This is a genomic window from Pseudoalteromonas sp. KS88 (assembly GCF_004766475.1).
In the GTDB taxonomy this organism is placed as follows: domain Bacteria; phylum Pseudomonadota; class Gammaproteobacteria; order Enterobacterales; family Alteromonadaceae; genus Pseudoalteromonas.
Genome location: NZ_PYHV01000034.1, coordinates 1 through 57,671 on the forward strand (window position 1 = coordinate 1; position 57,671 = coordinate 57,671).

The window sequence follows — 57,671 nt, forward strand, 5'->3', positions numbered from 1 at the left end:
GGCACTGAATGATACTGCTATCATTCTTTTTTACTTTTGAAAACTCTGTATAAATAACAATGTTATTCATACGAATTTTATTATCAGCTTTTCCAAATTTTTAAAGAGCATATTAATTAGTAAACTCAATGAGCAAACTAACTAACAATCATCTGTGTGGACACTACGAACAAATAAGTTCTAAATCGTATAAGGAGGTGATCCAGCCCCAGGTTCCCCTAGGGCTACCTTGTTACGACTTCACCCCAGTCATGAATCACTCCGTGGTAAACGTCCTCCCGAGGGTTAGACTATCTACTTCTGGAGCAACCCACTCCCATGGTGTGACGGGCGGTGTGTACAAGGCCCGGGAACGTATTCACCGCGTCATTCTGATACGCGATTACTAGCGATTCCGACTTCATGGAGTCGAGTTGCAGACTCCAATCCGGACTACGACGCACTTTAAGTGATTCGCTTACTCTCGCGAGTTCGCAGCACTCTGTATGCGCCATTGTAGCACGTGTGTAGCCCTACACGTAAGGGCCATGATGACTTGACGTCGTCCCCACCTTCCTCCGGTTTATCACCGGCAGTCTCCTTAGAGTTCTCAGCATTACCTGCTAGCAACTAAGGATAGGGGTTGCGCTCGTTGCGGGACTTAACCCAACATCTCACAACACGAGCTGACGACAGCCATGCAGCACCTGTATCAGAGTTCCCGAAGGCACCAAACCATCTCTGGTAAGTTCTCTGTATGTCAAGTGTAGGTAAGGTTCTTCGCGTTGCATCGAATTAAACCACATGCTCCACCGCTTGTGCGGGCCCCCGTCAATTCATTTGAGTTTTAACCTTGCGGCCGTACTCCCCAGGCGGTCTACTTAATGCGTTAGCTTTGAAAAACAGAACCGAGGCTCCGAGCTTCTAGTAGACATCGTTTACGGCGTGGACTACCAGGGTATCTAATCCTGTTTGCTCCCCACGCTTTCGTACATGAGCGTCAGTGTTGACCCAGGTGGCTGCCTTCGCCATCGGTATTCCTTCAGATCTCTACGCATTTCACCGCTACACCTGAAATTCTACCACCCTCTATCACACTCTAGTTTGCCAGTTCGAAATGCAGTTCCCAGGTTGAGCCCGGGGCTTTCACATCTCGCTTAACAAACCGCCTGCGTACGCTTTACGCCCAGTAATTCCGATTAACGCTCGCACCCTCCGTATTACCGCGGCTGCTGGCACGGAGTTAGCCGGTGCTTCTTCTGTCAGTAACGTCACAGCTAGCCGGTATTAACGACTAACCTTTCCTCCTGACTGAAAGTGCTTTACAACCCGAAGGCCTTCTTCACACACGCGGCATGGCTGCATCAGGCTTGCGCCCATTGTGCAATATTCCCCACTGCTGCCTCCCGTAGGAGTCTGGGCCGTGTCTCAGTCCCAGTGTGGCTGATCATCCTCTCAAACCAGCTAGGGATCGTCGCCTTGGTGAGCCATTACCTCACCAACTAGCTAATCCCACTTGGGCCAATCTAAAGGCGAGAGCCGAAGCCCCCTTTGGTCCGTAGACATTATGCGGTATTAGCAGTCGTTTCCAACTGTTGTCCCCCACCTCAAGGCATGTTCCCAAGCATTACTCACCCGTCCGCCGCTCGTCAGCAAAGTAGCAAGCTACTCTCTGTTACCGCTCGACTTGCATGTGTTAGGCCTGCCGCCAGCGTTCAATCTGAGCCATGATCAAACTCTTCAATTAAAAGTTTTTTGTCTTTCGACAGCTCAATGAATTCTGAATTTATTTAATATCTTTCGATATTGAATTGACTGTGCTGAATAACTACCTAAGTAATTATTCCGTTGGTCACTCAGTTTCAATTGAGACTCTAAATTTGTTTGCCTCACTACCTAAGTAGCTTGGCTGTTAGAACTCAATCTGTACGAGTGCCCACACAGATGATTGCTTTATATTGTTAAAGAACGTTGCGATTAAAGCGTTAAACTTTATCTCGCTAGGGCTGCGCATATTACGCCTTCCTATTTTTTTGTCAACACTTAATTTTTAGTTTCTTCTAAAAGATTTGAAAGCTAAGTTTCACTCGACTCACTTACCGTTTGTTCAGCGCTTTTCATTGCTGCCTGCCGGGTCAGTGGATGCGCATTATAGGGATATTCTGGAGAGGGTCAATGCTTTATTTCAGTTTTATTAAATTAATTTCAATTTAGTACAGTAACCATACAAACAAAGGGCTGCAGAGCTGTTTTTGATTAAAATTCATTCACACAAGGCATGATTGCAAGAGGGGGAGGAAGTAAAAGCGATTTATAGATAACTGCTAATCGCTTTTACATAACACTTTATTAATTACTGAGTTGCTATTTCCCATACGGCAATTGAGCCTGAGATTTCATTACCGACTATAAGCAGTGCTTCGTTTGTTGCACTTTGCGCTGCAGGAACAAATGTCATTCCTTCAGGAGCAAGGTCGCCACTTATATCTGCACTTGGTTCTAAACCACGATTATAGAAGTAGTCTTGAAATTTCACATCGTAAGGGTTGGTTATATCAAACACCATTATTGTGCCCATACGCTCTAAGCCAACAAAAGCAAACAACCTATCGCCAACCTTACCTAATGTTAGCGCTTCGGGTTCTGCCCCTTTATCATCTGAGCGTGTATCGCCTTTGTTTTCATCTTCGTTGTTATTAAACGCGTTACCATGAACAGAAGCGGTTACTCGTGCAATTTGATCGCCTGAGTCAAACACCACCAGCCCATTGCTATCCCAAATGGTAAATGAGCGTGCGCCATAGGCATAAAGAGATTCGTATTGGCCATCATTATTTTTATCACCTTTTACTGTTGTAACTTTTAAACGACCAATGTCGTTATCATCGTTATTTAAGTAATCGAAGTTAGCTGCGAGAGCTAGATCTTCTACGCGGCTTTCATCTATATATGCCAAACACCCATCTTTAGCGTCATAATCAAGGCCGCCCTTGGCTATACAATCAGCTTCATCGCTGGCATCAAAAAAGTATTCGCGTGCATCACCCTCATTGGCAGATACAATAAAGTTGGCTCCCTTCCAACTAAAACTTGCAATTGTATCTGGCTGATACATGCCATATAAACCAGGGTATGATTTAAAGTTAACACCGCCGTCTTTGTCTGAAGCGTCAAATTGTAAGTTTGACCAATCTTTAAAACCGAGCCCTTTTAGCTCAAGGGAATTATCTTCAAGATTGATGGTAGCTAGAGCGTTATTTTCTTGAATAGAGACATAGGCGTATTTATTATCCTTGGAAATACTCACATACTCTGGCTCTAAATCCATTGCTACAGTAGTACTTATTAGATTGCCATTTATAGTGCGCCCTGTTGGATTAGCAAATACCAAACCCTGTGCTTCAAGTTCTGCTTGCTGATTGTTATAAGAGGCAAAGCCAATACTGGTAGCAGTATCTTCTATTACACCATTTACAACATTGATGATACTAATTGACCCTTCTGGATCAATACTGTAGTCACCGCTTGGTTCACCTTCATTTGCAACAACTACTTTTGCACCATCGTGGCTAAATGTAACCATGTCGGGTAAAAAACCAGCCGTCACATTTTTAATAAACACAGGGCTATTGCCACTAATGTCGTAAAACGCTATTTGACCAGATTCCCCCACATTCTTTGCAGCCATTGCAACTGCAAGTAGCTCATTATTAGAATCAATTGCGATGCTATTTGCATCTCCAGGAGTATTTTCGTTTAGGGAAAGAGTAATTGCACTCGTTAAGTTTGTTGAGGTTACAATGCCTTCGTTGTCTTTAACCAGCGCTGTGGCATCAAAAGTGTCAGCTGGAATAATATTGACCACAGCTGCATCGCCTGAACTATTAATTGCGTATATCCACTTTTTTGATTTTTGATACGCCACAATTTCAGCTGCCCCTTCAGGGCTTTGTGCATTGAGTACCGCACGACCAACTAGATTTATATTAAGGCTTGAATTGGCATCTACGCCATCGTCCCCGTCTATGCCGTCCGTACCATTGATACCATCAACGCCATTGATTCCTGGAGTTCCTTGTGCACCAGCTTCACCTTGCACACCGTTAACCCCATCGTCACCATCAATAGAGCAGCCTGTGAGTACCGATAGGATTGATAGCGCAAGTATTGTTCTTCGTAACATTGTTATTTCCTTAGTATTGTAATTGATTAAATATCAACACATAGGAATGACAACAATATGGCACTTTTATTTAATTACATTTATGCAATAAAAAAGCGAGTTTTTAAACTCGCTTTTTAAATTGAATAAACTTAGTTATTTTTTAACAGGCCGTTTCCAACCATCTAAGTTTCGCTGTTTGCCACGTGCAACCGCTAATTGTTCATCAGCAACTGCGTTTGTAATGACCGAGCCAGCTCCAATTGTAGCTGTTGCGCCAATATTTACAGGGGCGACTAATGACGAATTTGACCCGATAAATGAGTTATCGCCAATGATAGTTTTTGATTTATTTACTCCATCGTAGTTACAGGTAATAGTACCTGCACCTATATTAACCTTTTCGCCAATTTCAGCATCGCCAAGATAAGTTAAGTGATTAGCTTTAGAGCCTTTTCCTAAACGCGATTTTTTCATTTCAACAAAGTTACCAATATGCGAATCTTCTTCCATAATAGCGCCAGGACGAAGACGGGCGTAAGGGCCTAGTGTACATTTAGCTGCGACAGACGCATCTTCAACTAATGTATTTGCTTTAATGATTACGTTATCGCCAATCGTACAATCTTTAAGGACACAATTAGGACCGATTTCAACGTTGTTACCCAGTGTTACTTTACCTTCAAAGATAACATTAACATCAATCAGCACATCTTCGCCGGTTGTCACTTCGCCGCGTACATCGATACGCGCAGGGTCTGCAAGTGTTGCACCGTTTAGCATTAACTCTTCTGCTTGCCATGCTTGATATGCACGTTCAAGACCAGCAAGTTGTACACGGTTATTTGCACCTTCAACTTCCATTGGGTGATCCGGTTGTGCTGAGCTGATCTCAACACCTTCAGCGTGTGCCATTGCTACGATGTCTGTTAGGTAGTATTCGCCCTGTGCGTTTTCGTTAGACAAGTTACCTAACCAGCTTTTTAATAGCTTGCCATTCACTGCCATAATGCCAGTGTTTACTTCAGTAATTAATAGTTGCTCTGGTGATGCGTCTTTTTGCTCAACAATTCCGACTAACTTGCCGTCTACACGCAACATACGGCCGTAGCCATTAGGGTTTACTAAATTAACAGTTAATACTGCTAAGCCATTCTTAGGCGTCGCTTCAAGCAAGCGCTCAAGTGTAGATTGTTTAGTAAGTGGTACGTCACCGTATAAAACTAGAACGGTATCTTCATCATTAATATGAGGGTTTGCCTGTGCGACAGCATGACCGGTACCAAGCTGGTCTGCTTGAAGCACCCAGTTTACGGCATTATCAGCCAATTGCTGTTGTAATAACTCGCCGCCGTGACCATAAACTAAATTAGTTGAAGTTGCACCTAATGCATTGGCGTTATCAATGACATGTTGCACCATGGGTTTACCCGCAACTTTGTGCAGTACTTTTGGTAGAGCCGAACGCATACGAGTACCTTTACCCGCAGCTAAAATAACCGTCGTAAGTGACATTAAAACAATATCCTTCTTTCTTTGTTTTAGTTAACTAACACAATCACACCTCTATTTATTTGGTGACGCATGCCACTTCATGTGCGCATGCTCGCAGCAAAAATAATCACATGCTGCGTACCTAAATTGAATGAGTGTCTGTTTATCTAGCGTTATTGTAACGAGGTTTGCTGAAGGATATAAGTATAAGAAGTGATCTAATGCACTCTTTGCATCAATAATTTATTTTAAGCACAAAAAAGCCCACTATAAAGTGGGCTTTTAATAAACCAGATAGGCTTACTTATTACGTAATTGCTGAATAACACGTAGCTGAGCAATTGCTTCAGCGAGTTGAACAGCTGCTTGGTTATAATCTAACTCAGCAGTGCCACCTTGTGCCATTTGTTGTTCAGCGTCACGTTTAGCTTGCTCTGCAGCTTGTTCGTCTAAGTCTTCACCTCGAACAGCTGTATCTGCAAGTACAGAAACAATGTTCGGTTGAACTTCTAGCGTGCCACCTGCAATGTAGATGAGCTCTTCTTCACCAAATTGCTTAACTAAACGTACCATACCAGGTTTAAGGGCAGTTAGTAGTGGAGCGTGACCGGCATTTACACCTAACTCACCTTCACTACCACTTACTTGAATAGATTCAACCAAACCAGAAAATAATTTCTCTTCAGCGCTTACTACGTCAAGATGTACAGTCATAGCTGCCATACTACCCTCCTAATTACATGCTTTTGGCTTTTTCTGCCGCTTCTTCGATAGAGCCAACCATGTAGAACGCTTGCTCTGGAAGGTCATCAAACTCACCGTTTAAGATGCCTTTAAAGCCAGCAATTGTGTCTTTAAGTGAAACGTATTTACCTGACGCACCTGTAAATACCTCTGCCACGAAGAATGGCTGAGATAGGAAGCGTTGGATTTTACGTGCACGAGATACAAGTTGCTTATCTTCGTCAGAAAGCTCGTCCATACCTAGGATTGCAATGATGTCTTTAAGTTCTTTATAACGCTGAAGAACTGTTTGAACGCCACGTGCTGTATCGTAGTGCTCTTGACCAATTACTTGTGGGTCAAGTTGACGTGAAGATGAATCAAGTGGGTCTACCGCAGGGTAGATACCAAGTGAAGCGATATCACGTGAAAGTACTACTGTTGCATCTAAGTGAGCAAAGGTAGTTGCTGGAGATGGATCCGTTAAATCATCCGCAGGTACGTATACCGCTTGGATTGAAGTAATTGAGCCAGTCTTAGTAGATGCGATACGCTCTTGAAGTACACCCATTTCTTCAGCAAGTGTAGGCTGGTAACCTACTGCTGATGGCATACGACCAAGAAGTGCTGATACTTCTGTACCTGCAAGTGTATAACGGTAGATGTTATCTACGAAGAAAAGTACGTCACGACCTTCGTCACGGAATTTCTCAGCCATAGTAAGACCCGTTAACGCTACGCGTAAACGGTTACCTGGAGGCTCGTTCATCTGACCGTATACAAGCGATACTTTATCAAGTACGTTTGAATCGTTCATCTCATGGTAGAAATCGTTACCCTCACGAGTACGCTCACCAACACCTGCGAATACTGAGTAGCCGCTGTGCTCGATTGCGATGTTACGGATAAGTTCCATCATGTTTACGGTTTTACCAACACCGGCACCACCGAATAAACCAACTTTACCACCTTTAGCGAACGGACATACAAGGTCGATTACCTTGATACCTGTTTCTAAAAGTTCAATTGAACTTGATTGCTCTTCGTAAGAAGGCGCTGCACGGTGAATAGACATACGGTCTTCTTCGCCGATTGGGCCTGCTTCATCGATTGGCTCACCAAGTACGTTCATGATACGACCTAAAGTTGCAGTACCAACTGGAACTTTAATCGCTTCACCTGTGTTTTCTACTGAAGCACCACGACGTAAACCGTCTGTAGTACCTAGTGCGATAGCACGTACCACACCGCCACCTAGCTGTTGTTGAACTTCTAGAGTCAAACCTACTAAATCGCCATCTGTTACTTTTAGTGCGTCATATACGGCTGGCACGTTGTTTTGCGAATATTCAATATCCACAACGGCACCGATAATTTGGACGACCTTACCTAAACTCATGTCTATTCCTCTCTTTAATCTTTGCCAGAAGCATTAAACTGCGGCTGAACCAGAAACAATCTCACTAATTTCTTGTGTGATTGCAGCTTGGCGCGCCTTGTTATAAATAAGCTGTAACTCATCCATAAGGTCGCCAGCGTTATCAGTTGCAGCTTTCATCGCAACCATACGGGCAGCCTGTTCAGAGGCAGCGTTCTCAACTACACCTTGGTATACTTGAGACTCAATAAAGCGTACTAACAGCGCTTCTAAAATCGCGTCTGGGTTTGGCTCGTATAAGTAGTCCCATGCATGTGCAGAAACTTCTTCTTCAGCTTTTGGCAAAGGGAGTAACTGATCTATCATTGGCTCTTGCTTCATGGTATTAACGAAGTTGTTATATACCAAGAATAAACGGTCAATTTTGCCTTCAGAGAATGCATCTAGCATTATTTTTACAGGACCAATTATGTCTTGTACTGAAGGTTTATCTCCTAAGCCCGCTTTTTTAGCGAGTAGTTGACCGCCAAAACGTTGGAAGAAACCAGCAGCTTTGCTGCCTAAAGTTGCAAACTCGGCGTCTACACCTTTTTCTTTCCACGCTTTAACGTCTTGTGCAACTTTCTTAAACTCGTTTGAGTTTAAGCCGCCACACAAACCACGGTCAGTAGAGATAACAATATAACCAACTCGTTTTACTTCACGCTCTTCTAAGAACGGGTGAGTAAAATCAAGATTTGCTTGAGCAACACGACCAATTACTTTACGTAATTTTTCAGCGTATGGACGGCTTGAAGCCACTCGTTCTTGCGCCTTTTTCATTTTAGACGCAGCAACCATTTCCATTGCACTGGTGATCTTTTGAGTATTTTTAATACTGCCGATCTTGCTTTTAATCTCTTTTCCGCTGGCCATGACTCTCTCTCCGAATCAAGGTGAGCTTTAGCAAGCTAAAGCGCACCATTAATAACTAAATTACCAAGTTTGCGTAGACTTGAACTTCTCTAGAAGTTCTTTAAGCTGCGCTTCGATCTCGGCGTTGTAGTTACCTGTTTCATTGATTTGAGCCATAAGCTCTGCGTATGTGCTGTTTGCATAAGAAAGTAAAGCTGCTTCGAAATCCATGATTTTAGGGATTTCAACATCTTTTAAATAACCTTTCTCTGCTGCAAATAACGACAAAGACATTTCAGCAACAGACATTGGTGCGTACTGTTTCTGCTTCATTAGCTCTGTTACACGCTCACCATGCTCAAGTTGAGCACGAGTTGCATCATCAAGGTCAGACGCGAACTGCGAGAACGCAGCCAATTCACGATACTGAGCTAGGGCTAGACGGATACCGCCACCTAGTTTCTTAACGATTTTAGTTTGTGCAGCACCACCAACACGCGATACCGAGATACCAGCATTTACTGCCGGACGGATACCTGAGTTGAATAAGTCAGTTTCTAAGAAGATCTGACCATCGGTGATAGAGATAACGTTAGTCGGTACGAACGCAGAAACGTCGCCGCCTTGAGTTTCAATGATTGGCAATGCCGTCAATGAACCTGTTTTACCTTTCACTTCACCATTAGTGAACTTCTCAACGTAATCAGCGTTTACACGCGATGCACGCTCTAGAAGACGCGAGTGAAGATAGAATACGTCACCTGGGTATGCTTCACGACCTGGTGGACGCTTAAGTAGCAATGAGATTTGACGGTAAGCAACAGCTTGCTTAGATAAATCATCATATACGATTAGCGCGTCTTCACCACGGTCACGGAAGTATTCACCCATAGTACAGCCCGAGAACGGAGCTAAGTACTGAAGTGCCGCAGACTCAGAAGCAGATGCAACAACAACGATTGTGTTTTCTAATGCACCGTGCTCTTCTAATTTACGTACTACGTTAGCAATAGTAGAGGCTTTTTGACCAACCGCAACGTACACACACTTAACGCCTGTACCTTTTTGGTTGATGATTGCATCGATTGCTAGTGCAGTTTTACCTGTTTGGCGGTCACCGATCACAAGCTCACGCTGACCACGACCAACTGGAATCATCGCATCAATAGATTTGTAACCAGTTTGAACTGGCTCATCAACAGATTGACGTTCGATTACACCTGGTGCAATTTTTTCTACAGGTTCAAAACCGTCGTTATCTAAAGCGCCTTTACCATCGATAGGTGCACCAAGTGTGTTTACAACACGACCAAGTAGACCACGACCAACAGGAACTTCTAAGATACGGCCAGTTGTATAAACTTTTACGCCTTCTGTAAGGTCAGCGTAAGGACCCATTACTACTGCACCAATTGAGTCACGCTCAAGGTTTAGTGCGATAGCATAACGGTTGCCAGGAAGCTCAATCATCTCACCTTGCATACAGTCAGCTAGACCGTGGATGCGAATGATACCGTCAGTAACAGATACAATTGTACCTTCGTTACGAGCTTCACTTACAACTTCGAACTGCTCAATACGTTGTTTGATCAGATCTGAAATTTCAGTGGAATTAAGTTGCATGCTCTTTTTCCCAATTACGATTGTAGTGTTGTGGCTAAGCGGTTTAATTTACCGCGTACTGAGCCGTCGATTACAGTATCACCAGACTTGATAATTAGTCCGCCAACAACTGTAGCGTCTTCACTACAATTCAGCTTAACTTTGCGTGCGAAACGTTTTTCAAGTGCCGCTACCAATGATTCTTGCTGCTGAGCAGCTAGAGGGGTTGCCGAAATCACGTCTACTTCGATTTCTTTATCGTATTCTGCTTTAAATTCAGCAAATAACTCTGCAACCGCAGGTAGGGCAATCAAACGTCCATTTTCAGCCATCACCTTCACTAGGTTCTGACCTTGTTCGTTGAGCTGCTCAGCACAAATCTGATTAAATAACTCAGCTTGTGCAGTTGCAGTAGGCAATCCAGCTAAAATGCTTGATGCTTGTTCATTGCTGGCAACTTCACCAGCAAAAAACAACATCTCATTCCAGCTTTCCATAGTGCCTTTTTCAACGGCAAGTTCAAAAGCCGCTTTAGCGTATGGGCGAGCGATAGTAGTCAATTCAGACATGCTCATACCCTCCTAATTACAGCTCAGCGACAAGTTTTTCAACGATGTCACTATGTGCGGCTTGATTGATTTCGCGCTCTAAAATGCGTTCAGCACCAACCACTGCAAGAGTAGCTACTTGTTTACGTAGCTCTTCTGTTACACGGTTACGTTCTGCTTCGATTTCAGATTGCCCTTGAGCAATAATTTTTTCACGCTCTTGCTGACCACGAACTGTTTCTTCGTCAACAATTAGCACGGCACGCTTTTTAGCTTGTTCAATGATATCAGCCGCTTGAGCTTTTGCATCTTTAAGCTGATCAGCAGCTTTCTTTTGCGCAAGTTCTAAGTCTTTCTCGGCTCTATCAGAGGCAGCTAAACCATCTTCGATTTTCTTTTGGCGAGCTTCAATTGCACCGTTTAATGGTGGCCATACGAATTTCATACAGAAAAGTACGAACACCGTAAACGCAATTAATTCACCGATAAGAGTGGCGTTTAAGTTCACAACCGCTCCTCCTTAAATAGTAAGCTGTTCAAAAAATAAAATTAAAGTACGAACAACAATACCATCGCGATACCAACACCAATCATTGCTACAGCATCGATTAGACCAGCTAGGATGAACATCTTAACTTGTAGTGAAGGAGCAAGTTCAGGTTGACGCGCACATGCTTCTAGGAATTTACCACCCATGTTACCAAAACCAATCGCTGTACCAATTGCACCAAAACCAATTAGTAGTGCAACTGCGATGTATTTTAAGCCGTTTAAAAGTTCTAAAGCTTCCATTTATTTCTCCAAAGTTTCAATTGTATATTAAAGTTAAAGTAAAATTGTAAATCTAGTAATTAGTGATTAGTGATTATCAGAGCTTGCCATGCTTAGGTAAACGATTGTAAGCATCATGAATACGAACGCTTGTAATACGATTACTAAGATATGGAATACTGCCCAGATAAAGTGCAACGGAAGTTGCATTAAACCAACTGCGCCGATTAAGATGAAAATCAACTCACCAGCATATAAATTACCGAACAAACGCAGTGCTAGCGAGAAAGGCTTAGCAACAAGAGCAATAAGTTCAAGTAACAAATTAAATGGGATCAAAAGAATTTGAACCAACGTGTTGTTTGAGCTGAACGGGTGAAGCGTTAACTCTTTAATGAAACCACCGATACCCTTGATTTTAATTGAGTAACCGATCATCAATAAGAAAACACCTAGCGCTAGCGCTGCTGTTAAGTTGATGTCAGTAGTAGGTACGATTTTCATGTATACGTCATGTGAGTCCATACCAAATGCAGTTTCGCCAACAAAGCCAGCAAATGCAGGTAGGAAATCAACAGGTATTAAGTCCATTAAGTTCATTAAGAATATCCACACGAATATTGTTAATGCTAATGGTGCGATAAGCTTGCTCTTACCGTGGAAGGTGTCACGAACGTTGTCGCCAACGAACTCAACAATCATTTCAATGAAACATTGAAATTTACCCGGTACACCCAGTGTTGATTTTTTAGCGGCACTACGGAAGATCCATAAAAATATAAGACCTAAACCGATAGACCATGCGAGGGTATCTATATGCCATGTCCAGAAACCACTATCCGCACATGCTTTATTGAAGGCAAGACCGGCATCGGTCGAGCACATCTTAGCATTGGTTAAGTGGTGCTGAATATGGCTAGATAGAGTAACTTCTTCTGCAGCCATGTTATATCCCAAAAGTTAATGTTTAAAAAAAACGGGTGCAAACAATCCTGTTATTAGCGTAAGTACATAAATACTAAAAAAAGGTAACATTATTACCGTAAAATGCTTTAGTACTAGCGCAAACAATATGATTGTCAGCAAAAATTTTAGTCCATTACCACGCTTTAGCGAGGTATATGCTTGATTTACCTTACTAGCACCCATATACCTGAATGCATAGATGGCAAATACACAGTGGGGAAGTACTGCTACAGCGCCTCCAGCTAATGCTGATAGGCCGGCATCTACTCCCCAACCGATGAAAACAATTGTGGCAGCAACCAATGCTACACTACCTTGCAAACAGATTAATTTAAATGCAGCCAACTGATAAGGCGCTGCTAACTTATTAGTCACGTTTCGTTAACCTTATTGGCATTCTATTTGTCAGGGTATGAAAACTGGCGAAATTATACTGAATCCTGCCAGTTTTGCAACTTGAGTCGGTGTATTGTGGTGCAAAATAGCGACAATTGTCTCATTTTGGACATGATATTAATTAATGCTCGGAATAGTCTTGGTTTATACGGTGTAAAATTCCATCTAACTCATCTAAATTAGTGTAGGAAATAACCAATTTACCTTTGCCTTTTTTGTTGTAGTTGATTTCTACTTTGGCGCCCAAGTTGTCTGCTAATTGCTGTTCTAACTGTTTGACATCTGGATCTTTTTCTAAAGGCTCTTTTTTAGGTGCGGGCTCTAAAATTGAACGAACTAACTTCTCTGTTTCACGAACAGTCAACGCTTTTGCAACGGCCAAGCGCGCAGCATCAGATTGCGACTCACCTTCTAGCGCTAACAAACAACGAGCATGACCCATTTCAATGTCACCATGCTCTAACAATATTTTAACATCATCGTTTAAGTTATTTAAGCGCAGTAAATTAGTTACCGTGGTGCGAGATTTACCGACAGCTTCAGCCACTTGTTGATGTGTTAATTCAAATTCATTCAGTAAACGGCTTAATGCAATGGCTTCTTCCATTGCATTTAAATCTTCACGTTGAATATTTTCAATCAGCGCAATAGCAACAGCCGCTTCATCAGGCACATCCTTAATAATACAAGGAACAACATCAAGCTTCGCTATCTGTGCTGCACGCCAGCGACGTTCACCAGCAATAATTTCATAACTATTTTCTGCAATAGGGCGCACTACGATTGGTTGAATGATGCCTTGTGAACGAATAGAGCTTGCTAATTCTTCAAGTGCTTCTTCCGACATGTCTTTACGCGGTTGGTATTTACCTGAATGTAAGAACTCAATCGCTAATTTCTGTAAATCAGACTTTGGACCATCAACTGATTGTTCTATTACAGGTGATACCTCAGCCGAATCTTGATTTACCGGCGTTGGTGCTGGTTTTGATGAACTTAGTAAAGCATCGAGTCCTCGGCCTAAACCGCGTTTTTTAGCAGACATGTTATTTTTTTACCTCAAAGTTAGGCGACGATAGGAGATTTTTTTTCTTTTCTGCGAAGCATTTCACCGGCAAGGGCTAAATAGGCTTTAGCGCCACTTGATGCCCGGTCATAGTACATAGCGGGTGCGCCAAAACTCGGCGCTTCAGCTAAACGCACATTACGTGGAATAACGGTGCGGTATACTTTATCACCAAAATGTTGTTTTAACTGTTCTGATACATCATTTGCTAATCGATTACGTGGATCGTACATCGTACGCAAGATACCTTCTATTTGCAGTTTTGGATTAACCATTTTAGCAAGTTGGGTAATGGTATCCATCAAAGCAGTTAATCCTTCAAGCGCATAATACTCACATTGCATTGGCACTAAAATGGAATCTGCAGCAGCCATTGCGTTTACAGTTAACATATTTAGAGAAGGAGGGCAGTCGATAAAAATAAATTCGTATTGATCTGATATTTTTTCTAAAGCATTCCGTAAGCGTACTTCGCGAGCAAATAGCTCCATCAGCTTTACTTCTGCTGCGGTAACATCGCCATTGGCAGCAATTAAATGATATTCACCAGAGGTCTCTTTGCATACGACTTCATCGATTGGCTTTTCTTCGATTAATAAATCATAGATGGTTGCAACATCGCTGTATTTATCAACACCGCTTCCCATGGTGGCATTACCTTGCGGATCGAGATCGATTAATAGCACTTTGCGTTTTGTTGCAGCCATAGAAGCTGCTAAATTTACAGCTGTGGTGGTTTTACCCACGCCGCCTTTTTGATTTGCTATTGCAATGACTTTTGCCACAGTGCTCTGATCCCTAGTCTTTAGAAAGAATAATTAAATGTCTTTGTGCATCTAACTCTGGAACTTCCAATGCTATTTTTTGCTCAAATTTAATGCCTGCTGGTAATGATTCTAGTTCGTCACTAGGAAACACACCTTTCAATGCAATAAATTTACCTGAATGATCAATTAAGTGTGAACACCAGTCAACCATATCTTGTAATGAAGCAAATGCACGACTTAATACACCATCTAATTTAACACTTGGCTGGTATTGTTCAACTCTAGACTGTACAGGGGTGACATTTTTAAGCCCAAGCTCATGTTTAACTTGCATTAAAAATCTTACTCGCTTGCCTAAGCTATCCAGTAAAACAAACTGAGTATCGGGTAGCGCTATCGCTAAAACAATACCCGGTAAACCAGGACCCGTCCCAACATCTATATAATGATGACCGGGTAGGTGAGGAGCAACAACTAAACTATCCATGATGTGTTTAATCATCATTTCCTCTGGCATGCGCACAGATGTTAGATTATATGCTTTGTTCCATTTGTTAAGTAACTCAACATATTGAACGAGTTGTTGCTGTTGTTTTTCAGTTAGCGCAATATCAGTTTGCGCTAACAAAGAGGTCAATTGTTGCTGTAACACGGTATTCCTTAATCACTACGCGATTTTGCGTAATAAGCCTTGCTTCTTTAGATACACTAATAATAGCGAAATCGCCGCAGGGGTGATACCAGAAATACGCGATGCTTGGCCGATAGTGTCAGGGCGGGCTTCTGTTAACTTAGCAACAACTTCATTTGATAACCCCGAAACAGTCGAATAATCATAATCTTTTGGCAATACGGTTTCTTCGTGACGTAATTGTTTATTGATCTCATCTTGCTGGCGTGCAATGTAGCCTGCATATTTAGTATGGATCTCAACTTGTTCAAGCGCCGGTGCATTTTCAAATTCAGATCCTAGGCCATCAATTGCCATAAGATCGTTGTAACGAATCTCAGGACGACGTAGAAGATCTTCTAAACTCGCTTCACGGACTAAAGGTGTTTTCAATAAGTTATTTACTTGATCAATTACAGCATGATCCTTATGGATCCATGTTTCTTTAATACGCTGTGACTCTTTTGCGATCACATCCATTTTTTCGTTAAATGATTGCCAACGCTCATCATTAACCAAACCTAGTTCGCGGCCTTTGGCTGTTAGACGGATATCTGCATTATCTTCACGAAGCAATAAACGGTATTCAGCACGGCTAGTAAACATACGGTATGGTTCTTTAGTACCGAGTGTTGTTAGGTCATCAATAAGTACACCTACATAAGCTTCATCACGACGTGGGGTCCATGGCTCTTTACCTTGAACTTGAAGCGCAGCATTCATACCAGCAATTAAACCTTGTGCACCCGCTTCTTCATACCCTGTAGTGCCATTAATTTGGCCAGCAAAGAATAATCCATTAATAAACTTAGTTTCTAATGATTTCTTTAAATCGCGAGGATCAAAAAAGTCATATTCAATTGCGTAACCTGGGCGACATATATGCGCATTTTCAAAACCGGCAATTGATTGTACGATTTCTAATTGAACATCAAATGGTAAGCTTGTAGAAATACCATTAGGGTAAAGCTCATAAGAGGTTAATCCTTCTGGCTCCACAAATATTTGGTGTTTATCTTTATCTGCAAAACGAACGATCTTATCTTCAATTGATGGACAATAGCGTGGGCCAATGCCTTCAATCACACCAGAATACATAGGTGAGCGATGAAGGTTATTGCGGATCACATCATGAGTTTTTTCATTGGTGTACGTGATATAACACGGAATTTGTTGTGGATGATCACTTTGTTTACCTAAAAATGAAAATACCGGGGTAGGTGCATCACCTGGCTGCTCTTGCATTTTAGTAAAATCAACAGTGCGTGCATCAATACGTGGTGGCGTACCTGTTTTTAAGCGATCAACACGAAATGGCAATTCACGTAAACGATCAGCTAAAGCGATTGAAGGTGGATCACCTGCTCTTCCGCCTTTAAAATTCTCAAGGCCGATATGAATTTGTCCACCAAGGAAAGTACCAACGGTCAATACCACTGATGGTGCGCTAAAACGTAACCCCATTTGGGTAACTACACCTTTAACCTGGTTATTTTCTACAATGAGATCATCACACGATTGCTGAAAGATCTTTAAATTATCTTGGTTTTGCAAGATGTCTTGAATAGCAGCCTTATATAAAGCGCGATCAGCTTGTGCACGAGTTGCACGAACAGCAGGGCCTTTAGAAGAGTTTAGTGTTCGAAATTGGATCCCGCCTTTATCAATAGCTTGAGCCATTGCACCGCCGAGTGCATCAATTTCTTTAACTAAATGGCCCTTGCCAATACCACCAATGGCAGGGTTGCATGACATTTGGCCTAAGGTATCCATGTTGTGAGTCAGTAAAAGCGTATTCATTCCCATACGCGCAGCAGCCAATGCAGCTTCAGTGCCTGCATGCCCACCACCAACAACGATAACATCAAAATTTTCGTGAAAAATCATTTCAGGATCCTACTTAAATCAACCAGCAAACTGCCAAGGGGAGCGTATTCTACCTATAAATTGACAGAAGATAAATGATTAAACTGTGCTCAAGATCTAAGTAAGTGGTCTCTAATAATATAAAGGATCTTTTAAAGAGATCTTTTATTTCTATTACTACTACTGATCAGGTTTTCTGTTGATAAGGTCTAGTTTGTATATAAAAACATAGAGTTAGATCCGATCTAAAGGTGTATATATGATCGGATCAACACGCATATAAGCTCTGATCAAAAGAGCTGTTTATACACAGGGGGTAATCGAATGGATCTTATCCCATGGATAACAACCCTTAGAAACGCAGTTAGATCATAGGTTATCCACAAACCGATCTAAATTCTCAATATATTGTGCATAACTTTAGCTGGTGGATTTACATTAGATCACTGTGTTTTTAGGTTATTTATTTCGATCCACTCTGGCAGCCAGGCTAAAGCAGTGTCTTCTGGTAGTTCTTCATCAAGTATGTTCAGTTCGAGTCGCTGGGCCGTACAGTGCGCACCTTTGCTCAAAAGTAGTGCCTCTAAATTGCGTCCAGCAAGGTTATAAGTGTCATAGCTGGTGTCTCCTAAGCCAATAACACTAAACTTTAATCCTTGTAAATCATCTGCTTGAATAATACTCTCGATAAAAGGAAGCAAGTTTTCTGGGTAGTCACCTGCACCATATGTTGATGTACATATAAGCCAGATAGTGTTGTCTTGGTTGATATCATTAAAGCTTGGCTGATCATGCACTTCAGTTGGGATCCCTAATGAAATTAGCTGTTCTGCTAATTGTTCACCAACATACTCAGCAGATCCCATTTGACTACCAATTATAATATTTACCAAAGACATAAATTTGCTGATCACTTACTAACTTAATTTGCAGCTATGATAGCTAACTTTATTGCTCAGTAAAGGGAATACTTTCACTTTGTATAACTTTTTATGAGTAAAAACTATCCATTTATTTTGTTTCTATTTTAATTCATTGAAAAATATAAATAAAATAAAATATTCCTAAATGTAATCATCTGATAAAGCTGTGTGTAATTAGTGTGGAACTATTGGATTTTTATTAACTGAACAGGACTATTATTTACTAAGTCATTGATCTTTTTTAGATAACAAAGTGTTTATTTTTATTCGTATACCTATAAGTAAAATGTGGATAGATCGGCTGTGAATAACGATCGTTTGAGGTTATAAAAAAAGTACTCTTCATTAATTATTTTTTCATTTACGCGAGATTAGCGGTTTATTTTTTAAAAAACGTTAAATAAAGACAAAAAGAGAGAGAAACCTTACTTAATTTTTATAAAAAATATGGCTTTTAACTTGAAGATCGTCCGTTTGTGGATAAGTTTTTTGTTTTATTAAGTGATCATTAGCACTGTTTAACGTCTTTTTAATTTTAGGATCGATCAGCACTGCTTATTTTCAAGAGCTAAGTGCTTTTTTAAATTGCTTAATTTAAGCGTAAAAATATCAAATCAAACGATTAAATAGTGTTTTTAGCTAGGTCGCGTTAATGAAAATTAGACTTTCAACTACGCGTGTCAGGTAATCATCAAAATACAGTAGATGCTGATAATGTGTACTTATTTAAAGCTTAGAATGAGTCAGAGTGGGCGTTATCCACCAGCAATTTGGCTTAGTTTTTGATTTTTTAAATGGTTTTATGCAGAGGGTTTATAACTAAAGAGGTCGTAATTGTGAGTGAAAAGAGTGCTTTCACACTCTTTTAATATGAGAGTAAAGTTATTTACCGATACAAAACGAGCTAAATATTTTGCCAAGTAGGTCATCAGAGGTAAATTCGCCGGTAATTTCATTGAGGAAGTGCTGCGTTAAACGCAGCTCTTCTGCCAGTATTTCACCAGCTATATGCATCTCTAATTGGTCCTTACCTGTATGCAAATGATGGGCTGCGTTTTCTAATGCATCTAAATGACGACGACGTGCCATAAAGCCACCTTCCGTTGCGCCATCAAACCCGATACAAGCTTTTAAGTGAGTACGAACTAACTCTATACCTTCAGCATTTTTAGCACTGAGACTTATCACTGGGTATTGCTGGTTTTCACTCATACCGACTTCATCACCCGATAAATCCGCTTTATTTCGGATCACCGTTACTCCCATACCTTGTGGAAGCTTGGCCATAAACTCCGGCCAAATAGCATGTGGGTCGGTGTCTTTTGTATCAGTACCATCAAGCATAAATAACACGCGATCAGCTTGGTTTATTTCATCCCATGCGCGCTCTATACCTATTTGTTCTACTCGATCAGGGCTTTCACGTAGGCCTGCGGTATCTATAATATGCAGTGGCATGCCATCAATATGGATATGTTCGCGTAGTACATCACGGGTGGTGCCTGCAATCTCTGTTACGATGGCGGCTTCTCTACCTGCTAAGGCATTAAGTAAGCTAGATTTACCCGCATTAGGGCGCCCAGCAATAACAACACGCATACCTTCACGCATAATACTGCCTTGCTTAGCTTGATTGGTCACGTTGTTGAGTTGATCAATAATGGCATTTAGATCACCAGAGACTTTTCCGTCTGATAGAAAATCGATTTCTTCATCAGGAAAATCAATTGCTGCTTCAACATACATACGCAAGTGAATGACTTTTTCGACTAGAGTATCAATATGCTTTGAAAACTCACCCTGAAGCGATTGTAATGCGCTTTTTGCTGCTTGTTCACTAGTGGCATTAATTAAATCAGCAATGGCCTCTGCTTGGGTTAAATCCATTTTATCGTTCATAAAAGCGCGTTCTGAAAACTCACCTGGCTTGGCAAGTCGCACGCCGTCGATTTGGCTTATTTCCTTTAATAGCATATCCAGGACTACTGGGCCGCCGTGACCTTGTAACTCAAGTACATCTTCGCCAGTAAATGAATTAGGACCCGCGAAGTAAATTGCAATACCTTGGTCAAGTTGCTTACCTGCAAGGCTTTTAAAAGGTACATAGTCGGCATAGCGAACTTTAGGGCAACGGCCAATAATTTGCTCTGCAACGCTTTTTGCTAAGCTGCCAGAGACGCGAATAATACCAACCCCACCACGTCCTGGTGCGGTTGCTTGTGCTGCAATTGTGTCTTGATTAATCATGCGATGAAATAATGCCAATGAAAGAATGAATGCTAGCTCTATTGTAACCTATGGCTTAATTTCATGCGAATAGCTGTTTAACCAATGAAGTGCTAGAAGTCTGATGTAAATATTACTTTATTTAGTTTTAATTAATAATAAGCGCTTATTGCAAATGATAACTATATTCATTAACATGTTGCGCATTCTAAATCTTATCGTTTTTTATTATGCGTCTTTCTACTGTTTTTATTGCACTTGCAGCTGGTTTTTCGGGCATTAGCCATGCTCAAACTGAAGTTACTATTTCTGATCAAAATGATTCTAAAGAACTCGAAAAAATAGAAGTTGTTGGCCGTGCGTTTTCTTTATATCGCCCAACAGAATCAAGTTTTGCTACTCGTACTAATACACCCTTAGAGAAAATTCCTCAATCAATTCAAATTTTGCCGCAGGAGCTGATCAGTGATCAGGCTGCTCGCCAAATTACCGACCTTTACAGCAATATTGCTGGCGTTAATGCTTTTAGTTATTCGGGCGTAACATTCCGTGGCTTTCGCCAAGATGAGATTTTATACGATAGTGTGAAGGGCGACCCTTTTAACGGTTTTGCTGTACCGCAATTATTTAATATTGAACAAGTTGCGGTTTTAAAAGGGCCTGCTGGTGCTATATACGGTAGTGGTAATCCGGGTGGTATTATTAACTATGTAACTAAGAAGCCTAAATTCACACGTGAGCACAGTATTGAGGTTGAAGTAGGTAATGATGACTTTTTCAGTGGTGCATTAGAAAGCACGGGAACATTGAGTGAATCACTTGATAATCATGCTTACCGTATTGGTATCTATCGTGATACTGAAAAGCCGTTTCGCGCTAATACTAGCAGCGATAATACTATTGTAGACCTTGGTTATACTTGGCTTATAAACAGTGCAACCGAATTGACCACTCAGTATACCTATATAGAACAAGAGTTGGGTGGAGCACGTTTACGTGGTGTAGCAGCTGATGATAATGGACACTTTCTGACAGATATTAGTTGGAACCATAACGAAGCCACTGACTTTCAAAATGTAGAAGCGCATGTCTATCAAGCGACTCTAAAACATGAATTTAATGATGTTTGGCGTACAGATGTCACAGCACGTTATTTTGATAACAAAGAAGTGCAAAATTACCATGAACCAAGAGGCCTTGTAGATACTGATGACGACGGTATTGTTGATTGGAGCCATCGCGAGTTTCGTGATCAAGTACGTGAGAACGAAGGCTTTAGTTTAACAGCTAATGCGATCGCAGAATTTGTAATTGCAGACATGCAACATCAAGTGCTGTTTGGTAGTGACTGGTATGAGCATTACTTTGAAAGTGTGTACCGCACAGCAAAGCAAAAGAGTAAAGGAGGCCCTGTACCTGGCCTTGATCTTAACGACCCTGAATATGGTTTAACCTCTGCTGATGATTATGAGCTTGAAAATATTACACCAAGGCTTGGGAAAACGAATAGCACGCGTTTTGGTGCGTACTTGCAAGATCAGCTAGATATCACCGCTAATTGGAGTGTGACTGCTGGTTTAAGGTATGACCGCTTTGAAGATAAAGACTTGTTAAATCAAACCGAGTTTTCTGATAGCGATTTAACTTACCGTATTGGTACCAGCTATAACATTAACAATATGTTCTTTCCTTATGCACTCCATGGTACTGGCTTTGTGCCGCAAAGTGCGAGTAATCAAGAAACAGCAAAGGGCGGTCCGTTCTCGCCAGAGACTAGCCGTATTAATGAGTTAGGTTTAAGAACTAAACTATTAGATGATACGCTTGCTGTTAATATGGCTGTGTACGATATTGTCCGCGAAGACATCCTGCAGCCTAGCTTATTAGGTGATGTTGCAGGTGACGGCGTTGATGATTTAGTTGCCGTTGGTGAAGTACAAAGTAAGGGCTTTGAACTCGAGGTGGTTGGTGACATTACTGATCGCTGGGTAGTTACTGCAAGCTACGCTTATAATGATACCCGTATTACTGAGGCCAACGATAGCATTCGTAACCAAATTCCTGATAGCGATAAATTTGCTAACGCGCCGCAAAATACCCTAGGTATATGGACACGCTATGAGTTACCTAGCTTATTGTCATCTATTTCTGCTGGCTTAGATTATGTTGATGAACAGCTTAGTTTAGGTGGTCAACGTGTTAAACCTTACACTGTTTACAATATGGCGTGGCAAACAACCGTTGATAACTGGCAATGGCAGCTATCAGTTAAGAACTTGTTTGATAAAGAGTACGCTAGCAGTGGCTTTATCGAGCGAACAGGGCACTTTCCTGGTGAACCGCGTCGAATATATTTAAGTGCTAGATACAGCTTTTAATGGTGGCGAGTGAACGCTAAAAGTTGGTTTAACTTACATTCCTGGGCAGGACTTTTTGTTGGAGTCCTGCTTTTTGTTACCTGCGTATCGGGCACACTCGCTACGTTAAGCCATGAACTCGAGTACTTAACAGACGCTAAGTATCGTGCTTTATCTTCTTCTGCTTCGACTAACTACCAAGCTATCGAAAACACCCTTAATAAGCATTACCCGCAAGCTCAATTACTTTATATTCAACGTCATAAGCAAAATTACCTTGCCACTGAAGCGGCCCTTAAAGTCGGTAATTCATTTCGTTTTGTTTATTTAGATGCAGCAACAGGTAGCTTACTTGGTGAAGGTGAGTGGGCGCGGATATCGCGGTTTTTACGTAATTGGCATATGAATTTGTCGATGGGCTGGACGGGTAAATTAATCGTCACCAGTTTAAGTCTTTTACTTGTTATTTTATTGGTCTCCAGTTTTTACGTGTATCGGCACTGGTGGCAAGGTTTTATGAAAAGGCCTGCTATGCTCTGCCTTGGTAAGCGCAGTAGTTGGTCTGATTGGCATAAGCTGTTAGGGCTTTGGAGTTTATGGTTTATAGCTGTGATGGCCATCACTGGGGTTTGGTATCTTGTAGAGCACGGGCTGCAAACCGCGAAAGTCCCCCACACTGTTTCTGCTCCACAAGCTTTGAGTGACTTTAAAAAACAAACCCCTCGCAAAGGTGTATCACCAATTAGTTTAACAACAGCTTATAAAGCCGCTCAACACGCGTTTCCTAGCCTGGATATTCGGTATATACGTTATCCTAATAAAGTGAATCAGCCTATTGAAGTGCGTGGCTATAACGATGATATTTTACTTCGCCTTCGTGCTAACCGTGTCTTTTTAAAACCAAGCTCGGGTGAGGTACTTGGTCTACAAAAAGGGGAAGAATTAAAGCTGCTTCCGCGAATTAAAGACACTGCTGATCCACTGCATTTTGGTAACTTTGCAGGAATTGGTACCAAACTTATTTGGGGGCTTTTTGGAGCATTAATGAGCCTTGTAAGTGCTGCTGGCATCTATATGAGCTGGCTTAGGGTTAAGCGTAAAACAACGGTTGTGAGATGGCTTGGTTTATCAGGGGGTATTGTAATCGGTTTGGTGGTAGCTTCGCTGTTAACAACGAGTTTGAGCTTTACTGAGCGTAGTGTGCCTAACGTGGTTTACTCACCTACTTTTGGTTATTATACCAATCCGCAATAATTCTTAATCATTTTGCGGGGCTAAACGTGTCGCTACCTGAGTTAAAAAATTCTCATTTAGAACAACTAAATAGCGAATTTTTTGCCTTGCTATCAACACGTTTTTCTACCCTCAAAATAGCTCACTTAATTAAGCGAATTGGTATTAATTTTCAAGCATTAAAAAAGGCGCTGATTAGCGCCTTTTTTGTTAGGTGAAGAGTTTAACCTCTTACCTTAATACCTTGTTTTTCCATACCGCGGTAAATATAGAGCATTTGCGCGATTGAAATAAGGTTCGATACTAACCAGTAAAGTACCAAGCCTGATGGGAACCATAAGAAGAACACAGAGAAGATAACTGGCATGTAAGTCATCATCTTTTGTTGCATCGGATCAGTCACTGTCATCGGCTGTAGTTTTTGCGTAATGAACATACTTGCACCAAATAATATTGGCAGGATGAAGTACGGGTCTTTTGCTGATAAGTCAGTTAACCATAGGAAAAACTCAGCATGACGTAACTCTGTTGATTCTAGGAATACATAGAACAAAGCTAAGAAAATCGGCATTTGTAGCAAAATAGGGAAACAACCACCCATAGGGTTTACTTTCTCTTTGCGATACATTTCCATGGTTGCTTGACCGAATTTTTGGCGGTCATCACCATACTTTTCTTTAAGTGCAGCCATTTTAGGCTGAAGGGCACGCATCTTCGCCATTGAGGTGTATTGTGCTTTAGTTAGCGGGTACATTAATGATTTAACAATAATAGTAATGGCAATAATCGCCAGACCCCAGTTACCTAAACCACCGATATTGATATCAAACAATCCAAAGAATGAACCTTCACCTGAGTATAAAAACTTAAGTAGTTCAAATAATGGTTGTGAGATAAAAAATAACCAACCGTAATCAACCGTTAAGTCAAGGTCAGGGTGAATTGCTTCTAACTTGTCAGACTCTTTCGGGCCCATGTAGTAAGTAGCACCAATAGAAGTTTGTTGGTTCGCTTGAATATTTACCGGCTCACCTTTAGTACCTATGATTGCAGCATTACCTTTAGCAATTAAGCTATATAAAGTATTTTGCTGCTCTTGCACTGGTATCCAAGCACTTACAAAGTAATGCTGAATAAAGGCAACATAACCACCTTGGGTATTAATACTAAGGTTTTTATCAGCCATGTCTGAAAAACTGTACTTTTCATACTTCTCTTCGCTAGAGCCATAAGCAGCACCAAGATAATTCTGGTCAACTAAGCTGCCTTTTTCTTGCACTGTACGTTTAATTTGCGTGTAAAGCTGTACTTGAATTGGCTCAGCAGTGGTGTTGTTTACAGTGTACTCAAGAGCAACGTCGTATTGGCCTTTTTTGAATACATAGGTTTTAGTAAACGTAACACCTTTGCTATCAGTAAACGTTAAAGGAACACGCAGTTCATCACCATTCATTGTATAGCTTTTTTGCTGTGTACTATAAACAGGGCGGCCATTTGCTGATGCATCAGGACCATTTAAACCAATTAAACCACTTTGTGAGAAGTATTGATTGCCATCAAACTCACCCAAAAGCATAAAGGGTGTTTCTTCACCTTTTACTTCTTCGTATTGCAGTAGGTCTGATTCAACAATATCACCACCGCGGGTATCTATTTTTACAGTGAATACGTCAGTTGTGATATCGATTACTGAACGTTTTGCACTGGTTGCTGCAGTTGGTAAATCACCGTCTGTTGACGAAGGTACATAATCATCAGAATCAGGTGAGTTAGATTGTAGTGTTTGTGTGTTGGCACTAGGATCGGCTTTTGGTGCGTTGTAATCGTTATTCCATTCTTGGAACAATAAAAACGATACAAGCATCAAACCGATGAATAAAAACGTGCGTTGCGATTCCATAACAGCTCTTATTTCTCGTGTTGGTGGTTAATATGGGTTGTTTTTTCAGGAACGGGGTCGTCTCCGCCTGAATGTAAAGGATGACATTTTAATATGCGTTTGAGCGCTAACCAACTGCCTTTTACAGATCCATGCAAATTAATTGCTTGAATAGCATAACTTGAGCAAGTGGGATTAAAACGACAATGCGGACCTAACAGCGGGCTAATCCACTTTTGATAACCGCGAATTATTAACACTAAACAAAACGTTGGAAAAGCAACAATTGGTTTAAGTAACCTCATGATGTTCTATCCTCTGTATATATTTAGTGGGTGGATACCATGAATTTAAACACCCAAAACGGAATTTTAAATGCATGATTAAAAGGTGAGCTAAAGATACCTTAATTAACCCTATAATTCTATTGCTATTGGCTTTGTTTATTTGATTTAGCCGATTTATTAGGTCGTCTTTTAAATGGGGGTGGTTTAGGGGCACCCGGTTTGCAGCGTTCATTAATTTTGCGCCACAATTTAGTTAATTGCTTTGTGAGCTCTTCGTTTGATTGTTCATCGATGCCACTTTTAACCATTAACACAATATCGATGTTATCAATAGTATGCTGATTTAAACGAAAACTTTCGCGAGCAAGACGTTTAATACGGTTACGTTGACAGGCTTTTTTAACTCGTTTTTTAGCAACAGTAAGGCCTAAGCGAGGTTTTGCTTGGTCATTAGGTTTTGCTAATAAAGTAAAGAAAGGAGTTGCAGCCCGAGCGGGTTCATTAAATATGCGAGAGTAATGCGAGGGAGTTAACAGACGTAACTCCCTGCCAAAGTTAAAGTCTTCCACTTATATATTAAGCAGAAAGAACTTTACGGCCTTTAGCGCGGCGACGAGCTAATACTTTACGGCCATTTACAGTTGCCATGCGAGCACGGAAACCGTGAGCACGTTTGCGTTTTAAAACGCTAGGTTGAAAAGTTCTTTTCATAACAATTCCATCCGATCGGTTAAAGGTTAAAACATCCTATGCAGGTCGCGATCCTGGCACAGGTGCCATTGCGAGCGCGAGATATTATAGAGGAAGACCTCTAAAGTCAATCATAATTACATATATAATAGAGTATGGGACAAAGTAAAAACAGTGGGATCAGCTAGGATCCTTATAATAAAGGAGTTTTCCACAGCCTCTGTATAAAAAGTGCATAAAAGCTTGGGGTAACTAAATTAGATCAACTATTTCCATCGCGATCTAGTGGGTTTTTTGTTATGATCAGTCAGTGGTGTTAAAAATATATTTTATTATAAATCAGTATGTTACTAATTTTTTAAGCCGAGATCATGTTTTTCAAAAAAATCAATCTTGTACTTGTGGATAAAGTGCCTTCATAATAGTCGGTCTTGGGTTAATAAATTGCCTAATAACAGTAATAAAAGTATAACTTTCTGGTTTATTATGATGGCCGGGAATAAAAACTAAATCTTTGGGAGTTTAACTGTGTATCTGTCGGTTTGGCAAAGTTGTTTATATGTATTGCAAGATGAACTGCCTTCGCAGCAGTTCAGTATGTGGGTAAGACCATTACAAGCAGAAAGTACCGAAGATACCTTGACTATTTATGCACCTAATCGGTTTGTACTTGACTGGGTGAGAGAGAAATACCTCAACCGCATTAACGAATTACTTGTCGAAATTTGTAAAGATGAAGCACCTGAATTACGTTTTGATGTGGGCAGCAAGCCTATATTAAATACGCAGATGGCGGCTCCCGTTGCTGATAATACGCCACCAATAAATCAACCCGCTGCTGTAGAGCAACCAAAAGCGGTTAAGCAAGTGGTAGAGCCTGCGCCTAAATCTGGGTATAAACCAAATATAAAAGAAAACTATACCTTTGATAGTTTTGTTGAGGGTAAATCTAACCAGTTAGCAAAAGCTGCCGCAACACAAGTTGCAGATAATCCAGGTGCTGCTTTTAATCCTGTATTTATATATGGCGGAACTGGTTTAGGTAAAACGCATTTATTACATGCTGTAGGGAATGGCATCATGGCGAATAAGCCCGATGCTAAAATTGTCTATATGCATTCAGAGCGTTTTGTACAAGATATGGTAAAAGCGCTGCAAAATAATGCCATAGAAGAATTTAAACGCTACTATCGTAGTGTAGATGCGTTAATGATTGATGACATTCAATTCTTTGCTAATAAAGAGCGCTCTCAAGAAGAATTCTTCCATACTTTCAATGCGTTACTTGAAGGTAACCAGCAAATTATTTTAACCTCCGACCGTTATCCAAAGGAGATTGAAGGGGTTGAAGACCGCCTTAAATCACGTTTTGGCTGGGGTTTAACCATTGCTATTGAGCCACCAGAGCTTGAAACGCGCGTTGCTATTTTAATGAAAAAGGCGCAGCAGAGTAAAATTAACTTACCTCATGAAGTGGCGTTTTTTATAGCTAAGAAATTACGCTCAAATGTACGTGAGCTAGAAGGTGCACTTAACCGTGTTATTGCCAATGCTAATTTTACCGGTCGTCCAATTTCAATCGACTTTGTTAAAGAAGCACTACGCGACTTATTAGCGCTGCAAGACAAGCTTGTAACGATCGATAACATTCAGCGTACCGTTGCGGAATATTACCGTATTCGCGTATCCGACTTACTATCTAAACGTCGCAGCCGCTCTATAGCAAGGCCGCGCCAAGTTGCAATGGCATTATCAAAAGAATTAACAAATCACAGTTTACCTGAGATTGGCGATGCGTTTGGTGGGCGAGATCACACCACTGTATTGCACGCGTGCCGAAAAGTTAAATCACTGCGTGATGAAAGCCACGAAGTGAAAGAAGATTATCAAAACCTAATAAGAACATTGTCATCTTAAGGCTGACTTTACTATGCAAATAACCATACCAAGAGATCAATTTTTAAAACCTTTAGTGCAAGTGTCGGGTGCGATTGAGCGTAAGCACACCTTGCCGATTTTATCTAACGTATTGTTAGAGGTCGTAGATGGTCAGTTGGCCATGACAGGTACAGATCTTGAAATTGAGCTTGTCGCTAACGTATTTGTTGGTGACGATGTTGAAGATACAAAGCTAACATTACCAGCAAAAAAGTTGCTGGATATTTGTAAAAGTTTGCCAGATGGTTCTGAGTTAACATTATCAAGCCAAGATCATCAGTTGCTCTTAACCAGTGGTAAAAGCCGTTTTTCATTAACTACGCTTGCTGCTGAAGACTTTCCTAATTTAGAGCAGTGGGATGGTGAAGTAGAGTTTCAGTTAACTCGGTTAGAATTACGTAAGCTACTTGAAAGCACTCATTTTTCAATGGCTAATCAAGATGTACGTTATTACTTAAATGGCATGTCGTTTGAAGTAGATAACACAGACATTAAAACTGTTGCTACAGACGGTCACCGTTTAGCAATTGCGCAAAAAGAATTACCTCACTCGTTAAATACACAACGTCAGTTAATTATTCCACGTAAGGGCGTGCAAGAAATTATGCGACTAATGGTTGCCGACGAAGAGCTGGTAACGATTCAATTTGGTGCAAACCATATTCGAATTATTGATACCGAGTTTACTTTTACCAGTAAATTGGTTGACGGCCGCTTTCCTGATTATCGTCGAGTATTACCACGCGGTGGCGATAAAGTAATTACCGCAAACCGTGAGTGGTTACGTAGCGCTTTTCAACGTGTCTCAATCTTATCGAACGAAAAGTTTAGAGGGGTTCGACTAAACCTTTCTGAAGGTTTGCTAAAAATAACTGCAAACAATCCAGAGCAAGAGCAGGCTGAAGAAGTGGTTGAGGTAAATTATCAAGGTGATGATTTAGAAATTGGTTTTAACGTTTCTTATGTACTTGATGTCTTGAACACACTTAAAACAGAAGATGTTTTATTTACTCTAGCTGATTCAAATAGTAGTGCATTAATTGAAGGTGCGGGTGACGAAGAAGCCATGTACGTTGTTATGCCGATGCGCTTATAAGGTTTTATGAGTTTAAGTCATTTAAGCCTCAATGATTTTAGAAACATTGAGGCGCTTACATTGGAACCTGTAAACGGTATTAATGTAATTTACGGTGAAAATGGCAGTGGAAAAACCAGCCTTTTAGAGGCTATTTATTACCTTTCTCATGGCAAATCATTCCGCACACCTAAACATAAAAGCATTATAAAGCACCAGCAGAGTAAGTTTACAATACATGGTAGAAAATCGCTTTATAACTTGTCTATACCAATCGGTATCAGCAAAAGCTTAAATGGAGATACCGAGCTTAAGATTCAAGGTAAAACTAGCCGCAGAGTCTCTGAGCTCGCACAACTCATGCCTGTTCAAGTTATTACGCCTGAGAGCTATTCTTTATTTTTTGGTGGCCCAAAAGAACGCCGTAAATTTTTAGATTTGGGATTGTTCCACGTGGAACAAGACTTCTTTTATTTGTGGCAATCATTCAATAAAGTACTCAAGCAACGAAATGCATTATTAAAAAGCAAACCCAAAAATTATTTTGACCAAATTAGGTTTTGGGATAAAGAATTTGTTAGACTGGCTGAGCAAATAAATACTTTAAGAATTGCGTATATAAGTAGGTTTAAGCAACAGTTTTTTGATAAAATGTGTGCAGACTTAACGCTTATAAGCGATTTAGAAATAAACTATCAAGCTGGCTGGAAAGAGACTGAGTCTCTAAGCGATGCCCTTGAACAAAACTTTGAACGCGATAGCCGTCAAGGTTTTACCAGTAAAGGCCCACATAAGGCCGATTTTAATTTTAGTGTTTCTGGCAACAGTGTTGAAAATACATTTTCCCGCGGTCAATTGAAGCTATTGCTTTATGCGTTAAAAGTAACGCAAAATAGTTTGATTGAGTCAGAAACTGAAAAGCAATCTATATTGCTAATAGATGATTTACCTTCAGAGCTTGGAGAAGATACGAAAGAGAAGGTCGGCCAATTGTTGTCGCACTGTCACTCCCAAATATTTATTTCTGCAATTGAATCTGAAAGTATTTCTGCTGTGGTGGAACCCATGCAACGAGAACTAGAAATGTTCCACGTGAAACATGGCAACCTAATAACAAGATAAGTGGGATTAACCATGTCTGAGAATTACGATTCGTCGAGTATTAAAGTACTAAAAGGATTAGACGCAGTAAGAAAGCGTCCTGGAATGTATATAGGGGACACCGATGATGGCACAGGCTTACACCATATGGTGTTTGAGGTCGTTGATAACTCTATTGATGAAGCCTTAGCCGGCCACTGTGATGACATCTTTGTCACCATTCATATAGATGGTTCAGTCTCTGTTCGAGATAACGGTCGTGGTATTCCAACTTCAATACATGAAGAAGAAGGTGTATCTGCAGCTGAAGTTATCATGACGGTACTTCATGCTGGTGGTAAGTTTGATGATAACTCTTATAAAGTATCAGGTGGCTTACACGGTGTAGGTGTTTCTGTTGTAAATGCATTATCAGAAAAACTAAAACTAACTATTCGCCGTGAAGGCAAATTGCATGAGCAAACATACACCATGGGTGTGCCAGATGCGCCATTAGCCGTTATTGGTGATTCTGATAGCTCAGGTACAGAGTTACGTTTTTGGCCAAGTGCTGAAACGTTCACTAACTTAGATTTCCATTATGATATTTTAGCTAAACGTTTACGTGAATTATCATTCTTGAATTCTGGTGTGAGCATCATCTTGACGGATGAGCGAGAAGAAAATAAATCTGATCACTTCAAATACGAAGGCGGTATTCAAGCGTTTGTTGAATATCTAAATCGTAATAAAAACCCAGTTCACAAAGGGGTATTCCATTTTACTCACGAGCGTGAAGAAGATGGAATTAGTGTTGAAGTATCTATGCAGTGGAATGATGCATTCCAAGAAAATATTTACTGTTTCACAAATAACATTCCACAACGCGATGGTGGTACTCACTTAGCTGGTTTTAGATCTGCGCTAACGCGTACACTTAATAACTATATGGAAAAAGAAGGCTTTAACAAGAAAGCTAAAACAACCAGTAATGCGACGGGTGATGATGCTCGTGAAGGCTTAACTGCGGTTGTAAGTGTTAAAGTACCTGATCCTAAGTTCTCATCACAAACCAAAGATAAGCTAGTATCAAGTGAAGTTAAATCTGCGGTTGAGCAAGCAATGGCTGAAAAGTTCACTGAGTTTTTATTAGAAAACCCAATGGACGCTAAAATCGTTGTGGGTAAAATCATTGATGCAGCTCGTGCGCGTGAAGCAGCCCGTAAAGCACGTGAAATGACTCGCCGTAAAGGTGCAATGGACTTAGCAGGATTACCAGGTAAACTTGCTGATTGCCAAGAGAAAGACCCAGCACAATCTGAACTATACATAGTGGAGGGTGACTCAGCTGGCGGTTCAGCCAAGCAGGGTCGTAACCGTAAGAATCAGGCGATTCTTCCGCTAAAAGGTAAAATCTTAAACGTTGAAAAAGCGCGTTTTGATAAAATGTTATCTTCGCAAGAAGTAGCGACGCTAATCACCGCATTAGGGTGTGGTATTGGTCGCGATGAATATAACCCTGAGAAATTACGTTATCACCGTATCATAATCATGACCGATGCCGACGTGGATGGTTCACACATCCGTACATTGCTACTAACATTTTTCTATCGTCAAATGCCAGAAATTGTTGAACGTGGCTATATATATATTGCTCAACCACCACTTTATAAAGTGAAAAAAGGCAAGCAAGAGCGTTATATCAAAGATGATCCAGCATTAGTTGAGTACTTAACATCTTTGGCACTAAATGGTGCAGCGCTTTACACTAGTGCTGATGCGTCAGCGCTTGAAGGTGAAGCACTTGAAAACATTGTTCATGATTACCAAAATACAGTTAAAGTTATTGAACGCTTAAAACGTAAATACCCGAACACGGTTATGAATCGTTTAATTTATCAAAGTGAGCTTAAAGCAGAGCATCTTGCTGATGAAGAAAAGGTAATTGCTTGGACTAAAGAGCTCGTTGATGACTTAATTGAGCGTGACGAAGATGCAACCATTTTCCATGGTGGTACTGAGCACGATACAGAGCGTAACCTATACTATCCGGTTGTGAATATTCGTCAGCATGGTGTGGATAAAGCACACATACTTCATTATGACTTTATTGCTTCAAAAGACTATCAACGCATTGCTGTGACTGGTAAAAACATCGCTAACGTCCTTAAAGAGGGTGCATATATTCAACGCGGTGAAAAAACAAAAGCTGTTGATAACTTTGTGGATGCATTGGAATGGTTGATCACAGAATCTAAGCGTGGGATCTATATTCAACGCTATAAAGGATTGGGTGAAATGAACCCTAGCCAACTGTGGGAAACGACAATGGATCCTGATGCTCGTCGTATGTTACAAGTAACGATCGAAGATGCTGTTGGTGCTGATCAATTGTTTGCTACATTGATGGGTGATCAAGTAGAGCCTCGCCGAGAGTTTATCGAAACGAACGCACTACGCGTAGTGAACCTCGATGTTTAATTGCGAGTAATAATTTAAAAAAGGAGCCTGATGGCTCCTTTTTTATTGGCTGCAATTGCACAAACTGCTTAAAACATGACTACGCACAAGGTATACTGAGGGTAATTTTCACGCTACATCACAGCAGATACTAAAAGCCAAATATGCAAAAATATGACGTTAAAACCTTTCAAGGTTTGATCCTGGCTTTACAGGATTACTGGGCACAGCAAGGTTGTGTCATTATTCAGCCACTCGATATGGAAGTTGGCGCAGGTACATTCCATCCACAAACATTCTTAAAGTCTATTGGTCCTGAGCCAATGTCTAGCGCATACGTACAACCGTGTCGCCGTCCTACAGATGGCCGTTATGGTGAAAACCCTAATCGCTTGCAACATTACTACCAGTTTCAAGTCGTACTAAAGCCATCGCCAGAGAACATCCAGGAGCTTTATTTAGGCTCTTTAGCTGCTGTAGGTATTGATACGTTAACTGACGAAGTACGCTTCGTAGAAGACAACTGGGAGTCACCTACATTAGGTGCGTGGGGCCTAGGTTGGGAGATCTGGTTAAACGGTATGGAAGTAACGCAGTTTACTTACTTTCAACAGGTAGGTGGCATTGAGTGTTCACCCGTGACCGGTGAAATTACTTACGGCCTAGAGCGTTTGGCAATGTACATTCAAGGCGTAGATAGTATTTATGACCTTGTTTGGGCTGACGGTCCTATGGGGCGCGTTACCTATGGTGACGTTTTTCACCAAAACGAAGTAGAGCAATCAAAATACAACTTTGAGCACGCTAACGTTGAAGACTTGTTTGCACAGTTTGATAAATGTGAAGCTGAGAGCCAAAAGCTTATTGAAGCTGATTTACCATTACCTGCTTATGAGCAAGTGATGAAAGCCTCGCATGCATTTAACTTACTTGATGCGCGTCACGCAATCTCAGTGACTGAACGCCAACGTTATATTTTACGTGTTCGTGCCTTATCTAAAGCATGTGCACAAAGTTATTATGATGCTCGCGAAGCGCTTGGCTTCCCGCTTTGTAAGGATTAAGCATGTCAGCACAAAATTTATTAGTAGAAATTGGCACCGAAGAGTTGCCACCAAAAGCACTGCGAAAACTTGCAGAGGCATTTGCTGAAAACCTAGCAGCAGAACTTGAAAGCTTAGAGCTTTCTCATCAAGGTGTAAATTGGTATGCATCACCACGTCGTTTAGGCTTACAAGTAAAAGCGCTTGAAGCCAAACAACAAGATAAAGAAGTTGAGAAACGTGGGCCTGCAACAAAAGCTGCATTTGACAGTGAAGGCAATCCAACTAAAGCCGCCATGGGTTGGGCGCGCGGTTGTGGTATTGATGTTAAAGACGCACAAACTCTTGAAACAGATAAAGGTGCGTGGTTGTTACACATTGCTAAAGTAGCAGGTAAAGAAACCACTGCTTTGCTAAATGACGTGGTGAATAAAGCGTTAGCAAAACTGCCTATTCCAAAGCCAATGCGTTGGGGCGCGAATAAAACACAATTTATTCGTCCTGTTCATACTGCAACAATTTTGTTTGGCGATAAACTTATTGAAGGCGAGGTACTTGGTAAAGCTATAAGTAATCAGCTTCAAGGCCATCGTTTTCATCACCCAGAAAAAATTAGCATTAACCATGCTGATGAAGTTTTTGACGTGCTTAAATCTGCACACGTTGTTGCCGATTACGAGGAACGTAAAGCACAAATTCGCAGCCAAATTGAAACTGCCGCAAAAGCAGTAAACGCTGTGGTTGCCATGGATGAAGATTTACTTGAAGAAGTAACCTCTTTAGTTGAATGGCCAGTAACCCTAACAGCAACTTTCGAAGAAGCGTTTTTAGATGTACCAGCAGAAGCGCTGATCTACACCATGAAAGACGACCAAAAATACTTCCCGCTACTAGATCAAGATGGCAAGCTACTAAATAAGTTTTTGTTTGTTTCAAATATTGAAAGCAAAAACCCAAGTGTTGTTATCGCAGGTAACGAAAAAGTAGTGCGCCCGCGTTTAGCTGATGCGCAGTTCTTTTTTGAAACAGATAAAAAGAAAACCCTAGAAAGCCGCTTAGAATCACTTGATAGCGTATTGTTCCAAAAGCAACTGGGTACACTAAAAGATAAGTCTGAGCGTATTGCTGCACTTGCCGGTTACATCGCTGAGCAACTCTGTGCAGATAAAGCACTCGCAGAGCGCGCTGGCTTATTAAGTAAAACAGACTTAATGACCGAAATGGTAATGGAGTTTACAGACGTACAAGGTGTGATGGGCATGCATTACGCACGCCATGATGGTGAAGCCGAAGACGTAGCCATTGCGCAAAATGAGCAATACATGCCACGCTTTGCAGGCGACAGCTTACCAACAAACTTAATCAGCTGTGCGGTTGCGATCGCAGATAAGTTTGACACGCTGGTGGGTATTTTCGGAATTGGCCAAGCACCAAAAGGTGATAAAGACCCGTTTGCACTTCGCCGTGCTGCAATTGGTGCGTTACGTATCATGGTAGAAAAAGAGCTGCCGCTTGATATCTTAGACCTTGTTGCTAAATCACAAAGCTTATTTGGCGAAAAGCTAACTAACCTAAATGTATCTGCTGATGTGTTTGAGTTTATGCTAGGTCGTTTCCGTGCGTGGTACCAAGACGAAGGCATTCAAGTAGACGTTATTCAAGCAGTACTTGCACGTCGCCCAACTAAGCCTGTTGATTTTGACCGTCGTGTTAAAGCGGTAAGTCATTTCCGTACATTAGACGCAGCAGAATCGCTTGCAGCGGCTAACAAGCGCGTAAGTAATATTCTGGCTAAGAATGACATTACAAGCCAAGGCAAGGTCGATGAGAGCCTATTAAGTGATGATGCTGAGAAAGCGCTTGCTTCACAAGTTGCTAAGTTCGCAACTGACCTTGCACCACTTTATGCTGCCGGTGATTATCAAGAAGCACTTGCGCAATTAGCGGGTATCCGTGAAAGTGTAGATAACTTTTTTGATAACGTGATGGTAATGGCTGACGACGAAGCAGTTAAGCAAAATCGTTTAGCGTTACTTAGCCAATTAAGTGGCTTATTTTTAGATATTGCTGATATTTCTGTACTACAGAAGTAAGTTCAGCGTAGCTTAAAAAGCCAGCAGCTATGCTGGCTTTTTTGTATTTAAGGTTAACCTATGAAACGTATTATAACGCTTGCGGTCGTTAGCTTATTAACCGCATGTTCGAGCCAAGTTCAACTTCCTAGTATTGATGACGTGTTACCTAGTAAAGAGCTAGATAAAACTATGTACTTACGCGGTGACTTCACCTTATGGGATGCAGAGCCACAGTACCAATTTGAACAAGTTGCTCCTGCGATTTACCAAGCCGATGTTAAGTTTTCAACACCGGGTAAAGTCTACGAATTTAAAATCGCCGATGCCGACTTTAGCGAAGGCTACAATTGTGGATACAGCGAAACTGCACCAGCAGGGCAATCGCTAGTACTTGGTCAAGCAGCCATTGCCGACTGTAATACCATCTATAATTACTTTAGCTTCACCCCAGCAGCAAAAGGCCGCTACGTAGTAAGCATTGATTATCGTAATTACAATGAACCAAAAGTGACGATAACGAAGAAGTGAGAGCTGTAAGCTATAAGCCGTCAGCTTTCAGTTGCCCGAGTGAGTAGATAGATTTGTGACAAGGACGTTAGAATGAGTGATAAGCAACTTATAACTAAAGGTGAGTTTCAAAATACTTTAAATGAAGCAAGCCTTTTGTTTCAAGAAGCGTGCTCTTATTATCAAAGCTCAGAAGAAGGGTTATTACTTTATCTATCTATAAAAAAGCTACTTAATCATTGCAATTGTATATCTGTAATTTTGGATGGAACATGTTTTGAAGCTATTGAAAATAGCGAGCAAATAGACCATGCATCAGCAAAAGTTTTGTTGAGAAGTGTAATTGAAATATATACAACACTTACGTCATTATTTTGGTTTGAAGGGAAAGAGGACTTAAGTGAAAAAGAGTTCAGGTTTTTAGTTTATAAATATTCAGGCTTGAAGAGCAGGCTAAAACTAAATCATGATGTAATAGCTAGAAATAGTTTAAGAGAAAAAATTAGCAATGAAAGGAATGAGGTTGAAAGGCTAAAGGAAATGATCGAATTTAAAGGGGGTGAGTTAGGGAAGAACAAGGCTCACTTAAGGAAATTAATAGAAAAAGGTTGGCATGCAAAATCCATGCATAGCAGATTAAAAGAAACAACATTACCTCAATTTATTAAGATGCAGTATTCATATTTATGTGGATATTCACATTCAGGCTTTGATTCATATATGCAATTAGCCGAAGATGAAAAAAGTAGTAGCATAAACAGAAAAGAGAATAGAAACATGCTTTACTTTTTAACGTCATTTATACTTGCTAAATTAAATCAAGCTTCGTTATTTAATTTAGCTGATAACATAGAAATTAAAACAGAATTAAATGAAACTTATAAGCTATTAAACAAATATGATACAAACTATTCTGATTAGCACCTAGCACCTAGCACCTTTCTACAATCCTTTCTTCACCAAGTATCGATACGGCATTTCATCTACTTCTTTTGCCACCAACGTGTGATCCATAAATGTGCAGAAACTAGGGATGTCGCGGGTGGTTGAGGGATCGTCGGCGATGATGAGTAAGGTTTCGCCTTCTGCCATTTTACGCACTGCACCGCGGATCATCATGACAGGCTCTGGGCAACGTAGGCCGATGGCGTCTAATTGGTGATCGGGGTTATCAAAACTCATGGCGGTAGACCTTATCAAGTGGCGCTTAATGATTAATTTAAGGTCGCTAGTTTAACGGCCTCAAATTAAGAAATAAAGTAACAACACTTATCGTGTTGAAAATAGACTAACATTGTACCCAAAGATGCTATGTAAACGTAATAATGTTATTTTCATTTAATTATATCAAAGCATGGAATGGCGATGGCGTTAGAATACTCTTTACTATGGATACCACTGTTAAATTTAGCGATACATTTTCTGATTAAGTTTAAACAGCTGAACAAATACGACATGTTCATTTACTTTGTAATAAATGGTGTATTTATTTCCAGTATTCTTACAGGTGTAAAATCTATTTGGTGTGGTTGGCTGGTGGCTTTAGTGTCTTATTTCTTGATTAGTAAATTAGCCTTTTTTAAAGGTAAATAAAAAGGCAAAGAGTCAAACTCTTTGCCTTTTGTCATCAAGTAAAAAAATAACCTCTTTATAGAGGAGTGCTACTAATTAGTCTTGTACACGTTCAAATACAGTTGCGATGCCTTGGCCTAAACCAATACACATAGTCGCTAAACCATATTTCGCGTTTTTGTCTTCCATTAAGTGAATAAGCGATGTGCTAATACGCGAGCCTGAACAACCCAGAGGGTGACCAAGAGCGATAGCACCGCCGTTTAGGTTCACTTTTTCATCAACTACATCAGCAAGACCTAAGTCTTTTAATACCGGTAGTGATTGCGCGGCAAATGCTTCGTTAAGTTCAGCTACGTCGATGTCATCAATAGTGATACCCGCTTGTGCCAATGCTTTTTTACTTGCTGGTACTGGGCCGTAACCCATGATTGATGGATCGCAACCAGCAACCGCCATTGCTTTAACGCGAGCACGAATTGGTAGGCCAAGCGCTTTCGCTTTTTCTTCGCTCATTACTAACATGGCTGATGCGCCATCAGATAGTGCTGATGAAGTACCGGCTGTAACTGAACCCGATGCAGGATTAAACACAGGACGAAGCTGTGATAGGCCTTCAACCGTCGTTTCTGGGCGAATGACTTCGTCATCTTCAACTAAAATTAAAGAGCCATCTGCTGCGTGACCTTCCATTGCGAGGATTTCGCGGCGGAAACGGCCTTCAACAGTTGCTGCATGTGCGCGCTGGTGCGAACGATATGCAAATTCATCTTGCTGCTCACGGCTAATGCCGTGAAGTGTTGCAAGGTATTCAGCAGTTAAGCCCATTGAGCCAGATGCTTGTGCAATTGAAGTCGCTAGGCCTGGGTGAAAGTCATTACCGTGAGTCATAGGCACGTGGCCCATGTGCTCAACACCACCAATTAGGTAAGTGTCGCCTGCGCCAGTCATAATCGCACGCGCTGCGTCATGCAATGCTTGCATAGACGAGCCACATAAACGGTTTACTGTTGTTGCTGGTACTGAGTGTGGAATACCCGCAAGTAGTGATGCGTTACGTGCAACGTTAAAGCCTTGCTCTAATGTTTGCTGTACACAACCCCAATAAATGTCGTCGATTGATGCTGGATCAACCGCTGGGTTGCGTTCTAGTAAGCCCTTCATTAAGTGAGCGCTTAAGTCTTCCGCACGTTTGTGTTTGAATACGCCGCCTTTTGAGCGACCCATTGGTGTACGGATACAATCTACAATTACTGGATTATTCATGATATTAACCTTCCACCTTATAGAATACACGGCCTTCTTCAGCCCATTTGCGAGTTTGCTCTGATACTTGGTAAATCGCACCTAGGTGAGCATATTTGTCAGCTGCTGCAACAAAGTTAGCTAAACCAGTTTGATCTAAGTAACGGAACGCGCCGCCTCTAAATGGAGGGAAGCCAACGCCGTATACAAGCGCCATATCCGCTTCTTGAGGAGAAGCAACAATGCCTTCTTGTAAACAAAGAAGTACTTCGTTGATCATAGGAATCATACAACGGTCAATAATTTCTTGCTTATCAAACTCTTTCGGTGCGTCTGTAATTGGCGCTAGAAGCTCAATTGCTGTTGCATCGCTTGATTTTTTAAGACGACCGCGGCGATCTGTTTCGTACTTATAGAAGCCCGCTTTGTTTTTCTGACCAAAACGTTTTTCGTTAGCAAATACAGTCACAGGATCTTTTTCTGCTCGCGCCATACGCTCAGGGAAACCATCAGCCATTACGCCAGTACAGTGATAAGCCGTATCAATACCTACAACGTCAAGTAGGTAAGCCGGGCCCATTGGCCAGCCAAATACGTTTTCCATTACTTTATCTACTTTTGCAAAGTTAGCGCCTTCAACAACAAGTTTGCTAAAGCCTGCAAAGTAAGGGAATAAAACACGGTTTACAAAAAAGCCTGGGCAATCATTAACAACGATAGGTGACTTGCCAAGTTTAAGGGCGTAATCAACCACTGCATTAATCGTTTTATCTGAAGTTTTTGCACCACGGATAATTTCTACTAATGGCATTTTTGGAACAGGGTTAAAGAAGTGCATACCGCAGAAGTTTTCTGGTTTATCAAGCGCTTCAGCTAATAGATCAATACAAATAGTCGATGTGTTTGATGTAAGAACCGTGCCTTCTGGCATGTTCTTTTCAAGATCAGCTAGTACCGCTTGCTTAACTTTAGGATTTTCTACAACGGCTTCAACAATGATGTTAGCGTCTTGTAGGTCTGCGTCGTTAAGTGTCGGTTTGATTTTGCTCAGCGTCGCCAACATTTTTTCCATTGGCATGTGGCCGCGCTTCACTTTTGCACCTAATATTTTAGATGCTTCACCCATACCTAAATCAAGTGCATCTTGTTGGATGTCTTTCATTATAATAGGCGTGCCTTTATACGCAGATTGGTAAGCGATACCGCCACCCATGATACCTGCGCCTAATACAGCGGCTTGTTTAATTTCTACGTCGCTATGCTTAGCAAGTTTACGTGCTTTACCTTTAATGAACTGGTCATTTAAGAAAATGCCTGTTTGCGCTGCAGCTTCATTAGTGCGTGCAAGTTTTGCAAAGTTAGCATTCTCGATTGCCATTGCTTCGGCGCGTTCACAATTTGCCGCAGCTTTGATAGTACGTACAGCCATAACTGGAGCAGGATAGTGGCCTTTGGTTTTACCCATTACCATACCTTCGGCCATTGCGAAGCTCATGCCTTGTTCAACACGGTTTAATTTAAGCGGTTGTAGCTTAACGTTGCGCTTTGCTTGCCAATCTAACTTTCCTGAGATAGCAAGTTCAAGTGTTGATATACTTGACTCTAAAAGTTTGTCAGCACTAACTACCGAGTCAACGGCACCTACTTTAAGGGCATCCGCTGCGCGATTTTCTGAACCTGATGTGATCCAAAGCATGGCGTTATCCGCACCTACAATGCGTGGCAGGCGAACTGTGCCACCAAAACCAGGCATAATGCCCAATTTAACTTCTGGTAAGCCAATTTTTGCGCTAGTACTAGCAACACGATAATCGGTAGCAAGTACCCACTCACAGCCACCGCCAAGCGCTAAGCCGTTTATTGCGCTTAGTGTTGGGAATGGTAAATCTTCTAAAGCGTCAAAAACATCAGTGGCATCTTTGATCCACGTTACTAATTCAGCTTCTGGTTTAGTAAACGTTGGTAAAAATTCGAAAATGTCGGCGCCAATAATAAAGTGCTCTTTATCACTGGTAAAAATCATGCCTTTGATATCTTTGTTTGCTGCTAATTCTTTTAATGCAGAGGCGCAATCTTTCAAGGTTTGCTGAGACAAAGTGTTTACAGAACCTGCAACACAAAATTTGAACTCGGCGATATTATCCTTGATGAAAGCAACTTCAAAGGAATCGCTCTTATATAACATTATTATTCTCCCTAGTGTGTGAACTAAGACTGGTACGATGAGTTTGCATTTCAATCAGTGTGCTTGCTTTAAATAAAAAATGCAACGAAAAATTTACTATGCTCTGTTACTACTGGTTAAAATATAGCTGGTTTGATGCTAAGGTGTAGGCGAAGTTTTTAGCTGAATTTATATTTTTATTTTTGAGTACTTTTAATTCTAAAGGTCATCATGAAAAAACAATTATTAGGTTGGACGGCAGCTGCATTATTTCTCCCTTTTCTTTCTGCCGAAGCCAATGACGAACACAGCGCTTTTTTAAGCGCAGAGAAACAAGCTCGCTCAAGTAACTACAACAAATTTAAAGAGGCGGTGGGTGTACTCGACCATCCTTTAAAACCTTATGTTGAAAAGACATATTGGCAACGGCACCCCAGCATTAAGCACCAAACTGAAATAGAAAATTACTTAACCATTTACCAAAACACGCCGCTCGAATGGCCTGTACGTAAGGCATGGCTAAAGTATTTGAGTAAATCGAACCGCAAAGCCACTTTTATAAATAATTATAAAAAGACCAGCAATAACGAATTAACGTGCACATACTTGCAATATCAGCTTGATTTAGGCGCGCCAGAAAAGGCGATCCTTAATCAAATAAGCGATTTGTGGGTCGTTGGCAAGTCACAACCCAAAGAGTGCGATTCGTTATTTAGTTTGTGGCGTAAAAAAGGTTATTTAAACCAAGATCGTATTTGGCAAAGAATTACTTTAGCTGCGCAAGGCGGAGACAGAAACCTACTGCCTTATTTAAAAACGTTATTGCCTAAAAAAGAGCAATACTTAGCCGATCTCTATCGCAAGGTGAGAAGTGACCCAAGTGCATCTGCTGGGCTTTATCGTTATAAAAATAAAACCGTTAAAGAAGGTGAAATTGCGCACTATGGCGTAAAGCGCCTAATTTGGCGTGATAAAGACTTAGCACTTAAAGCGTGGGAAAAGCTTGATAAGATGTTTGACTACTCTGATGAGCAAAAAGCAGATGTTTATTATACGTTTGCTTTGTCTTTAGCGTCGAGTGGTCATGAGCAAGCACGATTTTGGTTAAATAAGGTGCCTAAGGAACGCCAAGATAGAAAGCTAATGCAATGGCAGCTAGGCAACATGCTTAAAACACAAGATTGGTCTGGCATTGTTGCGTTCTTCACAGGCAAAGAGAATTTGAGTCTTGGTCAACAATATTGGTTAGCGTATAGCTTAGAGCAGCGTGGTGATGTAGATCGCGCAAAAGCAATTTGGCAAACCGTGGCAAAAGAACGTGACTACTATGGCTTTTTAGCAGCAGCCAGATTAAATATACCTGTGCAACTAAATACAATACCTTTGCAGGTGAGTGATACGTTGATCACTGAAGTGGCTGAAGCGCCAGGCTTTAAACGTGCAAAAGCACTTTATGAACTTGAGCGTTATACGTCTGCACGTCGAGAGTGGAATTATTTAACGCGTACTTCTAGCGAAAAAGAGAAGTTAGCGGCATCAAAACTCGCGGCAGAACTTGATTGGTACGACAGTACTATCTATACCTTAGCGCAAATTAAAGCATGGGATTATGTAGAGCTGCGGTTTCCATTTGCGTTTCAAGACTTATTTGAACGTTACAGCAAGCGCAACCGCATAGATGTTACTTGGAGTATTGCCATTTCACGTCGAGAAAGCTCATTTGCGCCCGATGCACGTTCACACGCTAATGCACGTGGTTTAATGCAATTATTACCAAGTACTGCTAAATATGTGAATAAAAGCACGGTTTCAAGTCGGCGCTTGAATCACCCCCAAACAAATATTCGTTTAGGCACGGAATACTTGGGATATTTAAAAAAGAAAAATAAGGGTAACGAAGTACTTGCAACCGCATCTTATAATGCAGGTTACCACCGCATTAAACGATGGATACCTGATGACGCAATGCCAGCTGAGTTGTGGGTAGAGCTGATTCCGTATCGTGAAACACGTAATTACGTAAAAAATGTATTCGCTTATCGTCAGGTATACCACACTCGTATGGGCCGTGACGGGAATTTACTCGCGCCGATATTAGATATGAAAATGGGCGGTTAATCTTATTTAGGTACATCTACATTGGGAGTATACCCAAACCACCTCAAGATGCAGAATTCAGCGTTTCACAGGGGCTTAGTATCAAGGCGTTACTTTGCAAGAATGGCGCTCCCTTTTAAGAAGTAACAACGATGAGAGTAAGTGCCTGTGAAACGCCCAAAGGGTTGGTTTAAAAGCGATTTATACTGCATTATTGATTTTAACAATAGAACCACTATTATTTGCAATCAATGCTTTGCCTAAATCGCTTTTAACTCCAACTGAAACTCGCATCTTGAGGTGGTTTGGGTATATATGAGTCTATGGTAGACTCTCGCACAAGTTAAATTTAACAGATGGGTTTACTATGGATAAATTAGCCGTTTCTTACGCCGAACATATTGCAACACTGCAACAGCGTACGCGTACTATTATTGATCGTGAAGGTTTAGAAGGTTTAGTGATCCATTCAGGGCAAGCTAAACGTCAGTTTTTAGACGATATGTATTATCCGTTTAAAGTTAATCCGCATTTTAAAGCGTGGTTACCTGTCATCGACAATCCACATTGCTGGATTGTTGTTAATGGTAGCGACAAGCCAAAGCTTATTTTTTATCGTCCAGTCGATTTTTGGCATAAAGTACCTGATGAACCACGTGATTTTTGGGCTGATTATTTTGATATTGAGTTGCTACTTAAGCCTGATCAGGTTGAAAAGCTACTGCCATACGATAAAGAAAAATATGCTTACATCGGTGAATATTTAGAAGTAGCGCAAGCACTGGGTTTTAGCATTATTAATCCTGAGCCGGTATTAAACTACTTCCATTATCATCGCGCCTATAAAACGCAGTACGAGCTTGAGTGTTTACGCCAAGCTAACCGAATTGCGGTAGATGGCCATAAAGCAGCCCGAGATACTTTCTTTGCTGGTGGTTCTGAGTTTGATATACAGCAAGCTTACTTGATGGCAACACGCCAAAGTGAAAACGAAATGCCGTATGGCAACATTGTTGCACTAAACGATAACTGCGCTATTTTGCATTACACGCACTTTGACCCTATAGTGCCTAAAGAACATCAATCATTTTTAATTGATGCAGGTGCTAACTTTAACGGCTATGCCGCAGATATTACCCGCACGTATGATTTTAAAAAGTCAGGCGAATTTGCGGATTTAGTGAATGTAATGACTGAACACCAAATTGCCCTAGGTAATGCTTTAAAGCCGGGCCTACTTTATGGTGAATTACACCTTGATTGCCACCAGCGTGTAGCGCAAGTATTAAGTGATTTTAATATTGTGAAATTACCTGCTGCAGAAATTGTCGAGCGCGGTATTACTTCAACATTCTTCCCACACGGGCTTGGCCACCACCTTGGTTTACAAGTGCATGATATGGGCGGTTTTATGGCTGACGAAAGTGGTGCCCACCAAGCGCCGCCAGAAGGTCACCCATTCTTACGATGCACACGTCTGATTGAGAAGAATCAAGTGTTCACTATCGAACCTGGCTTGTACTTTATTGACTCGTTGTTAGGTGATTTAGCGCAAACAGATAACAAACAGTTTATTAACTGGGAAAAAGTTGAGTCGTTTAAACCATTTGGCGGCATTCGTATCGAAGATAACATCATCGTACACGAAGACAGCTTAGAGAATATGACGCGCGATTTACACTTAGCTTAAGTGATAAATCAGCGATAGAAGGGGCCTTTTGGCCCCCTTTTTTTGGTTGAATATTGGGTTAAATAAAGTATGTCAGAATATAAGTACCCCGCAGCCGATGTATTTCATCAAGAAGAAATAAAAAAAAGCACCTTTATTGTGCATATTGCCCACACTCCGGATTTAGCTGCAGCAAAAGCATTTATAAAAAGCATTGAAGAAAAATACGCAGATGCACGGCATAACTGTTGGGCTCATGTAGCAGGTAACCCTGGAGGCAGTCATGTATATGGTTTTTCAGATGATGGAGAGCCTAATGGGACCGCAGGGAAACCAATGCTAAACGTTTTAGTTGGCTCAGGTTTAGGTGAAGTAACTGCGGTCGTTACACGTTATTTTGGGGGGATAAAGTTAGGGACTGGCGGATTGGTGCGCGCCTATGGTGGCTCACTTAATAATGCCTTGGCGCAGCTTAATACTGTAGTAAAAGTGCCCAGTGTAGAACTTATCGGTTTTAGTGATTACAGTATTCAAGGTGCTATTGAGCAATTATTAAAAACAAAATATCAGGTTCTTGATATCGAAAAGCAATTTACTGCTAATATTGAATGGGTTATTACTATAGATAGCCGTGAAGCTGCTCAAGCGATTAAAGATATTTATGATTTGAGCCATGGCGCGGTTGAGTTAAAGATCAAAGAGTAAGACAATAACAATAGTTAATAACGATATATTAAAATAAAAGCGATGGCTCAATGCAATTTCGTACCATAATAAAAATCCTAGGCCAACTTGTCGTACTGTTTAGTATAACAATGGTGCCTCCTGCGGTTGTATCGCTTATTTACAAAGATGGTGGCGGTGTCCCTTTCGTCTTAGCGTTTATTTTCAGTGTTGTTATTGGCTTAATGGCTTATTACCCAAATAGGCAAGAGGATGGAGATTTAAAAGCACGCGAGGGCTTTTTAATTGTTGTCTTGTTTTGGCTGGTACTTGGGGCGTTCGCTTCCATTCCTCTTATTTTTCTAAGTGAACCTAACCTGTCGTTAGCTGATGCGGTATTTGAAGCCTTTTCGGGACTTACAACCACAGGGGCGACCGTATTAACAGGGATTGAGTATTTACCCAAATCGGTATTGTTTTATCGCCAACAATTACAGTGGCTTGGTGGTATGGGGATCATCGTACTAGCGGTGGCTGTACTACCAATGCTTGGAGTTGGTGGCATGCAGCTTTATCGTGCAGAGACTCCAGGGCCGGTAAAAGACTCTAAAATGACGCCGCGTATCGCAGATACGGCAAAACATCTTTGGTATATTTATGTATTTTTGACTGCCAGCTGTTCAGTCGCTTACTGGACTGCGGGGATGGATTGGTTTGATGCTATTTGCCATGCATTTTCTACAATTGCGATAGGAGGCTTCTCAACATACGATGCTTCTATTGGGCACTTTGATAGCCCGTTAATAAACTTTATTTGCGTCGTCTTTCTAATCATCGCAGCAATCAACTTTACTTTGCACTATGCAGCTGTCTCAAGTCGTAATATTGCTGTGTATATTCGCGACCCTGAATTTAAAGTATTTTTGTTTATACAACTTGCGCTGGTGGTCATTTGTTTTACCGTTTTATCATCAAATAATATTTATGCTGATGGTGATGAAACCTTAGATCAGGCTTTATTCCAAGCAGTATCGATGAGTACTACTGCAGGCTTTGCAACAGATAACTTTTCAGCTTGGCCACTGTTTTTACCTATACTATTAATCTTTTCAAGCTTTATAGGGGGATGTGCGGGCTCCACAGGTGGTGGTATGAAAGTCGTTCGTGTATTCCTGCTATACTTACAAGGGGTGCGAGAACTCAATCGCCTTGTTCATCCGCGCGCAATTTATTCTATCAAGCTAGGTAGAAAGGCACTACCCGATAAAGTGGTCGAAGCCGTTTGGGGGTTCTTCTCTGCTTATGCGCTTGTATTCGTTATTATCATGTTAGCTCTAATGGGAACAGGCATGGATAACATAACTGCGTTCTCAGCCACTGCTGCTTGTTTAAATAACTTAGGCCCTGGTTTGGGGGAAGTAGCAAGTCATTACGGCGCCGTGAGTGATACGGCAAAATGGTTACTTACCATTGCAATGGTATTTGGCCGATTAGAGATTTTTACCTTGCTGGTACTGTTTACGCCTACGTTTTGGCGTGGTTAACGCAGCCTTTAAGCTATCTGTTTATCGCTATTTATATAACTAATTAATATTTAAAAATGGTCAAAGGAAATGCCTGAAACAAAGCAATTACACAATCTAGAGAAACTTGCGTTTATAACCGCAGGTACCTTAGTGGATATTGAAATACTTACCCCGACTAAAAGTAAACGTCTGAAAACAGAGTTTGTAGGGTTACTCAACGACCACTTTGTTGTGCTGAACTACCCATCACCTCGGCGATTAGGCAATGCAGGCGAATACCTCAAAGATGGTACGATTATTATTGTGCGTGCTGTGCTTGAAAGTGGCGGTGGGCAGGTAATTGCGTTTCGTCAGAAAGTTATGTCAGTTTCTTCTCATCCTAAACGACTCATCTTTTTACATTTTCCAGACCAAGTTCAATTATTTAGTTTGCGATCTCAAACCCGTATACCCACGTTATTACCTGCAATAATTCAGCTCAGCGATGAACATAAGTTGAAAGGAGTCATAAAAGACGTATCAATCACCGGAGTAATGTTTGCGCTTAAAAGTGAAGATGACCTAAGCAAACTCAAAGACACTCCTTGCAAAATATTGCTCGATGAAAGAGATAACGAAGTGAATGAGTTTTCAGGGCAAATTTGCAGTGTTCGCAGTTTAGCCGATGACACTCTATTGGGTGTTCAACTAATAGTAAGTGAAGATGAAATGAATAAATTTATGAAAGATCATTTGATCGACTTATCTGTTTTGGAGCCCTTGATATAAAAATGCTTTAGCCTCGCTCTTTGACACAGTAGCGAAGGAATTACCTTACATAATGTCTTATTGATATTTTAAAGAGGTAATCATATGGCATATTCACCGCAGAAGTTTGTTTGGTAATTATTAGGGCCGATTAAAGCTTATTGGCAATGGCTCTAGTAATGACCGAGCTCCATTTATAAACAGCTAATAGTAGCGGTTTAGGTTTATTCGTTTGGTCTTATTTCGCTTATTTGCAACAAATTCATTTTTACTCAAATAAAACCCCAAAAGCAGTAGAAAAAATGTTTGCTTTTATTTAAAAGTAATTATAAATCAATCCACTACAATGTATTTTATTTTTAAAAATATTCTCCCCTAAAACCTGTTCAGCATAGGTTTATCCCTTTTTAACAAAAACAAACACTAATAATCTTGTTTAGAGTGGCTTTGTGTCTTTTTCATTAATCCTAACATGTTGATTTATAGCGTTTTAAATTTCACGTCATTACACGTGTTGCTAAAAAGCAACAAAAAAAGACTGTTCAAATAACCGTATCGTCAAAATATTTTACTAAGCTTTTGTTTTTATTGGTTTTATAAAGGTTGGCATTGAAGTTGTAATACTTAGTTCGAACGAAACGAAAACGTGATTAAGTATTTAATCGCAACGTACATAAACTTTGAAGGAAGATTGATTATGAACACATTAAACAAAACATTAGCACTTATCGCACTAGCATCTTCATCAGCAGCATTTGCTGCAACTGATTTCGACACGCTTGACGAAGATGGTAATGGCGCAATCAGCCAAAGCGAAGCATCAGTTGACGCTGCACTAATGAGTCAGTTTAAAACGCTTGATACTGACGGTAACGGCGAGCTATCTAAAGAAGAATTCTCAAAGGCTTAATAAGCGCCTTAGGATTTTAAGAAAGGATTTACCGTTTTACGTAACACATTATTTAGAAATTGAAGGAATTATATTATGAACACATTAAACAAAACATTAGCACTTATCGCACTAGCATCTTCATCAGCAGCGTTTGCTGCAACTGATTTCGACACGCTTGACGTAGATGGTAATGGCGCAATCAGCCAAAGCGAAGCATCAGTTGACGCTGCATTAATGAGCCAGTTTAAAACGCTTGATACTGACGGTAACGGCGAGCTATCTAAAGAAGAATTCTCAAAGGCTTAATTAGTGCCTCAGGATTTTAAAAAAGGATTTACCGTTTTTACGTAACACATTATTTAGAAATTGAAGGAATTATATTATGAACACATTAAATAAAACTTTAGCACTTATCGCACTAGCATCTTCATCAGCAGCGTTTGCGGCAACTGATTTCGACACGCTTGACGTAGATGGTAATGGCGCAATCAGCCAAAGCGAAGCATCAGTTGACGCAAAATTGATGAGTCAGTTTGCAGAGCTAGATTCAGACGGCAATGGTGAGCTATCTAAAGAAGAATTCTCAAAGGCTTAATTAGCGCCTCAGGATTTTAAAAAAGGATTTACCGTTTTTACGTAACACATTATTTAGAAATTGAAGGAATTATATTATGAACACATTAAATAAAACATTAGCACTTATCGCACTAGCATCTTCATCAGCAGCGTTTGCGGCAACTGATTTCGACACGCTTGACGTAGATGGTAATGGCGCAATCAGCCAAAGCGAAGCATCAGTTGACGCAAAATTGATGAGTCAGTTTGCAGAGCTAGATTCAGACGGCAATGGTGAGCTATCTAAAGAAGAGTTCGAAAACGCCTAATGACAATTTACTCAAAGGCTTTTGCGTAATAATTCTGAGTTGCCAAAGACAACCTAAATAGGCCGGGAGCCTATGAAAAAGAAGCGCAGGGACATAAAGCCAGTTTAATAAACAATGAAGGAATATATAGATGAAAAAATTTACTAAGACATTAGCCCTAATCGCACTTGCATCTTCATCAGCAGCGTTTGCAGTGACCGATTTTGATACCCTAGACGTTGATGGTAATGGTGTAATAAGCCAAAGCGAAGCAGCGGTTGATGCAAAATTATTAAGCCAATTCAAAGAACTTGATAAAGATGGTAATGATGAGCTTTCGAAACAAGAGTTTTCCGAAGCTTAAAGTGAATTTTTACGCACAATGGATCTTTGAAAAGGACTTCTTACCTTTATTTAATTAGGAAACAAATTATGAAACATATTAATACAGCGCTTGCTATTATCGCCCTTGCTTCTTCATCTGCAGCGTTTGCTGCTGTGAGTTTTGACACATTCGATACTAATGGCGATGGCGCGATTAGCCAAAAAGAAGCCTCTGTGAATGCACAGCTCGTAGAAATTTTTTCGGCGTTAGATACTGACCAAAATGGTGAACTTTCAAAAGAAGAGTTCTCTAAAGTACAGTAATACTGTTTGATAATAGAAAATACTGTAATTTCACTTCATATACGTTAAAGCAGCTTTGCCTTTGAAATAGGCAAGCTGCTTTTTTATGTTTACAAGAAAATGGCGCTGACTTGGAATAGTTTCTCAACAAAGTGAATGTGCTTTTTGTCGATTAAGAACATAATAACATGGTCACCAGAATGGATGATGGTATCGTCGTGGGCGATGAGTACATCGTCGTTTCGTACAATGGCGCCAATGGTGGTGCCTGCGGGGAGTTTGATGTCTGCAATAGCGCGACCAACAACTTTTGACGTGTGTTCATCGCCATGGGCTACCGCTTCAATTGCTTCTGCGGCGCCTTTACGCAGTGAATAAACATTAACAATATCACCACGGCGTACATGGGTAAGCAATGCTGAAATTGTGGCTTGCTGCGGCGATATAGCAATGTCTATTTCACCACCTTGAACTAAATCAACGTAAGCGCCACGCTGTATTAGCACCATGGTTTTTTGTGCCCCCATACGCTTTGCTAACATGGCGGACATTATGTTTGCTTCATCATCGTTTGTTACAGCGATAAATACATCAACTTGTTCAATATGCTCTTCAGAAAGTAGCTCTTGGTCTGATGCATCGCCACAAAATACCACGGTGTTGTCGAGTAATTCAGATAATTGCTCGGCGCGTTCTTTACTGCGTTCAAGTAATTTTACACTGTGGTTTTTCTCAAGCGAACGGGCAAGTCCTGCACCAATGTTACCACCACCTGCGATCATGATTTTTTTGTATGAACGTTCAAGCTTTTGCAGTTCGTTCATTACCGCGCGAATATGTTTAGTTGCGGCAAGGAAGAACACTTCATCGTCGGCTTCAATGACGGTGGTGCCTAATGGTTTTATGGCTTTACCTTGACGATAAATAGCCGCTACACGCGTCTCAACATTGGGAATGTGTTCTTTGAGAGCTGAAAGTGCATAACCGACGAGTAAACCACCGTAGTACGCTTTTACTGCCACTAAGGACAGCATGCCATCGCCAAACTGTAATACCTGTAACGCACCAGGGTAATCAATTAAGCGGCGAATATACTTAGTCACCAACTGCTCAGGCGCAATATAGTGATCAACGGGTAAATCGTCGTTTTGAAATAGTTTTTCACGGTACTTAAGATATTGCTCAGAACGAATACGGGCAATTTTAGTGGGCGTATTAAAAATACTGTAAGCCACTTGGCAGGCAACCATGTTCACTTCGTCTGAGCTGGTTACTGCAATGATCATATCGGCGTCTTCGGCACCGGCCCTGCGTAATACATCGGGGTGTGCGCTGTGGCCAGTAACACCTTGTAGGTCGTACTTGTCTTGTAACTCACGTAAGCGGTTGCCATCGATATCAACAACCGTTATTTCGTTTTGTTCACCTACTAAGTTTTCAGCGAGTGTGCCGCCTACTTGCCCGGCGCCGAGTATGATTATTTTCATTATTTATCTTATGACTGTTTTTTTACAAGCTTGGCATAATAAAACCCATCACTTTCGCCTGGCAGTAATTGTAAGCCTGGGTTTGTGGTGGTGTCGTTATCATGCAAAGGTATATGCTCAACATCAGTGTTACTTGCTAGAAATTTAGCAACTTGTTGTTGATTCTCAAGTGGTAATACTGAGCAGGTTGCATAAATTAATGTGCCGCCTGGTTTTAGTAAAGGCCAGATGCTATCTAAAATATCACCCTGTAGCGCAGCCAAGTCATTAATATCTGACGCGCGACGTAGCCATTTTATATCTGGGTGACGACGAATAACGCCAGTCGCAGAGCAAGGAACATCCAGTAAAATGCGGTCAAATTGCTGCTCATCCCACCAAGTATGGGGTTGCGATGCGTCTGCACATTGTAAGTCTGCACCTAAACCGATACGGGTTAAGTTTTGCTTTACGCGTTCAAGGCGGGTTGCATCGCTATCAAGGGCAAGTACATCGGCGTCGGCGAGCTCTAAAATGTGGCAGGTTTTACCGCCAGGCGCTGCACAAGCATCAAGTATATGCTCATCATCTTTAGGGTCTAACAAGCGCGCAGCTAATTGCGCTGCCGCATCTTGTACTGAGCAAGCGCCAGTATCAAATTCAGGCAGCGAGAACACATCGCGTGGTTTATCTAGTTTAATACCATCAACAAAGTCAGGGTTTACTGTGTGTTCAATATCATTCGCGCTGAGCATTTCACTGTATTCTGTGGTGCTGTACTGCGCTTGATTCACACGTAGCCACATAGGAGCTTGTAGCTGGTTGGCCTCTAAAATTTGTTCCCATTGCTCAGGATAGGCTTCTTTTACTTGTTTAATAAACCAATTTGGGTGGTTGTATAAACACACAGGAATTTGTTTAGCTTTTTCTTCAAGCTCACTCTGTTGGCGTTGAAAACTTCGTAGAATAGCGTTGATCAGGCCTTTTAGGCCAAGCGCTCGAAGTTGCGCTAAAGCATTCACGGTTTCGCTGATCGCGGCATGGGGTGGAACCCGCATATGTTGTAGTTGGTAAATGCCCACATACAGTAAAAACTGGAATATACGGCGTTTACCTTTTAACGGTTGCTCAACCAAATGCTGGCAATAATTCTCTAAACTCGGCAGGTAACGTAATACGCCATAGCAAATTTGCTGTAATAAGGCTTTATCTTTAGGTGATAGGCCTTGGCTCGCAAAAGGGAGCTCTTGGTTTAAAGATGCGCCCTTATCGACTACGTTATATAAAGTTTCGGCGGCAAGCGCGCGTACGTTTGGAACATTACTCATTATTTTCGCCTAAGACGCTGCCTGGAGTAACCCAGTCACTGCGACCATTTAAAAAGTCTGTAACAGCCATTGGTTTTTTACCTTGTGGCTGTAATTGGGTGATTTTTAGCGCGTGTGTGCCACAAGCGACTACAATATCGTGTTTGTCACTGTTTAAAATAGTGCCCGGCGTACCTTGTTGCTCAACCACATCGGCTTGATAAATTTTTACTGTGTTCTCGCCCATTTGAGTAAAGCAGACAGGCCAAGGGTTGAATGCACGAATATTACGCTCTATTTGCAGCGCATCCATAGACCAATCAATATTAGCTTCATCTTTTGATAACTTTTTAGCGTAATTAGCTAAAGTATCATCTTGTACTTGTGGGGTTATCTCACCATTGGCTAATTTGGCTATGGTTTCAACAAGTGCCGTTGGGCCTAACTCCGCAAGTTTAGTGTATAAACTTGCACTGGTTTCAGTCGCATCGATAGGGCAGCGGCTAATATGTAACATATCACCAGTATCTAACCCTTCGTCCATTTGCATTATGGTTACGCCAGTTTCATCGTCGCCCGCCCAAATCGCGCGTTGGATCGGTGCTGCACCACGCCAGCGTGGTAAAATTGAACCATGCACATTTAAGCAACCTAGGCGTGGAGCCTCTAAAATTGCTTTTGGCAGTAAAAGTCCGTATGCAACAACGATCATGATATCTGCATTTAAGCTGCTTAACTCACTTAATGCATCGTCATTTTTTAGTGACGCAGGTTGAAAGACAGGTAAGTCATTAGCTAAAGCAAGCTCTTTTACTTCACTGGCTTTTAGTTTTTTACCGCGTCCTGCCGGGCGGTCTGGTTGACTATAAACACCAACAACGTGATGTTCAGAATCAATAAGAGCTTGTAAATGGCGCGCAGCAAAATCCGGCGTACCAGCAAAAATAATGCGTAGTGGTTTTGTCACTGAGTTTTCCTAAGGTGCTTATTACTGTGCTGCAAATTTAGCTTCTTTTTCAAGCTTTTTACGAATACGTTGGCGTTTTAATGGTGATAAGTAATCAATAAACAACTTGCCTTTAAGGTGATCAAGCTCATGTTGAATACAGATCGCTAAAAGCTCATCGGCATCTAGGCTGTATTCTTCACCTTTTTCATTAAGTGCACTAACCGTTACGGTTTCTGCGCGATCTACTTTTGCGTATGAATGCGGCACTGATAAACAGCCTTCTTCACTCACGGTTGCGCCATCTTGCTTGGTAATCACTGGGTTAATTAAAACCAATGGTTCGTTGCGTTCTTCTGATACATCGATCACCACAATGCGTCGATGAATATCAACTTGTGTGGCGGCAAGGCCTATGCCATTTTCGTCATACATTGTTTCTAGCATGTCTTTAACTATTTGACGAACTTCGTCGTCAACGCTTGCTACGTCTTTAGCAACAGTACGTAAACGCTCATCTGGAAATCTTAAAACTTCTAACCTAGCCATAGTAACCTTTTCACTTGTGCATAATATAGGGTATTGTATGCTCTTATTTTAGCCATTCGCGTTCACCTTTAACAGGTTTTGGTTGATAATAATGAAAAAACACCACAAGGAAGCCCAATGAAATACCCGTTTTTAGCCGCTGTGCTGATATTAAGCTCTGCATTTTCATCTCATGCAGATGTTTTATCAATTAAAAAAGATGCGCCTAAACAATATGTTGTGAAAAAAGGTGACACATTATGGGATATTTCGGGTATCTATTTGAGCGAACCTTGGTTGTGGCCAGAACTGTGGCAAATGAACCCACAAATCAATAACCCGCACTTAATTTATCCCGGTGATGCACTCTCTTTAATTTATGATGAGCATGGAAATCCACGGTTAGTGATTAATACCGGCTATAAAAAGCTTTCTCCGCAGGGGCGTATAACGCCTAAAGGTAAAAATGCGATTCCTACATTGCCGCTTGAACTACTTCGTCCTTACTTAACTTATGAACAGGCGATTAGTGGTGAGCAAATTGCTGGTTTACCTTACATTTTAGGCGCGAACGAGAACACTAAAATGAATACGTTGGGTCACATCGTTTACGTTAAAGGTAACCTTAATAAGCATGAAAGTTATGCCATTTACCGAAAAGGCAAACCATATAAAGATATTGATAGCGATGATGTGCTTGCTTATAAATCTGTATTAGTCGGCGTGGGGCGTGCATTTAGATCAGGTGATATTGAAAATGGCGTGCCGGCTTCAGTAAAGGTAGAAAGCGTCAAACAAGAAATTAGAGCCACAGACTTTTTATTACCAGCAATGGAAGGACAAACTCTTCCTGCATTCTTTAATATGAAGCGCCCAGAACAACCCATTGAGGGAAATATTATTTCTGCAGTAACTGAGCTGCGAGAATTTAGCACGATGGATATAGTAGTGCTAAACTTGGGGTCAGAGCAGCAAATTAAAGCGGGCCATATTTTAGATATAGAGCGTCAGTCGCCAACTGTTTTTGATGGCCGAAATGGCCCTCGATACAAAGAAGATTCGAACAGCCTTGAAAAGCTTATTACAAATACTAGCGAGTTTTTGGGTGTCGAAGCAGATAAAGACGCGACTGTTTGGCATATGCCTAAAGAAAAAGTCGGTGAGCTAATGGTGTTTAAAGTATATGACAATGTTAGCTATGCCTTAATAGTGAAAAACCAGCACCCAATCCGAGTCGGTGATTTTGCAGTAATAAATTAAACAGGTTTGAGTGCTCTAAGGAGAGAGCATGGAACAGTCATATGGCAAGCTAACACATTGGCTTGCATTTTATTTATGCAAAGGTCTGGGTGTTAAAACGCTGCTGGCACTCGCTGAAAAAGTGCCATTAGAAAACCTCGTTGATTTATCTTATCAGCAACTACTTGAATCAGGTCTTAATCAGCAAGTCGCTACAAATCTGGTGGCAACGGATTGGCAACTTGTTGCGCACTACGAAAACTTACTATTCGCTTCAGACATTGAAGTTATTAGTTATTTTGATTCGCGTTATCCGCCATTGTTAAAACAAATTGCCAGTGCTCCATTATTACTATTTTGTCGTGGTGACTTGGCGCTTTTAGCCAGCCCACAAATAGCCATCGTCGGCAGCCGCAATGCAACCCCTATCGGGCTCGAAATAGCCGCTCAATTTGCACATCAACTCAGTGAAGCCAATTTAACTGTTACATCTGGTATGGCGTTGGGTATTGACGGTGCTGCACACAAAGGAGCCCTCGCTGGAGCGGGAAATACCATTGCAGTTTTAGGCACCGGTGTGGATGTTTACTACCCTAAACGACATAAGCTTTTAACAGATCAAGTATTAAATTGTGGTTTACTAGTCAGTGAGTTTTTACCCGGAACAGCAGCTAATGCGAATAATTTTCCGCGTCGTAATCGCATTATATCTGGATTATCCTTAGGGGTTTTGATTGTGGAGGCGGAGATTAAAAGTGGCTCGTTAATTACCGTTCGATATGCACTTGAGCAAAATAAAGAGGTGTTTGCAGTTCCTGGCTCTATCAAAAACCCATTATCACAAGCGAGTCATTTTTTAATAAAACAGGGGGCAAAGTTAGTCGAAAATGTCAGTGATATTTTAGAAGAAGTGAGCTTTTTTGGTCAAAACAGTCTATATAATATAGATGAGCCTGTTGAAAATAAGCCTGAATGCGACGTACTGAAAAGCGTAGGTTTTGAAGTTACACCGGTTGATGTAATTGCTCGACGCTGCCAATGGTCGATTGAGAAAGTGCAGACTCG

At 41.0% G+C, this 57,671-nt stretch carries 51 protein-coding genes and 1 rRNA gene (1 of these 52 running past the window's edge); 23 read left to right on the forward strand and 29 right to left on the reverse strand.

What is annotated here, in order from left to right; genetic code table 11:
* Positions 1–190: 190 nt before the first annotated feature.
* The 18 genes from C7Y70_RS19015 to mnmE form a co-directional block, all read right to left on the reverse strand.
* Positions 191–1,726 (reverse strand): 16S ribosomal RNA (locus C7Y70_RS19015).
* A 606-nt stretch (positions 1,727–2,332) separates the two neighbouring features.
* Positions 2,333–4,162 carry a choice-of-anchor I family protein gene (locus tag C7Y70_RS19020; RefSeq protein WP_135476509.1) on the reverse strand — a complete coding sequence of 610 codons (1,830 nt, stop codon included), beginning with the start codon at positions 4,160–4,162 and terminating at the stop codon, positions 2,333–2,335.
* A gap of 135 nt (positions 4,163–4,297) precedes the next feature.
* Positions 4,298–5,656 (reverse strand): bifunctional UDP-N-acetylglucosamine diphosphorylase/glucosamine-1-phosphate N-acetyltransferase GlmU, encoded by a 1,359-nt coding sequence (glmU, locus tag C7Y70_RS19025; RefSeq protein WP_099297112.1) that lies wholly within the window; start codon positions 5,654–5,656, stop codon positions 4,298–4,300.
* 279 nt (positions 5,657–5,935) lie between these two features.
* The gene (locus C7Y70_RS19030; protein ID WP_099297114.1) at positions 5,936–6,358 is read right to left on the reverse strand and encodes a F0F1 ATP synthase subunit epsilon; all 423 of its coding nucleotides are present in this window, start codon (positions 6,356–6,358) and stop codon (positions 5,936–5,938) included.
* A gap of 13 nt (positions 6,359–6,371) precedes the next feature.
* The gene (gene atpD / locus C7Y70_RS19035) at positions 6,372–7,757 is read right to left on the reverse strand and encodes a F0F1 ATP synthase subunit beta (protein WP_135476510.1); all 1,386 of its coding nucleotides are present in this window, start codon (positions 7,755–7,757) and stop codon (positions 6,372–6,374) included.
* A 33-nt stretch (positions 7,758–7,790) separates the two neighbouring features.
* Positions 7,791–8,651 (reverse strand): F0F1 ATP synthase subunit gamma, encoded by an 861-nt coding sequence (gene atpG, locus C7Y70_RS19040; RefSeq protein WP_099297118.1) that lies wholly within the window; start codon positions 8,649–8,651, stop codon positions 7,791–7,793.
* 60 nt (positions 8,652–8,711) lie between these two features.
* A complete protein-coding gene (atpA, locus tag C7Y70_RS19045; RefSeq protein ID WP_099297120.1) occupies positions 8,712–10,253 on the reverse strand; it encodes a F0F1 ATP synthase subunit alpha in 1,542 nt (513 codons plus the stop codon).
* A gap of 14 nt (positions 10,254–10,267) precedes the next feature.
* On the reverse strand, positions 10,268–10,801 hold the full coding sequence (gene atpH / locus C7Y70_RS19050; RefSeq protein ID WP_099297122.1) for a F0F1 ATP synthase subunit delta: 534 nt from the start codon (positions 10,799–10,801) through the stop codon (positions 10,268–10,270).
* Between the two features lie 16 nt (positions 10,802–10,817).
* Positions 10,818–11,288, reverse strand: coding sequence for a F0F1 ATP synthase subunit B (gene atpF, locus C7Y70_RS19055; RefSeq protein ID WP_058561983.1), 471 nt, complete (start codon positions 11,286–11,288; stop codon positions 10,818–10,820).
* A gap of 41 nt (positions 11,289–11,329) precedes the next feature.
* Positions 11,330–11,572 (reverse strand): F0F1 ATP synthase subunit C, encoded by a 243-nt coding sequence (atpE, locus tag C7Y70_RS19060; RefSeq protein ID WP_008112128.1) that lies wholly within the window; start codon positions 11,570–11,572, stop codon positions 11,330–11,332.
* 66 nt (positions 11,573–11,638) lie between these two features.
* Complete coding sequence (atpB, locus tag C7Y70_RS19065) at positions 11,639–12,496, reverse strand: F0F1 ATP synthase subunit A (RefSeq protein ID WP_058561984.1); 858 nt, start codon at positions 12,494–12,496, stop codon at positions 11,639–11,641.
* Between the two features lie 15 nt (positions 12,497–12,511).
* A complete protein-coding gene (locus C7Y70_RS19070; RefSeq protein WP_099297128.1) occupies positions 12,512–12,892 on the reverse strand; it encodes an ATP synthase subunit I in 381 nt (126 codons plus the stop codon).
* 142 nt (positions 12,893–13,034) lie between these two features.
* On the reverse strand, positions 13,035–13,958 hold the full coding sequence (locus C7Y70_RS19075; RefSeq protein WP_135476512.1) for a ParB/RepB/Spo0J family partition protein: 924 nt from the start codon (positions 13,956–13,958) through the stop codon (positions 13,035–13,037).
* 20 nt (positions 13,959–13,978) lie between these two features.
* Positions 13,979–14,764, reverse strand: a complete 786-nt coding sequence (locus C7Y70_RS19080; RefSeq protein ID WP_099297132.1) for a ParA family protein — start codon at positions 14,762–14,764, stop codon at positions 13,979–13,981.
* Positions 14,765–14,777: 13 nt separating this feature from the next.
* The gene (gene rsmG / locus C7Y70_RS19085) at positions 14,778–15,398 is read right to left on the reverse strand and encodes a 16S rRNA (guanine(527)-N(7))-methyltransferase RsmG (protein ID WP_058561988.1); all 621 of its coding nucleotides are present in this window, start codon (positions 15,396–15,398) and stop codon (positions 14,778–14,780) included.
* Positions 15,399–15,413: 15 nt separating this feature from the next.
* Positions 15,414–17,303 carry a tRNA uridine-5-carboxymethylaminomethyl(34) synthesis enzyme MnmG gene (gene mnmG, locus C7Y70_RS19090; RefSeq protein ID WP_135476514.1) on the reverse strand — a complete coding sequence of 630 codons (1,890 nt, stop codon included), beginning with the start codon at positions 17,301–17,303 and terminating at the stop codon, positions 15,414–15,416.
* A gap of 422 nt (positions 17,304–17,725) precedes the next feature.
* Complete coding sequence (locus C7Y70_RS19095) at positions 17,726–18,181, reverse strand: flavodoxin domain-containing protein (protein ID WP_135476561.1); 456 nt, start codon at positions 18,179–18,181, stop codon at positions 17,726–17,728.
* Positions 18,182–19,087: 906 nt separating this feature from the next.
* Positions 19,088–20,452 carry a tRNA uridine-5-carboxymethylaminomethyl(34) synthesis GTPase MnmE gene (gene mnmE / locus C7Y70_RS19100; protein WP_135476516.1) on the reverse strand — a complete coding sequence of 455 codons (1,365 nt, stop codon included), beginning with the start codon at positions 20,450–20,452 and terminating at the stop codon, positions 19,088–19,090.
* A 209-nt stretch (positions 20,453–20,661) separates the two neighbouring features.
* On the opposite strand from mnmE, the gene C7Y70_RS19105 reads away from it, so the two are divergent.
* Complete coding sequence (locus C7Y70_RS19105; RefSeq protein ID WP_135476518.1) at positions 20,662–22,809, forward strand: TonB-dependent siderophore receptor; 2,148 nt, start codon at positions 20,662–20,664, stop codon at positions 22,807–22,809.
* A 9-nt stretch (positions 22,810–22,818) separates the two neighbouring features.
* Positions 22,819–24,042 (forward strand): PepSY-associated TM helix domain-containing protein, encoded by a 1,224-nt coding sequence (locus C7Y70_RS19110; protein WP_135476519.1) that lies wholly within the window; start codon positions 22,819–22,821, stop codon positions 24,040–24,042.
* 202 nt (positions 24,043–24,244) lie between these two features.
* On the opposite strand, the gene yidC is transcribed toward C7Y70_RS19110, so the two are convergent.
* From yidC to rpmH, 4 genes are all read right to left on the reverse strand, one after another.
* Entirely contained in the window at positions 24,245–25,921 is a 1,677-nt protein-coding gene (yidC, locus tag C7Y70_RS19120; RefSeq protein WP_135476521.1) for a membrane protein insertase YidC, read from the reverse strand.
* An 8-nt stretch (positions 25,922–25,929) separates the two neighbouring features.
* Positions 25,930–26,205 carry a membrane protein insertion efficiency factor YidD gene (yidD, locus tag C7Y70_RS19125; RefSeq protein WP_099297148.1) on the reverse strand — a complete coding sequence of 92 codons (276 nt, stop codon included), beginning with the start codon at positions 26,203–26,205 and terminating at the stop codon, positions 25,930–25,932.
* 125 nt (positions 26,206–26,330) lie between these two features.
* Positions 26,331–26,756: a ribonuclease P protein component gene (rnpA, locus tag C7Y70_RS19130; RefSeq protein ID WP_058562002.1), complete on the reverse strand. Its 426-nt coding sequence runs from the start codon at positions 26,754–26,756 to the stop codon at positions 26,331–26,333.
* A 7-nt stretch (positions 26,757–26,763) separates the two neighbouring features.
* Positions 26,764–26,898 carry a 50S ribosomal protein L34 gene (gene rpmH, locus C7Y70_RS19135; protein WP_004335215.1) on the reverse strand — a complete coding sequence of 45 codons (135 nt, stop codon included), beginning with the start codon at positions 26,896–26,898 and terminating at the stop codon, positions 26,764–26,766.
* A gap of 507 nt (positions 26,899–27,405) precedes the next feature.
* Here rpmH and dnaA point away from each other — a divergent pair.
* The 8 genes from dnaA to C7Y70_RS19175 all read left to right on the forward strand — a co-directional run bounded on the left by dnaA (position 27,406) and on the right by C7Y70_RS19175 (position 37,976).
* Positions 27,406–28,794: a chromosomal replication initiator protein DnaA gene (dnaA, locus tag C7Y70_RS19140; protein WP_099297150.1), complete on the forward strand. Its 1,389-nt coding sequence runs from the start codon at positions 27,406–27,408 to the stop codon at positions 28,792–28,794.
* 13 nt (positions 28,795–28,807) lie between these two features.
* Entirely contained in the window at positions 28,808–29,911 is a 1,104-nt protein-coding gene (gene dnaN / locus C7Y70_RS19145) for a DNA polymerase III subunit beta (protein ID WP_135476523.1), read from the forward strand.
* Between the two features lie 6 nt (positions 29,912–29,917).
* A complete protein-coding gene (gene recF / locus C7Y70_RS19150; protein WP_135476525.1) occupies positions 29,918–31,012 on the forward strand; it encodes a DNA replication/repair protein RecF in 1,095 nt (364 codons plus the stop codon).
* A 12-nt stretch (positions 31,013–31,024) separates the two neighbouring features.
* Complete coding sequence (gene gyrB, locus C7Y70_RS19155) at positions 31,025–33,451, forward strand: DNA topoisomerase (ATP-hydrolyzing) subunit B (protein ID WP_135476527.1); 2,427 nt, start codon at positions 31,025–31,027, stop codon at positions 33,449–33,451.
* Between the two features lie 143 nt (positions 33,452–33,594).
* On the forward strand, positions 33,595–34,494 hold the full coding sequence (gene glyQ / locus C7Y70_RS19160; protein ID WP_099297158.1) for a glycine--tRNA ligase subunit alpha: 900 nt from the start codon (positions 33,595–33,597) through the stop codon (positions 34,492–34,494).
* Positions 34,495–34,496: 2 nt separating this feature from the next.
* Positions 34,497–36,566 carry a glycine--tRNA ligase subunit beta gene (glyS, locus tag C7Y70_RS19165; RefSeq protein ID WP_135476529.1) on the forward strand — a complete coding sequence of 690 codons (2,070 nt, stop codon included), beginning with the start codon at positions 34,497–34,499 and terminating at the stop codon, positions 36,564–36,566.
* A gap of 60 nt (positions 36,567–36,626) precedes the next feature.
* The gene (locus tag C7Y70_RS19170) at positions 36,627–37,076 is read left to right on the forward strand and encodes a hypothetical protein (RefSeq protein WP_099297162.1); all 450 of its coding nucleotides are present in this window, start codon (positions 36,627–36,629) and stop codon (positions 37,074–37,076) included.
* A 72-nt stretch (positions 37,077–37,148) separates the two neighbouring features.
* Positions 37,149–37,976 carry a DUF5677 domain-containing protein gene (locus C7Y70_RS19175; RefSeq protein ID WP_135476531.1) on the forward strand — a complete coding sequence of 276 codons (828 nt, stop codon included), beginning with the start codon at positions 37,149–37,151 and terminating at the stop codon, positions 37,974–37,976.
* Positions 37,977–37,997: 21 nt separating this feature from the next.
* Here the strand turns inward: C7Y70_RS19175 and tusA are convergent, their stop codons facing one another.
* The 3 genes from tusA to fadB all read right to left on the reverse strand — a co-directional run bounded on the left by tusA (position 37,998) and on the right by fadB (position 42,057).
* A complete protein-coding gene (gene tusA / locus C7Y70_RS19180) occupies positions 37,998–38,237 on the reverse strand; it encodes a sulfurtransferase TusA (protein ID WP_135476565.1) in 240 nt (79 codons plus the stop codon).
* A 486-nt stretch (positions 38,238–38,723) separates the two neighbouring features.
* Positions 38,724–39,893, reverse strand: a complete 1,170-nt coding sequence (gene fadA, locus C7Y70_RS19185; protein ID WP_058562012.1) for an acetyl-CoA C-acyltransferase FadA — start codon at positions 39,891–39,893, stop codon at positions 38,724–38,726.
* Positions 39,894–39,897: 4 nt separating this feature from the next.
* The gene (gene fadB / locus C7Y70_RS19190) at positions 39,898–42,057 is read right to left on the reverse strand and encodes a fatty acid oxidation complex subunit alpha FadB (protein WP_135476533.1); all 2,160 of its coding nucleotides are present in this window, start codon (positions 42,055–42,057) and stop codon (positions 39,898–39,900) included.
* Positions 42,058–42,267: 210 nt separating this feature from the next.
* Between fadB and C7Y70_RS19195 the strand changes: the two genes are divergently transcribed.
* The 11 genes from C7Y70_RS19195 (at position 42,268) to C7Y70_RS19245 (ending at position 51,141) form a co-directional block, all read left to right on the forward strand.
* Positions 42,268–44,154, forward strand: coding sequence for a transglycosylase SLT domain-containing protein (locus C7Y70_RS19195; protein WP_135476534.1), 1,887 nt, complete (start codon positions 42,268–42,270; stop codon positions 44,152–44,154).
* 346 nt (positions 44,155–44,500) lie between these two features.
* Positions 44,501–45,823, forward strand: a complete 1,323-nt coding sequence (pepQ, locus tag C7Y70_RS19200) for a Xaa-Pro dipeptidase (protein ID WP_135476536.1) — start codon at positions 44,501–44,503, stop codon at positions 45,821–45,823.
* A gap of 69 nt (positions 45,824–45,892) precedes the next feature.
* Positions 45,893–46,507 carry a YigZ family protein gene (locus C7Y70_RS19205; RefSeq protein WP_099297178.1) on the forward strand — a complete coding sequence of 205 codons (615 nt, stop codon included), beginning with the start codon at positions 45,893–45,895 and terminating at the stop codon, positions 46,505–46,507.
* 50 nt (positions 46,508–46,557) lie between these two features.
* Positions 46,558–48,009, forward strand: a complete 1,452-nt coding sequence (locus tag C7Y70_RS19210; protein WP_099297180.1) for a TrkH family potassium uptake protein — start codon at positions 46,558–46,560, stop codon at positions 48,007–48,009.
* Between the two features lie 69 nt (positions 48,010–48,078).
* Positions 48,079–48,759 carry a flagellar brake protein gene (locus C7Y70_RS19215; protein WP_135476538.1) on the forward strand — a complete coding sequence of 227 codons (681 nt, stop codon included), beginning with the start codon at positions 48,079–48,081 and terminating at the stop codon, positions 48,757–48,759.
* 676 nt (positions 48,760–49,435) lie between these two features.
* On the forward strand, positions 49,436–49,648 hold the full coding sequence (locus C7Y70_RS19220) for an EF-hand domain-containing protein (RefSeq protein ID WP_135476540.1): 213 nt from the start codon (positions 49,436–49,438) through the stop codon (positions 49,646–49,648).
* A gap of 75 nt (positions 49,649–49,723) precedes the next feature.
* Positions 49,724–49,936: an EF-hand domain-containing protein gene (locus C7Y70_RS19225; RefSeq protein WP_099297184.1), complete on the forward strand. Its 213-nt coding sequence runs from the start codon at positions 49,724–49,726 to the stop codon at positions 49,934–49,936.
* 76 nt (positions 49,937–50,012) lie between these two features.
* Positions 50,013–50,225 carry a calmodulin gene (locus C7Y70_RS19230; RefSeq protein WP_135476541.1) on the forward strand — a complete coding sequence of 71 codons (213 nt, stop codon included), beginning with the start codon at positions 50,013–50,015 and terminating at the stop codon, positions 50,223–50,225.
* A gap of 76 nt (positions 50,226–50,301) precedes the next feature.
* Positions 50,302–50,514: a calmodulin gene (locus tag C7Y70_RS19235; protein ID WP_099297186.1), complete on the forward strand. Its 213-nt coding sequence runs from the start codon at positions 50,302–50,304 to the stop codon at positions 50,512–50,514.
* Positions 50,515–50,644: 130 nt separating this feature from the next.
* Positions 50,645–50,857, forward strand: a complete 213-nt coding sequence (locus C7Y70_RS19240) for a calmodulin (RefSeq protein WP_099297188.1) — start codon at positions 50,645–50,647, stop codon at positions 50,855–50,857.
* Positions 50,858–50,925: 68 nt separating this feature from the next.
* Positions 50,926–51,141 (forward strand): EF-hand domain-containing protein, encoded by a 216-nt coding sequence (locus C7Y70_RS19245; RefSeq protein WP_099297190.1) that lies wholly within the window; start codon positions 50,926–50,928, stop codon positions 51,139–51,141.
* 89 nt (positions 51,142–51,230) lie between these two features.
* Here C7Y70_RS19245 and trkA read toward each other — a convergent pair whose 3' ends face one another.
* The 4 genes from trkA to def are packed head-to-tail and all read right to left on the reverse strand — an operon-like array spanning position 51,231 to position 55,388.
* Complete coding sequence (gene trkA / locus C7Y70_RS19250; protein ID WP_099297192.1) at positions 51,231–52,607, reverse strand: Trk system potassium transporter TrkA; 1,377 nt, start codon at positions 52,605–52,607, stop codon at positions 51,231–51,233.
* An 8-nt stretch (positions 52,608–52,615) separates the two neighbouring features.
* Entirely contained in the window at positions 52,616–53,914 is a 1,299-nt protein-coding gene (rsmB, locus tag C7Y70_RS19255; protein ID WP_135476543.1) for a 16S rRNA (cytosine(967)-C(5))-methyltransferase RsmB, read from the reverse strand.
* Positions 53,907–54,860: a methionyl-tRNA formyltransferase gene (gene fmt, locus C7Y70_RS19260; protein ID WP_135476545.1), complete on the reverse strand. Its 954-nt coding sequence runs from the start codon at positions 54,858–54,860 to the stop codon at positions 53,907–53,909. The genes rsmB and fmt overlap by 8 nt, the downstream gene beginning before the upstream one ends.
* Before the next feature lie 21 nt (positions 54,861–54,881).
* The gene (gene def / locus C7Y70_RS19265; protein ID WP_099297198.1) at positions 54,882–55,388 is read right to left on the reverse strand and encodes a peptide deformylase; all 507 of its coding nucleotides are present in this window, start codon (positions 55,386–55,388) and stop codon (positions 54,882–54,884) included.
* 117 nt (positions 55,389–55,505) lie between these two features.
* Here def and C7Y70_RS19270 point away from each other — a divergent pair, with 117 nt between their 5' ends.
* Both C7Y70_RS19270 and dprA read left to right on the forward strand, forming a co-directional pair.
* Positions 55,506–56,627 carry a LysM domain-containing protein gene (locus tag C7Y70_RS19270; protein WP_099297200.1) on the forward strand — a complete coding sequence of 374 codons (1,122 nt, stop codon included), beginning with the start codon at positions 55,506–55,508 and terminating at the stop codon, positions 56,625–56,627.
* Positions 56,628–56,655: 28 nt separating this feature from the next.
* Positions 56,656–57,671: the 5' portion of a DNA-processing protein DprA gene (dprA, locus tag C7Y70_RS19275; protein WP_135476547.1), read on the forward strand. It continues 73 nt past the right edge of the window; 1,016 of the gene's 1,089 nt are visible here — the first part of the coding sequence; its start codon is at positions 56,656–56,658; its stop codon lies beyond the right edge, outside the window.

Coding starts and splice junctions, on each gene's coding strand:
- atpE (WP_008112128.1), bottom strand. CDS start 11,572: ATGGAAGCTTTAGAACTTTTAAACGGCTTAAAATACATCGCAGTTGCA.
- mnmG (WP_135476514.1), bottom strand. CDS start 17,303: ATGATTTTTCACGAAAATTTTGATGTTATCGTTGTTGGTGGTGGGCAT.
- dnaN (WP_135476523.1), top strand. CDS start 28,808: ATGCAAATAACCATACCAAGAGATCAATTTTTAAAACCTTTAGTGCAA.
- atpG (WP_099297118.1), bottom strand. CDS start 8,651: ATGGCCAGCGGAAAAGAGATTAAAAGCAAGATCGGCAGTATTAAAAAT.
- C7Y70_RS19210 (WP_099297180.1), top strand. CDS start 46,558: ATGCAATTTCGTACCATAATAAAAATCCTAGGCCAACTTGTCGTACTG.
- C7Y70_RS19215 (WP_135476538.1), top strand. CDS start 48,079: ATGCCTGAAACAAAGCAATTACACAATCTAGAGAAACTTGCGTTTATA.
- yidD (WP_099297148.1), bottom strand. CDS start 26,205: ATGAGGTTACTTAAACCAATTGTTGCTTTTCCAACGTTTTGTTTAGTG.
- C7Y70_RS19020 (WP_135476509.1), bottom strand. CDS start 4,162: ATGTTACGAAGAACAATACTTGCGCTATCAATCCTATCGGTACTCACA.
- C7Y70_RS19240 (WP_099297188.1), top strand. CDS start 50,645: ATGAAAAAATTTACTAAGACATTAGCCCTAATCGCACTTGCATCTTCA.
- C7Y70_RS19195 (WP_135476534.1), top strand. CDS start 42,268: ATGAAAAAACAATTATTAGGTTGGACGGCAGCTGCATTATTTCTCCCT.
- C7Y70_RS19175 (WP_135476531.1), top strand. CDS start 37,149: ATGAGTGATAAGCAACTTATAACTAAAGGTGAGTTTCAAAATACTTTA.
- C7Y70_RS19235 (WP_099297186.1), top strand. CDS start 50,302: ATGAACACATTAAATAAAACATTAGCACTTATCGCACTAGCATCTTCA.
- rsmB (WP_135476543.1), bottom strand. CDS start 53,914: ATGAGTAATGTTCCAAACGTACGCGCGCTTGCCGCCGAAACTTTATAT.
- fadA (WP_058562012.1), bottom strand. CDS start 39,893: ATGAATAATCCAGTAATTGTAGATTGTATCCGTACACCAATGGGTCGC.
- fadB (WP_135476533.1), bottom strand. CDS start 42,057: ATGTTATATAAGAGCGATTCCTTTGAAGTTGCTTTCATCAAGGATAAT.
- C7Y70_RS19205 (WP_099297178.1), top strand. CDS start 45,893: ATGTCAGAATATAAGTACCCCGCAGCCGATGTATTTCATCAAGAAGAA.
- yidC (WP_135476521.1), bottom strand. CDS start 25,921: ATGGAATCGCAACGCACGTTTTTATTCATCGGTTTGATGCTTGTATCG.
- C7Y70_RS19105 (WP_135476518.1), top strand. CDS start 20,662: ATGCGTCTTTCTACTGTTTTTATTGCACTTGCAGCTGGTTTTTCGGGC.
- pepQ (WP_135476536.1), top strand. CDS start 44,501: ATGGATAAATTAGCCGTTTCTTACGCCGAACATATTGCAACACTGCAA.
- atpD (WP_135476510.1), bottom strand. CDS start 7,757: ATGAGTTTAGGTAAGGTCGTCCAAATTATCGGTGCCGTTGTGGATATT.
- recF (WP_135476525.1), top strand. CDS start 29,918: ATGAGTTTAAGTCATTTAAGCCTCAATGATTTTAGAAACATTGAGGCG.
- atpA (WP_099297120.1), bottom strand. CDS start 10,253: ATGCAACTTAATTCCACTGAAATTTCAGATCTGATCAAACAACGTATT.
- rpmH (WP_004335215.1), bottom strand. CDS start 26,898: ATGAAAAGAACTTTTCAACCTAGCGTTTTAAAACGCAAACGTGCTCAC.
- C7Y70_RS19230 (WP_135476541.1), top strand. CDS start 50,013: ATGAACACATTAAATAAAACTTTAGCACTTATCGCACTAGCATCTTCA.
- trkA (WP_099297192.1), bottom strand. CDS start 52,607: ATGAAAATAATCATACTCGGCGCCGGGCAAGTAGGCGGCACACTCGCT.
- glmU (WP_099297112.1), bottom strand. CDS start 5,656: ATGTCACTTACGACGGTTATTTTAGCTGCGGGTAAAGGTACTCGTATG.
- tusA (WP_135476565.1), bottom strand. CDS start 38,237: ATGAGTTTTGATAACCCCGATCACCAATTAGACGCCATCGGCCTACGT.
- C7Y70_RS19075 (WP_135476512.1), bottom strand. CDS start 13,958: ATGTCTGCTAAAAAACGCGGTTTAGGCCGAGGACTCGATGCTTTACTA.
- C7Y70_RS19095 (WP_135476561.1), bottom strand. CDS start 18,181: ATGTCTTTGGTAAATATTATAATTGGTAGTCAAATGGGATCTGCTGAG.
- C7Y70_RS19170 (WP_099297162.1), top strand. CDS start 36,627: ATGAAACGTATTATAACGCTTGCGGTCGTTAGCTTATTAACCGCATGT.
- C7Y70_RS19245 (WP_099297190.1), top strand. CDS start 50,926: ATGAAACATATTAATACAGCGCTTGCTATTATCGCCCTTGCTTCTTCA.
- atpB (WP_058561984.1), bottom strand. CDS start 12,496: ATGGCTGCAGAAGAAGTTACTCTATCTAGCCATATTCAGCACCACTTA.
- C7Y70_RS19225 (WP_099297184.1), top strand. CDS start 49,724: ATGAACACATTAAACAAAACATTAGCACTTATCGCACTAGCATCTTCA.
- gyrB (WP_135476527.1), top strand. CDS start 31,025: ATGTCTGAGAATTACGATTCGTCGAGTATTAAAGTACTAAAAGGATTA.
- def (WP_099297198.1), bottom strand. CDS start 55,388: ATGGCTAGGTTAGAAGTTTTAAGATTTCCAGATGAGCGTTTACGTACT.
- mnmE (WP_135476516.1), bottom strand. CDS start 20,452: ATGATTAATCAAGACACAATTGCAGCACAAGCAACCGCACCAGGACGT.
- atpH (WP_099297122.1), bottom strand. CDS start 10,801: ATGTCTGAATTGACTACTATCGCTCGCCCATACGCTAAAGCGGCTTTT.
- glyQ (WP_099297158.1), top strand. CDS start 33,595: ATGCAAAAATATGACGTTAAAACCTTTCAAGGTTTGATCCTGGCTTTA.
- C7Y70_RS19220 (WP_135476540.1), top strand. CDS start 49,436: ATGAACACATTAAACAAAACATTAGCACTTATCGCACTAGCATCTTCA.
- glyS (WP_135476529.1), top strand. CDS start 34,497: ATGTCAGCACAAAATTTATTAGTAGAAATTGGCACCGAAGAGTTGCCA.
- C7Y70_RS19030 (WP_099297114.1), bottom strand. CDS start 6,358: ATGGCAGCTATGACTGTACATCTTGACGTAGTAAGCGCTGAAGAGAAA.
- C7Y70_RS19270 (WP_099297200.1), top strand. CDS start 55,506: ATGAAATACCCGTTTTTAGCCGCTGTGCTGATATTAAGCTCTGCATTT.